General features: G+C 43.5%; 59 protein-coding genes and 5 tRNA genes (1 of these 64 cut by a window edge). 7 read left to right on the forward strand and 57 right to left on the reverse strand.

Annotation, left to right across the window (positions count from 1 at the left end; all coding sequences use genetic code 11):
• On the reverse strand, positions 1–40 hold the 5' end (the start) of the coding sequence (locus DW917_RS03975; RefSeq protein WP_118116691.1) for a PEP/pyruvate-binding domain-containing protein. 2,999 nt of this gene lie to the left of the window's left edge; 40 of the gene's 3,039 nt are visible here — the first part of the coding sequence; its start codon is at positions 38–40; its stop codon lies off the left edge, out of view.
• A gap of 258 nt (positions 41–298) precedes the next feature.
• On the opposite strand from DW917_RS03975, the gene DW917_RS03980 reads away from it, so the two are divergent.
• Positions 299–907 (forward strand): septal ring lytic transglycosylase RlpA family protein, encoded by a 609-nt coding sequence (locus DW917_RS03980; RefSeq protein ID WP_118116788.1) that lies wholly within the window; start codon positions 299–301, stop codon positions 905–907.
• 170 nt (positions 908–1,077) lie between these two features.
• On the opposite strand, the gene DW917_RS03985 is transcribed toward DW917_RS03980, so the two are convergent.
• From DW917_RS03985 to DW917_RS04245, 53 genes are all read right to left on the reverse strand, one after another.
• A complete protein-coding gene (locus tag DW917_RS03985) occupies positions 1,078–1,935 on the reverse strand; it encodes a hypothetical protein (protein WP_118116693.1) in 858 nt (285 codons plus the stop codon).
• Positions 1,936–2,115: 180 nt separating this feature from the next.
• On the reverse strand, positions 2,116–2,613 hold the full coding sequence (gene rplQ / locus DW917_RS03990) for a 50S ribosomal protein L17 (protein WP_118116695.1): 498 nt from the start codon (positions 2,611–2,613) through the stop codon (positions 2,116–2,118).
• A 28-nt stretch (positions 2,614–2,641) separates the two neighbouring features.
• Entirely contained in the window at positions 2,642–3,637 is a 996-nt protein-coding gene (locus tag DW917_RS03995) for a DNA-directed RNA polymerase subunit alpha (protein ID WP_118116698.1), read from the reverse strand.
• A gap of 12 nt (positions 3,638–3,649) precedes the next feature.
• Positions 3,650–4,255, reverse strand: a complete 606-nt coding sequence (rpsD, locus tag DW917_RS04000) for a 30S ribosomal protein S4 (protein ID WP_118116700.1) — start codon at positions 4,253–4,255, stop codon at positions 3,650–3,652.
• A gap of 51 nt (positions 4,256–4,306) precedes the next feature.
• Positions 4,307–4,696: a 30S ribosomal protein S11 gene (gene rpsK, locus DW917_RS04005; RefSeq protein ID WP_022122153.1), complete on the reverse strand. Its 390-nt coding sequence runs from the start codon at positions 4,694–4,696 to the stop codon at positions 4,307–4,309.
• A gap of 20 nt (positions 4,697–4,716) precedes the next feature.
• Complete coding sequence (gene rpsM, locus DW917_RS04010) at positions 4,717–5,097, reverse strand: 30S ribosomal protein S13 (protein WP_006848813.1); 381 nt, start codon at positions 5,095–5,097, stop codon at positions 4,717–4,719.
• Positions 5,098–5,195: 98 nt separating this feature from the next.
• A complete protein-coding gene (gene rpmJ, locus DW917_RS04015; protein WP_006848814.1) occupies positions 5,196–5,312 on the reverse strand; it encodes a 50S ribosomal protein L36 in 117 nt (38 codons plus the stop codon).
• Between the two features lie 17 nt (positions 5,313–5,329).
• Positions 5,330–5,548: a translation initiation factor IF-1 gene (infA, locus tag DW917_RS04020; protein WP_022109852.1), complete on the reverse strand. Its 219-nt coding sequence runs from the start codon at positions 5,546–5,548 to the stop codon at positions 5,330–5,332.
• Between the two features lie 2 nt (positions 5,549–5,550).
• A complete protein-coding gene (gene map / locus DW917_RS04025) occupies positions 5,551–6,351 on the reverse strand; it encodes a type I methionyl aminopeptidase (RefSeq protein ID WP_118116702.1) in 801 nt (266 codons plus the stop codon).
• Positions 6,352–6,366: 15 nt separating this feature from the next.
• The gene (gene secY, locus DW917_RS04030) at positions 6,367–7,704 is read right to left on the reverse strand and encodes a preprotein translocase subunit SecY (protein WP_118116704.1); all 1,338 of its coding nucleotides are present in this window, start codon (positions 7,702–7,704) and stop codon (positions 6,367–6,369) included.
• Between the two features lie 4 nt (positions 7,705–7,708).
• Positions 7,709–8,155 (reverse strand): 50S ribosomal protein L15, encoded by a 447-nt coding sequence (gene rplO, locus DW917_RS04035; protein ID WP_118116706.1) that lies wholly within the window; start codon positions 8,153–8,155, stop codon positions 7,709–7,711.
• 25 nt (positions 8,156–8,180) lie between these two features.
• Positions 8,181–8,357, reverse strand: coding sequence for a 50S ribosomal protein L30 (gene rpmD / locus DW917_RS04040; protein ID WP_118116708.1), 177 nt, complete (start codon positions 8,355–8,357; stop codon positions 8,181–8,183).
• A gap of 16 nt (positions 8,358–8,373) precedes the next feature.
• Entirely contained in the window at positions 8,374–8,886 is a 513-nt protein-coding gene (gene rpsE, locus DW917_RS04045; protein WP_118116710.1) for a 30S ribosomal protein S5, read from the reverse strand.
• Between the two features lie 6 nt (positions 8,887–8,892).
• Positions 8,893–9,237 carry a 50S ribosomal protein L18 gene (gene rplR / locus DW917_RS04050; protein WP_118116712.1) on the reverse strand — a complete coding sequence of 115 codons (345 nt, stop codon included), beginning with the start codon at positions 9,235–9,237 and terminating at the stop codon, positions 8,893–8,895.
• Positions 9,238–9,255: 18 nt separating this feature from the next.
• Positions 9,256–9,828, reverse strand: a complete 573-nt coding sequence (gene rplF, locus DW917_RS04055; protein WP_118116714.1) for a 50S ribosomal protein L6 — start codon at positions 9,826–9,828, stop codon at positions 9,256–9,258.
• A 14-nt stretch (positions 9,829–9,842) separates the two neighbouring features.
• Complete coding sequence (gene rpsH / locus DW917_RS04060) at positions 9,843–10,238, reverse strand: 30S ribosomal protein S8 (protein ID WP_118116716.1); 396 nt, start codon at positions 10,236–10,238, stop codon at positions 9,843–9,845.
• 76 nt (positions 10,239–10,314) lie between these two features.
• Positions 10,315–10,617, reverse strand: coding sequence for a 30S ribosomal protein S14 (rpsN, locus tag DW917_RS04065; RefSeq protein WP_118116718.1), 303 nt, complete (start codon positions 10,615–10,617; stop codon positions 10,315–10,317).
• Between the two features lie 5 nt (positions 10,618–10,622).
• Positions 10,623–11,177: a 50S ribosomal protein L5 gene (rplE, locus tag DW917_RS04070; RefSeq protein ID WP_022122149.1), complete on the reverse strand. Its 555-nt coding sequence runs from the start codon at positions 11,175–11,177 to the stop codon at positions 10,623–10,625.
• Positions 11,177–11,494, reverse strand: a complete 318-nt coding sequence (gene rplX / locus DW917_RS04075) for a 50S ribosomal protein L24 (protein WP_118116720.1) — start codon at positions 11,492–11,494, stop codon at positions 11,177–11,179. The genes rplE and rplX overlap by 1 nt, the downstream gene beginning before the upstream one ends.
• 19 nt (positions 11,495–11,513) lie before the next feature.
• Positions 11,514–11,879 (reverse strand): 50S ribosomal protein L14, encoded by a 366-nt coding sequence (gene rplN / locus DW917_RS04080; protein ID WP_004369535.1) that lies wholly within the window; start codon positions 11,877–11,879, stop codon positions 11,514–11,516.
• A gap of 2 nt (positions 11,880–11,881) precedes the next feature.
• Entirely contained in the window at positions 11,882–12,148 is a 267-nt protein-coding gene (rpsQ, locus tag DW917_RS04085) for a 30S ribosomal protein S17 (RefSeq protein ID WP_006848827.1), read from the reverse strand.
• A 2-nt stretch (positions 12,149–12,150) separates the two neighbouring features.
• Positions 12,151–12,345 carry a 50S ribosomal protein L29 gene (gene rpmC, locus DW917_RS04090; RefSeq protein WP_006848828.1) on the reverse strand — a complete coding sequence of 65 codons (195 nt, stop codon included), beginning with the start codon at positions 12,343–12,345 and terminating at the stop codon, positions 12,151–12,153.
• A 2-nt stretch (positions 12,346–12,347) separates the two neighbouring features.
• Positions 12,348–12,776, reverse strand: a complete 429-nt coding sequence (gene rplP, locus DW917_RS04095) for a 50S ribosomal protein L16 (RefSeq protein ID WP_118116722.1) — start codon at positions 12,774–12,776, stop codon at positions 12,348–12,350.
• A gap of 14 nt (positions 12,777–12,790) precedes the next feature.
• Positions 12,791–13,519, reverse strand: coding sequence for a 30S ribosomal protein S3 (rpsC, locus tag DW917_RS04100; protein WP_118116724.1), 729 nt, complete (start codon positions 13,517–13,519; stop codon positions 12,791–12,793).
• 8 nt (positions 13,520–13,527) lie between these two features.
• On the reverse strand, positions 13,528–13,932 hold the full coding sequence (gene rplV, locus DW917_RS04105) for a 50S ribosomal protein L22 (protein WP_118116726.1): 405 nt from the start codon (positions 13,930–13,932) through the stop codon (positions 13,528–13,530).
• A 36-nt stretch (positions 13,933–13,968) separates the two neighbouring features.
• Positions 13,969–14,235 (reverse strand): 30S ribosomal protein S19, encoded by a 267-nt coding sequence (rpsS, locus tag DW917_RS04110; protein ID WP_006848832.1) that lies wholly within the window; start codon positions 14,233–14,235, stop codon positions 13,969–13,971.
• A gap of 10 nt (positions 14,236–14,245) precedes the next feature.
• A complete protein-coding gene (gene rplB, locus DW917_RS04115; RefSeq protein ID WP_118116728.1) occupies positions 14,246–15,073 on the reverse strand; it encodes a 50S ribosomal protein L2 in 828 nt (275 codons plus the stop codon).
• An 8-nt stretch (positions 15,074–15,081) separates the two neighbouring features.
• Positions 15,082–15,375 carry a 50S ribosomal protein L23 gene (rplW, locus tag DW917_RS04120; RefSeq protein ID WP_118116730.1) on the reverse strand — a complete coding sequence of 98 codons (294 nt, stop codon included), beginning with the start codon at positions 15,373–15,375 and terminating at the stop codon, positions 15,082–15,084.
• A gap of 17 nt (positions 15,376–15,392) precedes the next feature.
• Positions 15,393–16,022, reverse strand: coding sequence for a 50S ribosomal protein L4 (gene rplD / locus DW917_RS04125; RefSeq protein ID WP_118116732.1), 630 nt, complete (start codon positions 16,020–16,022; stop codon positions 15,393–15,395).
• Entirely contained in the window at positions 16,022–16,636 is a 615-nt protein-coding gene (gene rplC, locus DW917_RS04130) for a 50S ribosomal protein L3 (protein ID WP_118116734.1), read from the reverse strand. Before rplC ends, rplD begins: the two co-directional genes overlap by 1 nt.
• Positions 16,637–16,656: 20 nt before the next feature.
• Positions 16,657–16,962 (reverse strand): 30S ribosomal protein S10, encoded by a 306-nt coding sequence (gene rpsJ / locus DW917_RS04135; RefSeq protein WP_006283658.1) that lies wholly within the window; start codon positions 16,960–16,962, stop codon positions 16,657–16,659.
• A 109-nt stretch (positions 16,963–17,071) separates the two neighbouring features.
• Complete coding sequence (fusA, locus tag DW917_RS04140; protein ID WP_118116736.1) at positions 17,072–19,186, reverse strand: elongation factor G; 2,115 nt, start codon at positions 19,184–19,186, stop codon at positions 17,072–17,074.
• Between the two features lie 24 nt (positions 19,187–19,210).
• On the reverse strand, positions 19,211–19,687 hold the full coding sequence (gene rpsG / locus DW917_RS04145) for a 30S ribosomal protein S7 (protein ID WP_118116738.1): 477 nt from the start codon (positions 19,685–19,687) through the stop codon (positions 19,211–19,213).
• A 180-nt stretch (positions 19,688–19,867) separates the two neighbouring features.
• Positions 19,868–20,248, reverse strand: a complete 381-nt coding sequence (gene rpsL, locus DW917_RS04150; protein WP_022110378.1) for a 30S ribosomal protein S12 — start codon at positions 20,246–20,248, stop codon at positions 19,868–19,870.
• 339 nt (positions 20,249–20,587) lie between these two features.
• On the reverse strand, positions 20,588–20,908 hold the full coding sequence (locus DW917_RS04155) for a DUF3467 domain-containing protein (RefSeq protein ID WP_118116740.1): 321 nt from the start codon (positions 20,906–20,908) through the stop codon (positions 20,588–20,590).
• Positions 20,909–21,243: 335 nt separating this feature from the next.
• Positions 21,244–25,575 (reverse strand): DNA-directed RNA polymerase subunit beta', encoded by a 4,332-nt coding sequence (gene rpoC, locus DW917_RS04160; protein WP_118116742.1) that lies wholly within the window; start codon positions 25,573–25,575, stop codon positions 21,244–21,246.
• 31 nt (positions 25,576–25,606) lie between these two features.
• Complete coding sequence (rpoB, locus tag DW917_RS04165; RefSeq protein ID WP_118116744.1) at positions 25,607–29,419, reverse strand: DNA-directed RNA polymerase subunit beta; 3,813 nt, start codon at positions 29,417–29,419, stop codon at positions 25,607–25,609.
• Between the two features lie 108 nt (positions 29,420–29,527).
• Positions 29,528–29,905 carry a 50S ribosomal protein L7/L12 gene (gene rplL, locus DW917_RS04170; RefSeq protein ID WP_089543935.1) on the reverse strand — a complete coding sequence of 126 codons (378 nt, stop codon included), beginning with the start codon at positions 29,903–29,905 and terminating at the stop codon, positions 29,528–29,530.
• A gap of 57 nt (positions 29,906–29,962) precedes the next feature.
• Positions 29,963–30,481 (reverse strand): 50S ribosomal protein L10, encoded by a 519-nt coding sequence (rplJ, locus tag DW917_RS04175; RefSeq protein ID WP_118116747.1) that lies wholly within the window; start codon positions 30,479–30,481, stop codon positions 29,963–29,965.
• Between the two features lie 18 nt (positions 30,482–30,499).
• The gene (gene rplA / locus DW917_RS04180) at positions 30,500–31,192 is read right to left on the reverse strand and encodes a 50S ribosomal protein L1 (RefSeq protein WP_118116749.1); all 693 of its coding nucleotides are present in this window, start codon (positions 31,190–31,192) and stop codon (positions 30,500–30,502) included.
• 21 nt (positions 31,193–31,213) lie between these two features.
• Positions 31,214–31,654 (reverse strand): 50S ribosomal protein L11, encoded by a 441-nt coding sequence (gene rplK / locus DW917_RS04185; protein WP_118116751.1) that lies wholly within the window; start codon positions 31,652–31,654, stop codon positions 31,214–31,216.
• Positions 31,655–31,712: 58 nt separating this feature from the next.
• Positions 31,713–32,255 carry a transcription termination/antitermination protein NusG gene (nusG, locus tag DW917_RS04190; RefSeq protein ID WP_118116754.1) on the reverse strand — a complete coding sequence of 181 codons (543 nt, stop codon included), beginning with the start codon at positions 32,253–32,255 and terminating at the stop codon, positions 31,713–31,715.
• A 12-nt stretch (positions 32,256–32,267) separates the two neighbouring features.
• Positions 32,268–32,456 (reverse strand): preprotein translocase subunit SecE, encoded by a 189-nt coding sequence (secE, locus tag DW917_RS04195; protein ID WP_118116756.1) that lies wholly within the window; start codon positions 32,454–32,456, stop codon positions 32,268–32,270.
• Positions 32,457–32,472: 16 nt separating this feature from the next.
• Positions 32,473–32,545 (reverse strand) — tRNA-Trp (locus DW917_RS04200).
• 58 nt (positions 32,546–32,603) lie between these two features.
• Positions 32,604–33,800: an elongation factor Tu gene (tuf, locus tag DW917_RS04205; RefSeq protein ID WP_118116758.1), complete on the reverse strand. Its 1,197-nt coding sequence runs from the start codon at positions 33,798–33,800 to the stop codon at positions 32,604–32,606.
• A gap of 71 nt (positions 33,801–33,871) precedes the next feature.
• Positions 33,872–33,943, reverse strand: a tRNA-Thr gene (locus DW917_RS04210).
• Between the two features lie 14 nt (positions 33,944–33,957).
• A tRNA-Gly gene (locus DW917_RS04215) sits at positions 33,958–34,030 on the reverse strand.
• Positions 34,031–34,043: 13 nt separating this feature from the next.
• A tRNA-Tyr gene (locus tag DW917_RS04220) sits at positions 34,044–34,125 on the reverse strand.
• A gap of 14 nt (positions 34,126–34,139) precedes the next feature.
• A tRNA-Thr gene (locus DW917_RS04225) sits at positions 34,140–34,213 on the reverse strand.
• Between the two features lie 101 nt (positions 34,214–34,314).
• A complete protein-coding gene (hpf, locus tag DW917_RS04230; protein ID WP_022110492.1) occupies positions 34,315–34,614 on the reverse strand; it encodes a ribosome hibernation-promoting factor, HPF/YfiA family in 300 nt (99 codons plus the stop codon).
• Positions 34,615–34,636: 22 nt separating this feature from the next.
• Entirely contained in the window at positions 34,637–35,518 is an 882-nt protein-coding gene (locus DW917_RS04235) for a tyrosine-type recombinase/integrase (protein WP_118116790.1), read from the reverse strand.
• A gap of 140 nt (positions 35,519–35,658) precedes the next feature.
• Positions 35,659–35,850 carry a 30S ribosomal protein S21 gene (rpsU, locus tag DW917_RS04240; protein ID WP_006848852.1) on the reverse strand — a complete coding sequence of 64 codons (192 nt, stop codon included), beginning with the start codon at positions 35,848–35,850 and terminating at the stop codon, positions 35,659–35,661.
• A 224-nt stretch (positions 35,851–36,074) separates the two neighbouring features.
• Complete coding sequence (locus DW917_RS04245) at positions 36,075–37,880, reverse strand: aminopeptidase P family protein (RefSeq protein WP_118116760.1); 1,806 nt, start codon at positions 37,878–37,880, stop codon at positions 36,075–36,077.
• 550 nt (positions 37,881–38,430) lie between these two features.
• Here DW917_RS04245 and DW917_RS04250 point away from each other — a divergent pair.
• The 4 genes from DW917_RS04250 (at position 38,431) to DW917_RS04265 (ending at position 42,536) form a co-directional block, all read left to right on the forward strand.
• Positions 38,431–39,423 (forward strand): malate dehydrogenase, encoded by a 993-nt coding sequence (locus tag DW917_RS04250; RefSeq protein ID WP_118116762.1) that lies wholly within the window; start codon positions 38,431–38,433, stop codon positions 39,421–39,423.
• Positions 39,424–39,745: 322 nt separating this feature from the next.
• Positions 39,746–40,606 (forward strand): DUF3737 family protein, encoded by an 861-nt coding sequence (locus DW917_RS04255; RefSeq protein ID WP_118116764.1) that lies wholly within the window; start codon positions 39,746–39,748, stop codon positions 40,604–40,606.
• A gap of 105 nt (positions 40,607–40,711) precedes the next feature.
• Positions 40,712–41,911, forward strand: coding sequence for a MalY/PatB family protein (locus tag DW917_RS04260; RefSeq protein WP_118116766.1), 1,200 nt, complete (start codon positions 40,712–40,714; stop codon positions 41,909–41,911).
• A 100-nt stretch (positions 41,912–42,011) separates the two neighbouring features.
• Positions 42,012–42,536: a nitroreductase gene (locus tag DW917_RS04265; RefSeq protein ID WP_118116768.1), complete on the forward strand. Its 525-nt coding sequence runs from the start codon at positions 42,012–42,014 to the stop codon at positions 42,534–42,536.
• Between the two features lie 380 nt (positions 42,537–42,916).
• Here the strand turns inward: DW917_RS04265 and DW917_RS04270 are convergent, their stop codons facing one another.
• Together DW917_RS04270 and gltX are read right to left on the reverse strand one after the other, a co-directional pair.
• A complete protein-coding gene (locus tag DW917_RS04270; protein WP_118116792.1) occupies positions 42,917–44,218 on the reverse strand; it encodes a 3-deoxy-D-manno-octulosonic acid transferase in 1,302 nt (433 codons plus the stop codon).
• Positions 44,219–44,346: 128 nt separating this feature from the next.
• Complete coding sequence (gene gltX, locus DW917_RS04275; RefSeq protein ID WP_118116770.1) at positions 44,347–45,864, reverse strand: glutamate--tRNA ligase; 1,518 nt, start codon at positions 45,862–45,864, stop codon at positions 44,347–44,349.
• 211 nt (positions 45,865–46,075) lie between these two features.
• On the opposite strand from gltX, the gene DW917_RS04280 reads away from it, so the two are divergent.
• Together DW917_RS04280 and DW917_RS04285 are read left to right on the forward strand one after the other, a co-directional pair.
• Positions 46,076–48,127, forward strand: coding sequence for an HD family phosphohydrolase (locus DW917_RS04280; protein ID WP_118116772.1), 2,052 nt, complete (start codon positions 46,076–46,078; stop codon positions 48,125–48,127).
• A 167-nt stretch (positions 48,128–48,294) separates the two neighbouring features.
• Positions 48,295–49,905: a hypothetical protein gene (locus tag DW917_RS04285; RefSeq protein WP_118116774.1), complete on the forward strand. Its 1,611-nt coding sequence runs from the start codon at positions 48,295–48,297 to the stop codon at positions 49,903–49,905.
• A 264-nt stretch (positions 49,906–50,169) separates the two neighbouring features.
• Here DW917_RS04285 and priA read toward each other — a convergent pair whose 3' ends face one another.
• Entirely contained in the window at positions 50,170–52,539 is a 2,370-nt protein-coding gene (gene priA / locus DW917_RS04290) for a primosomal protein N' (protein ID WP_118116776.1), read from the reverse strand.
• Positions 52,540–52,731: the final 192 nt, after the last annotated feature.

The following is a 52,731-nucleotide window of genomic DNA, read 5'->3' on the forward strand; positions in this document are numbered from 1 at the left end:
AATAGAATTTATTCCACTCTTGAGGTACATTATTCTCCATAATTGTAAGATTTAGCAATGCAAAGATACTGTTTTTCTTATATTTACTTGCATTTTTCAACATATTTTTTTAAATTTGCAGCATTATAATAGAATTTACTGATATATTACGCTGTAAAATCAATAGATAAAACCATAAACTATGTTTAGATTTAAAGAAGCATTTCTTGCTAAATATAAAGGAAAAGCGATAGCAGGCATTAAAGAGGGAGGAAAGATCCTCCTGAAAATCTTGCCGTGCTTTTTCACTATATTCAGCATGCCGTGTATGGCGCAAAAGCAGCATGGAAAAGCATCCTATTATTCAAAAAAAATAACGGGAGCCAGAACTGCCAGTGGACAGAAACTTCACCACGACAGTTTGACGTGCGCCCATAGATTCTATCCATTTGGTACCAAGCTGAAAGTAACAAATCTCAGTAATAAAAAAACAGTTATAGTGAAGGTTACAGACAGAGGCCCCTATGGTAGAGGACGAATTATTGATCTCTCGTGGGGTGCTGCTAAAGCTATAGGTATGTTATCACAAGGTGTAGCTACTGTAAAAGTAGAAATGATAGACAAGCCTATTCCTTATCGCCCAGAAGATCCAAAATTACCTCATATCGACTTTGAAGTAGCAGAATCAGACTATGATTTTCCGCAGAAATGGAATCACAAAGAAAAACATGAGAGTAAGCCGCACCAACATGGAGCAGAATCAGGCAAAAAAGAACATTTAAACAAACATCAAAAGGATATTAAAGAAGAACAACAAGAACATAGAAACAAAACCGGGAACTTTGCTGAGCAAAAACATAATTCAGAACATAAACATAATACAGAACACTATCAAAGCAAAGAAGGAAATAAGACAAAAAGGAAATAGAATAAACAAAGATAAAGAATAATTTGAGATTATCATTTTCAAAATAAAAGCAAAAAAGCCTCAGTAAGAAAACTTCAAGATCTTACTGAGGCTTTAAAATATTCTAAATACCATTCTCATAAATAAATAAGAGAAAATGAATGTCTTAAAAAACTAAGAAAACACTAACACTACTTAGTCGTAGGTATATTAAATTCATTCACCTTAGAAATTGCTTTATCTCCATGAATTACAGATACACAAAATCGAGCTATACCAGGCTTTAAACGTGAGTCTGCCTTTACCATTGCAGTATAACGAATACCTTTACCGGCATCTATTTTTTCCACATGTATATTTGGAGATATGTAGATATGCTTATTTCCTGTGGTTTCGACAACTGTAGGAACTACATCATAGACAGGACGATTTCCACGATTGAAGACTTCAAATATAACTTTGCAAGTTTCATTCCTATTCAGCGCGTTATCTTGATTATCATCCACAAAACGAGCATTGACGATTTCCAATAAAGGACAATAAGATAAACCAGCAGTATTAATTTCATCAACTGTGCTGCTTGAACTTGGATAAGAAGTTATAGGCTGTTGAGCACTATATGAACCTGTATAGTCTGAACCCGTAAAATCATATAATCTATCATCTCCACTATTGGTGGAATCAAAACCACTGTTAGTGTTAGGATTATATAAATAGGTATCATCAGCATTATGCGAAGACCTGTCATATCCTTGGTTTCTTTGATAATCTGCATCTTGTCTTTGACGGATACGCTCCCGTCTTTGTTGAATACGCTCCTCTTGTTGCTGATCAGCCTGATTACCTATAGCAGCACCTACAGCAGCACCACCAGCCATACCAATGATTGTACCAATATCAGAGCCACGAGGGCCACCAGCTATTCCACCAATAGCAGAACCTAAAATAGAACCAAACGATCCACCAACATATGCGCCACTACCAGTATAAGTTCCACAACTACTAAGAAGTAACGCAGAACTAAATAATAAAATCAAAGGCTTTTTCATATCTAAATAAAATTAAATCCCACATTTGTGAACATACTATATATTCATTTGATGGTGCAAAAATAAGAAATAAAAAGCAAAGTCTAACAACAAAATCCCTAAAAATATAGGGAAAATCCCTAAAAAACAAAAAAGCGCTTTCATCAAAAAGATGAAAGCGCTCATATTGAGATATTGAAATTATTCAGCCTTTGGAGCTTCCTCAGCTACAGTCTCAGCAGCTGCATTCTCAGCAACTGGAGCATCCTCAGCCTTAGCCTTGCGGCTACGACGAGTCTTCTTAGCTGCTGCCTTAGGAGTCTTAGCCATGTTCTCATCAAAGTCAACAAGCTCGATGAATGCGATTTCAGCAGCATCACCTTGACGAGTACCCAACTTGATAATACGTGTATAACCACCAGGACGATTAGCTACCTTCTCTGCAACCTCACCAAAGAGAGCCTTAACAGCATACTTGTTCTGAAGATAACGGAAAACAACACGACGTGAAGTTGTAGTATCATTCTTTGAACGAGTAATTAATGGCTCAACATACTTCTTAAGAGCCTTTGCCTTTGCAAGAGTCGTAGTGATTCTTTTGTGCTCACTCAAGATAAGAGATGTTGCCATGTTAGCCAACATCGCATTACGATGAGAAGCAGTACGACCTAAATGGTTGAATTTTTTATTATGTCTCATTTTAATTTAAATCATTTAAGACAAGAGATTAACCCTCCTTGTCTAATTTATACTTTGAAATATCAGTTCCAAAAGAAAGATTCAGACTCTCGAGCAAATCATCAAGCTCTGAAAGCGATTTCTTACCAAAATTGCGGAACTTCAAGAGATCAGTCTTATTATACTGAACCAAATCACCTAAGGTCTCTACATCAGCTGCCTTCAGACAGTTGAGTGCACGAACACTAAGATTCATATCTACGAGACGAGTCTTAAGCAACTGGCGCATGTGAAGAACTTCTTCATCAAACTCCTGATTACTCTCTTGGTCTGGACTTTCAAGAGTAATTTTCTCATCAGAGAAGAGCATAAAATGATAAATAAGAATCTTCGCAGCCTCTTTCAATGCATCCTTTGGACTAATGGAACCATCTGTTGTAACTTCAAGAGTCAGCTTGTCATAATCAGTTTTCTGTTCAACACGATATGGCTCAACTGCATACTTTACATTACGAATAGGGGTGTAGATGGAATCGATTGGGAGAACGTTGACGTCAGTGCAGAATTGACGATTCTCATCAGCAGGAACGTAACCACGACCCTTGTTAATAGTAAGATCTATCTGCATCGAAGCTTTGGCATCTAAATGACAAATCACCAAATCAGGGTTTAACACTTCAAATCCAGTCAGATACTTACCAATATCACCTGCCTTGAATTCTGTAGAATTCTCAACGGTGATACTAACTTTCTCATTCTCGAATTCTTCTACTACTTGCTTGAATCGAACTTGCTTGAGATTCAAGATAATGTTGGTAACATCTTCCTTTACACCAGGAACTGAAGAAAATTCATGCTCAACACCACTAATACGGATAGTATTGATTGCATAACCCTCCAGCGATGAAAGGAGAATGCGGCGTAAGGCGTTACCGATGGTAACTCCAAAGCCAGGCTCTAAAGGACGGAATTCAAACTTTCCGAACTTATCATCAGCCTCCAGCATTACTACTTTATCAGGTTTTTGAAATGCTAATATCGCCATTAATTTAATGATTTATTTAGAGTACAACTCAACGATTAACTGCTCCTTAATGTTCTCAGGGATATCGGCACGCTCTGGCTTGTGCAAGAATTTACCGCTCTTAGAATTGTCATCCCATTCGATCCATGGATATTTGCTATGATTGAAACCAGCAAGTGCTGCCTCTACAACTTCGAGAGATTTAGACTTCTCACGAACACCGACAACCATACCTGGCTTAACAGCAAAAGAAGGAATGTTAACTACCTTGCCATCAACAACGATGTGCTTGTGACCAACCAACTGACGAGCTGCAGCACGAGTTGGAGCGATACCCAAACGGAAAACAACGTTATCAAGACGGCTTTCAAGATTCTGAAGGAGAACCTCACCGGTAATACCATCAGCCTTAGCTGCCTTTTCGAACATATTACGGAACTGACGCTCTAATACACCATAAGTGTATTTAGCTTTCTGCTTCTCTGCCAACATGACACCATACTCAGACATTTTTCTGCGACGGTTATTGCCATGCTGTCCAGGAGGGAAGTTTCTCTTGGACAAAACTTTGTCTGCGCCGAAGATTGGTTCACCAAAACGGCGTGCAATTTTAGATTTCGGACCTATATATCTAGCCATAATATAAAAAAAATGCTATAATTATTTGTATCTTAAATACTATATAAAGCGTTATACACGACGACGCTTAGGAGGACGACAACCATTATGTGGTAATGGAGTTACGTCAACAATCTCTGTAACCTCGATACCTGCACCATGAATAGCACGGATAGCAGACTCACGACCATTACCTGGACCTTTAACGTATGCCTTAACCTTGCGAAGACCAAGATCAAAAGCTACCTTAGCGCAATCCTCAGCTGCCATCTGAGCTGCATAAGGAGTATTCTTCTTAGAACCACGGAAACCCATCTTACCAGCAGAAGACCAAGAGATAATTTGACCTTCATTATTAGCAAGAGATACAATAATGTTATTGAATGAGCTATGTACGTGAAGCTGACCAATAGCGTCAACGCGTACGTTTCTCTTCTTAGATGTTGCTTTTTGCTTTGCCATAATTAATTTCCTCCTTAGAATTACTTAGTAGCCTTCTTCTTATTAGCAACAGTCTTCTTCTTACCCTTGCGAGTACGAGCATTATTCTTTGTGCTCTGACCACGAACAGGAAGACCATTACGATGTCTAACTCCACGATAACAACCAATATCCATCAGTCGCTTGATGTTCATCTGGATCTCAGAACGGAGATCACCTTCAACTTTGAACTCAGCGCCGATAATTTCACGGATCTTGGCTGCCTGATCGTCAGACCATTCGCTGACTTTCAAGTCACGGTTTACACCTGCCTTATCCAATATCTTTGCTGAACTACTTCGACCAATACCATAGATATAGGTCAATGCGATTTCGCCACGCTTATTCTGGGGCAAATCTACTCCAACAATTCTTATTGCCATTGTTTAATAAAAAATTAAAAAATTAATACCTTTCGTTAAAAGCGGTGCAAAAGTACGACTTTTTTTTCAAATAGCCATGCTTTTACAAAACTTTAACATTAACCCTGACGTAATTTCATCTTAGGGTTCTTCTTGTTGATAACGAACAGACGACCTTTACGACGAACAATCTTACAGTCTGCTGAACGCTTCTTTAATGATGCTCTTGTCTTCATAACCTTATATATAAATATTATTTATATCTAAAAACAATTCTACCCTTTGTAAGGTCATAAGGGCTCATTTCTACCTTAACCTTATCACCAGGCAAAATTTTGATGTAATGCATTCTCATCTTACCAGAGATATGAGCTGTAATATCAACACCATTCTCTAATTCTACCCGGAACATAGCGTTAGATAACGACTCTACAATTGTTCCGTCTTGTTCAATAGCGGCTTGTTTTGCCATAATTAAAATTTTTGTCCTTCTAAATGTTCAACTTCTACGAATGAAGATAAAATTTCAGCTTTACCTTTTCGAACAACAATCGTATGCTCAAAATGAGCAGCAGGTTTGTGATCCAAAGTAACAATACTCCATTTATCAGCAAGCATACCTATCTTACGATTTCCCATAGTAACCATTGGTTCTATGGCTAAACACATGCCGGATTTTAGCAAAATACCATTTCCTTTACTCCCATAATTAGGAACAGAGGGGTCTTCGTGCATCTCTTTACCAATTCCGTGCCCTGTAAGTTCTCGTACGATACCATACCCGAATGATTGGCAGTAATCTTGTATCGCAAAACCAATGTCACCAATGTGATTTCCAGCTACGGCTTGTTCAATTCCTAAAAATAATGATTTTTTAGTAACTTCAAGCAATTTACGTTTTTGTTCGGAAATATCACCGACCGCAAATGTATAACAGCTATCACCATTATATCCATCAAGTAATGTTCCGCAATCAATAGAAATTATATCTCCATCATCAAGAACATCATTGTCTGAAGGAATACCATGTACTACAACATCATTAATAGATGTACAAATACTAGCAGGAAAAGACTCTCCATATGGATTAGGAAAATTTTTAAACGTTGGAATAGCACCATGATCACGGATAAATTCCTCTGCTATCCTATCCAAATGAAGAGTCGTCACACCTGGTTTTATATGTTTACCTAATTCAGCAAGAGTCAGACCAACGAGTTGGTTTGCCTTACGCATTAGATTAATTTCATCCTCTGTCTTCAGAAATATCTTCATTTCAAAAGAAAAAGATTAATATGCAGCAACACCACCTTGGCGGGTATGGCCCGAATTTAAAAGACCATCATAGTGGCGCATAAGCAAGTGACTCTCGATCTGCTGTAAGGTATCTATAACTACACCCACTAAAATCAACAGAGAGGTTCCTCCAAAGAATTGAGAGAAAGCCTGCTGAACATCGAGAAGTCCTGCAAGTGCAGGCATAATCGCAATAAATGCTATAAATAATGAACCTGGTAAAGTAATACGAGACATTACGGTATCAATGTACTCAGCAGTATCCTTTCCTGGTTTAACACCTGGAATGAAACCATTGTTACGCTTCATATCCTCAGCCATCTGAGTTGGGTTCAATGTAATAGCAGTATAGAAATATGTAAATGCAATAACCAAGATTACATAAACAACATTATACAACAAACTGCGGTTATCCATCAACTGCTGAACAACGCTGGAAGCATTTTCAGACTGATAGCGAACTATCGCCAATGGAATGAACATTAAAGCCTGAGCAAAGATGATAGGCATTACGTTGGCTGCAAAAAGTTTCAAAGGGATGTACTGACGAGCACCACCATATTGCTTATTGCCGACCAGACGCTTAGCATACTGAACAGGTATTTTACGAGTACCTTGCACCAAAAGAATAGAAGCACAAACTACAGCATAAAGGATCAAAATCTCAACGATAAACATAATAAGACCACCACCAGAAATTGCCTGCAAACGAGAAGTAACCTCCTGAACGAATGCCTGTGGCAAACGGGCGATAATACCAATCATAATAATCAGAGAAATACCATTACCAACACCTTTATCAGTAATACGTTCACCTAACCAAAGGATAAACATACTTCCTGCTGCAAGAATAATAGTAGCCGGAATCATGAAGACCGTCCAACTGATACCAGTTGCCAAAGCATTAGCTGCTTGCATCTTCAAGTTCAAAAGGTAACTAGGAGCCTGAAAGACCAAAATGGCTACAGTCAGGACTCTAGTGTACCATTGTATTTTTTTGCGGCCACTTTCACCTTCACGCTGCATCTTCTGGAAATAAGGTACAGCGACAGCGAGAAGCTGCATAACAATTGAAGCTGAGATATAAGGCATAATTCCTAATGCAAATATAGACGCATTGGAAAATGCACCACCAGAGAACATGTCCAAAAGCGACATAAGACCGCCTGAGGTCTGCGACTGAAGTTTTTCCAACATGCTCGGATTGATACCAGGAAGTACAACAAACGAGCCAAAACGGTAAATAGCCGTAAACAGAAGAGTAATGAGGAGTCTCTGACGGAGGTCCTCAATCTTCCAACAGTTCTTTAGTGTCTCAATAAACTTTTTCATTTACTTAGATTATAGTTGCGTTACCACCTACTGCCTTGATTGCTTCTTCGGCAGTCTTTGAGAAAGCATTAGCTTCAACTTCCAATTTTGCTTTAAGTTCACCATTGCCGAGAACCTTAACGAGAGCCTTACCATTAGTAAGACCAGCCTCTTTAAGTTCAGCAATACCAATCTTAGTAAGGTTCTTTGCCTCAGCAAGAGCCTGAAGAGTAGAAAGGTTTACAGCAAAATACTCCTTATGGTTGATATTCTTGAAACCAGCCTTTGGAACACGACGCTGCAATGGCATCTGACCACCTTCGAAACCAATCTTTCTCTTATAACCAGAACGAGCCTTGGCACCCTTGTGACCACGGGTAGAAGTACCACCGAGTCCAGAACCTGGACCACGACCAATACGACGACGTGAGTGGGTAGAACCTTCAGCAGGTTTTAAATTATTTAATTTCATAATCGTTCCTAATTTAAAAGATTAATTAATCTACTACATTAACGAGGTGATGAACCTTACGGATCATACCACGGTTGCTAGGAGTATCCTCTACCTCAACAACCTGAGAAATCTTGTGGAGACCCAGACAAGCGAGTGTACGCTTCTGATCTACCGGAGCACCGATTTTACTCTTAATCTGCTTGACTTTAATTGTTGCCATATTCGATAAATCCTAATTAACCGTTAAATACTTTATCCATACTGATACCACGCTCACCTGCAACAGTGTATGCATCACGCATCTGAGCAAGAGCAGCGATAGTAGCCTTTACAAGGTTGTGAGCGTTAGAAGAACCCTTTGACTTAGCAATTACGTCCTTAACACCAACACTCTCAAGTACAGCACGCATAGCACCACCGGCCTTCAAACCGGTACCGGCAGCAGCTGGCTTAAGAAGAACCTTAGCACCACCAAAAGCTACCTCAACCTCATGAGGAACAGTACCCTTTAAAACTGGAACTTTTACCAAATTCTTCTTGGCAGCCTCAGTACCCTTAGCGATAGCTGCAGTAACTTCGCCGGCCTTACCAAGACCATAACCGATAACGCCATTACCGTCACCAACAACGACGATAGCAGCGAATGTGAAAGTACGACCACCTTTAGTAACCTTAGTTACACGGTTGATAGCAACCAAGCGATCCTTAAGTTCTACATCATTATTAACTTTTACTTTATTCATTGCCATAATCGTTTAAAATTTAAGACCACCCTTACGAGCACCATCAGCCAACTCCTTAACACGACCATGGTAAAGATAACCATTACGGTCGAAAACTACTGACTCTACACCAGCAGCCTTTGCCTTTTCAGCAACGAGCTCGCCTACTTTAGCAGCCTGCTCCTGCTTAGGCATCTTCTCCAAACCGAGTGAAGAAGCAGAAGCAAGTGTGGTACCTGTCAAATCATTAATAACCTGAGCGTAAATCTGCTTGTTAGAGCGGAAAACACTAAGACGTGGACGCTCAGCTGTTCCATTAACATTCTTACGAATACGGAACTTTATCTTAATTCGTCTTTCTACTTTCTTTGTTGTCATAATCGTAAATAATTAAAATTACTTAGCTGAAGCACTCTTACCAGACTTTCTGCGAATAACTTCACCCTTGAACAAGATACCCTTACCCTTGTAAGGCTCAGGCTTACGGAAAGAACGAATTTTTGCACAAACGAGTCCTAACAACTGCTTGTCACAAGACTCCAATGTAATGATTGGGTTCTGATTTCTTTCAGACTTAGTCTCAACCTTAATCTCCTTAGGTAACTGAATGAAGATAGGGTGTGTATAACCTAAAGCAAATTCGATGAGATTACCCTGGTTTGAAACACGGTAACCAACACCAACCAACTCCATAGTCTTAGAATAACCAGCGCTAACACCAACAACCATGTTGTTAACGAGAGAACGGTACAAACCATGGAAAGCCTGCTTCTGCTTAGAATTAACAGGACTATTTTCATCAATCTCAAATACAATGTGACCATCTGCAACATTCATCTTGATAGATGGATCAATCCACTGAGAAAGTTCACCCTTAGGGCCTTTTACAGACACTACATTAGAATTAGCATCAAAATTAACGGTAACACCTGCAGGGATACTAATTGGCAATTTTCCTATTCTTGACATATTCAATCCTCCAATTAATAAATATAGCAAAGAACCTCACCACCGATCTTAAGATCAGCAGCCTCTTTGTCTGTCATTACACCTTTGGATGTAGATAAGATAGCAATACCTAATCCGTTAATAACTCTTGGCATGTCCTTGTAACCAGTATACTTACGCAAACCTGGAGTAGAGACACGCTTCAAACACTTGATAGCGTTTTGCTTGGTAGTTGGATTGTACTTCAAAGCAACTTTGATAGTACCCTGAGGACCATCCTCTACAAACTTGTAGTTAAGGATGTAACCTTTCTCGAAGAGGATCTTAGTGATCTCTTTCTTCAAGTTAGACGCAGGAACTTCAACAACACGGTGATGAGCCATGATTGCATTTCTGAGTCTTGTCAGATAATCTGCTATTGGATCTGTCATAAAAATAAAATGTTTAATTAATCGGGACGACCCCGACAATATTAAATAAAATAAATCTTTCTAACCTAAAAGGGGATTACCAGCTAGCCTTCTTAACGCCTGGAATCAAACCTGCTGAAGCCATCTCACGGAACTGGATACGAGAAAGACCGAACTGGCGGATATAACCCTTTGGACGACCAGTGATCTTGCAACGATTGTGAAGACGGATAGGGTTTGCATTCTTTGGAATAGCCTGAAGCTTACGAGCTGCCTCGTATGCTTCAGCTGGGTCATTAGAAGTTGCAATAATCTTTTTCAGTGCTTCGCGCTTTTCAGCGTAACGAGCTACAAGCTTTGCACGCTTAACCTCGCGAGCTTTCATTGATTCTTTTGCCATATCTCTTAGTCTTTATTTGCGTTCTTGAATGGAAGACCGAATGCCTTCAAAAGAGCAAAACCTTCTTCGTCAGTCTTAGCTGTTGTAACGAAGGTAATGTTCATACCCTGGATGCGATCGATTTCATCGATATTAATCTCAGGGAAGATGATCTGCTCAGTAATACCCAAAGTGTAATTACCACGACCATCAAACTTGCTTTCAATACCCTTGAAGTCACGGATACGAGGAAGAGAAACACGAACGAGCTTCTCCAAGAACTCATACATACGCTCACGACGCAATGTTACCATAACACCGATAGGCATCTTCTTACGAAGTTTGAAGTTTGCGATATCCTTCTTAGAATATGTAGCAACAGCCTTCTGACCTGTAATTGCTGTAATCTCATTAATAGCTACATCAACAATTTTCTTGTCCTGTGTAGCATCACCGAGACCCTGGTTGATAACAATCTTCTTCAATACAGGAATCTCCATAGCAGAAGAGTAGTTGAACTGCTTCTGCAAAGCTGGAGCGATTGTCTCTTTATATACTTTCTTTAACTGTGCTGTATCCATTACTTGATTTCCTCCCCTGACTTTTTAGCGATGCGAACAACATTTTTACCCTCATGCTTGATAGCTACTCGTGTAGCCTTGCCACTCTTAGGATCGATCAAGCTTAAATTAGAGATATGAATAGGAGCCTCTTGCTTTACGATGCCTCCCTGAGGATTCTTAGCAGAAGGCTTCATGCTCTTAGATACCATGTGTACACCTTCAACAATGGCACGATTCTCATCAACGAGAACCTTGAGCACCTTACCAGTCTTGCCCTTATCTGCACCGGCAATAACGATAACATTATCGTCTTTCTTTATATGTAACTTACTCATTACTTTAAATTTTTAATAATTAAAGAACCTCAGGTGCCAAAGAAACGACTTTCATGTTGACTGCACGGAGCTCACGAGCAACAGGACCGAAGATACGGCTACCACGAAGCTCACCAGCATTATTGAGCAATACACAAGCGTTATCATCGAAACGGATGTAAGAACCATCAGCACGACGAATTTCCTTCTTTGTGCGAACAATCAAAGCCTTTGATACTGCACCTTTCTTCAAATCACTTGATGGGATAACGTTCTTGACAGAAACGACAATCACGTCACCAACACTTGCGTAACGACGGCCTGTACCACCGAGAACTCGAATGCAAAGAGCCTCGCGAGCACCGCTGTTATCACATACTGTAAGTCTTGATTCTGCTTGTATCATAATTACTTAGCTTTTTCTACGATTTGTACTAATCTCCATCTTTTTGTCTTAGACAGAGGACGAGTTTCCATGATCATAACAGTATCACCTACGTTAGCCTCATTATTCTCGTCATGTGCATGGTACTTCTTTGTCTTCTGGACAAACTTACCATAAATAGGGTGCATTTCCTTGAACTTAGCTGCAATAACAATGGTTTTATCCATTTTGTTGCTAATAACAACACCCTGTCTTACTTTTCTTAAATTTCTTGTTTCCATCTGGACCATTATTATTTGTTAAGTTCTCTCTGACGAAGTTCAGTTTTCATACGTGCGATATCACGACGAGCAACCTTAATCTCTGATGGATTCTCAAGTGGAGTTACATTGTGGTTGATCTTCTTCTTGTTCAAAGCGTCAACTGCTGCCTCCAACTTCTCAACCAATTCCTTGGTTTCGATATTTTTAATTTCTGCGATCTTCATAATTAAGCGTTTTTATCGTAATCACGTCTAACAATAAACTTAGTCTTAACAGGAAGTTTCTGTGCTGCAAGACGAAGACCCTCTTTAGCAACATCAAAACTAACTCCCTCTACTTCGAAGAGAATGCGACCTGGTGTAACAGGAGCAACCCATCCTGCAGGATCACCCTTACCTTTACCCATACGGACATCAGCAGGCTTACGAGTGATAGGCTTATCAGGGAAGATACGGATCCACACCTGACCCTGACGATTCATGTAACGGTTCAATGCTACACGAGCTGCCTCTATCTGACGGCTATCGATCCACTTTGGCTCAAGAGTCTTGATACCGAAAGAACCGAATGCCAATTGTGTACCTCTGTGAGCGTTGCCTTTGTTGCCACGTCCATCTTGAGGTCTTCTATATTTTACTCTTTTTGGCTGTAACATGATAGCTTTCTAATTTAACGGTTATTGTTTTTCTTGCGATTACCACCACGGTTTGAGCGACCGTTACCACGGTTGTTGCCCTTGTTATCAGCAGTAAAGTTAGGAGTAAGATCAGCCTTACCATAAACCTCACCACGGCAAATCCAAACCTTGATACCAAGCAAACCTACCTTAGTAAGTGCTTCGCACTGGCAATAATCGATGTCTGCGCGGAATGTGTGAAGAGGAGTACGACCCTCTTTGTACATTTCCTTTCGTGCCATTTCAGCACCATTCAGACGACCAGTAATCTGAATCTTGATACCCTCAGCACCAGCACGCATAGTGTTGGCAACTGCCATCTTGATAGCGCGACGATAAGCAATCATGTGCTCAATCTGGCTAGCGATGTTCTTACCTACGATAGTAGCATCAAGCTCAGGCTTCTTAACCTCGAAGATGTTGATTTGAATATCTTTCTTATAAAGCTTCTTCAACTCTTCCTTCAACTTATCTACATCCTGACCACCTTTACCAATGACAATACCTGGACGGGCTGTACAAATAGTAATGGTAACAAGTTTCAATGTACGCTCGATAACGATACGAGAAACACTTGCCTTAGCAAGACGCTCGTTAAGATACTTACGGATTTTCTGATCCTCTACGAGGTTATCACCGAAGTTCTTACCACCGAACCAATTTGAATCCCAACCACGGATAATACCAAGTCGGTTACTTATCGGATTAACTTTCTGTCCCATTCTACTATTTATTTATCGTCATTAGTTTTTGCATCTACAAAAAGAGTAACATGGTTAGAACGCTTGCGAATTCTATAACCACGACCCTGTGGTGCAGGTCTCATACGTTTCATTGTAACGCCTCCATCAACAAAGACCTTACTGATATAAAGCTCACCATCCTCAGCTTTGCGATCATTCTTAGCTTCCCAGTTAGCGATAGCTGAACGGAGTAATTTCTCAACGTCAGCAGATGCCTGCTTCTTAGAGAAGCGAAGTACTCCGAGTGCACGGTTAACCTCCATACCACGAATCATGTCTACAACGTAGCGCATTTTACGTGGAGAAGAAGGAACGCCTACCAACTTAGCGAAGTACAAGTTTTTACGGGCCTCTTTCAATTTCTCAGCCGCAATATGTTTTCTTGCTCCCATTATTTACTTAATATTTTAAATGGTTTAACCCTTAGTTTACTTTCTGTTACCAGAGTGGCCACCGAAACGACGAGTTGGAGCAAACTCTCCAAGCTTGTGTCCTACCATATTCTCTGTAACATAAACAGGGATAAATTTGTTACCGTTATGAACTGCAACAGTATGTCCTACGAAATCAGGAGATATCATTGAAGCTCTAGCCCATGTCTTAACAACATTTTTCTTGCCACTTTCGTTCATTGCAAGAATTTTCTTCTCCAAAGAAACGTTGATATATGGACCTTTTTTAAGTGAACGACTCATAATTTACTCTTTATTTTTTGTTAGCTCTTTCAATAATATACTTGTTAGAAAGCTTCTTAGGTGCGCGAGTCTTAAGACCCTTAGCGTACAAGCCCTTACGTGAACGTGGGTGACCACCACTCTGGCGACCTTCACCACCACCCATTGGGTGATCAACAGGGTTCATAACAACACCACGGTTGTGAGGACGACGTCCCAACCAGCGTGAGCGACCAGCCTTACCAGACTGCTCAAGAGCGTGATCAGAATTACCTACACTACCGATAGTAGCTTTACAAGCACTCAAAATCTGGCGCAACTCGCCAGAAGGGAGCTTAATAACACAATAACTGCCCTCACGAGAAGTCAACTGAGCAAAATTACCAGCCGAACGAACCAACAAAGCACCCTGACCAGGACGCAACTCAATGTTGTGGATCACTGTACCAACAGGGATGTTTGCCAAAGGAAGACAGTTACCGATTTCAGGAGCAGCCTCTGCACCTGACATCAAAGTAGCGCCTACCTGAAGTCCGTTAGGAGCAATAATGTAACGTTTTTCACCATCAGCATAGTAAAGCAATGCGATACGAGCAGAACGATTAGGATCGTACTCGATTGTTTTAACAACTGCTGGAACACCATCTTTCTCACGTTTGAAGTCGATTAAACGATACTTCTGCTTATGACCACCACCAATGTAGCGAACGGTCATTTTACCGGTGTTGTTTCGACCACCGGTAGAACGCTTACCGTAAACGAGAGACTTCTCTGGCACGGATGCAGTAATATCCTCGAACGTGCCAATAACTTTGTGTCTTTGACCCGGAGTAACCGGTTTTAATTTACGTACTGCCATTTTTTATTTTAAATATTGCTATAAAAATCAATTGTTTCGCCCTCTTTCAGAGTAACGATTGCCTTCTTGAACGCATTCTTCTGGCCCTTAACAAGACCTGCCTTAGTATAACGAGCAGAGCGCTTGCCTGAGTAACGCAGAGTGTTTACGTCAACTACTGTAACATTATACAGACTTTCAACTTCCTTCTTAATCTCGAGCTTATTAGCCTCAGGACGAACAACGAAGCCATAGCGGTTAGGCTGCTTGTCTGTAATCTTGGTCATCTTCTCAGTAACCAATGGTTTGATAATAAATGCCATATTCTAATATCTCCTTTTTACTTTGTTAAGATTTGGTCGATTGTCTCAAGCGACTTTTCAGTAATCACTACAACATCAGCATTCAAAATTTTGTACGAATTGACGTTAGATGCGAGAATAACCTCAGAGCGCTGTAAGTTACGAGCAGACAAATATACGTTTTTATTTGATTCTGGCAAAACGAAGAGTACCTTTTTGCCCTCGATTTTAAGATTCTTAAGAACACTTAAGAATTCTTTAGTCTTTGGAGCCTCAAAAGTGAAATCTTCCAACATCACGATAGAGTTCTCCTGAGCCTTGTAAGACAGAGCAGACTTACGAGCAAGAATCTTTACTTTCTTATTCAATTTGAAGCGATAATCACGTGGCTTAGGACCAAAAACGCGAGCACCACCTACGAGTACAGGTGAGTTAATATCACCACGGCGAGCACCACCGCCGCCCTTCTGACGACCAAGCTTACGAGTAGAACCGCTCATCTCGCTTCTCTCCTTAGACTTAGCTGTACCCTGACGCTGGTTAGCGAGATACTGCTTTACGTCGAGATAGAGAACGTGATCGTTAGGCTCAATACCGAAGATTGCATCATTAAGAGCTACCTTACGGCCGGTCTCCTGACCTTTGATATCTAATACGCTAACTTCCATTATTTCTCAATTAAAACAGTTGAACCTTTGCATCCAGCGAAAGAACCCTTCACGATAAGAAGATTCTGCTCTGGAATAACCTTTAACACCTGAAGGTTCTGAGTAGTAACTCTGTCACCTCCCATTTGGCCGCCCATGCGCATACCCTTGAACACCTTAGCTGGGTAAGAACATGCACCAATAGATCCCGGCTTACGAGCGCGGTCATCCTGACCGTGAGTAGACTGACCTACACCACCGAATCCGTGACGCTTAACAACACCCTGGAAGCCTTTACCCTTTGATGTACCAATGACATCAACGAACTTGCAGTCGTTGAAGATTTCAACTGTAATGGTGTCACCGAGGTTGTACTCCTCATCAAACTTGAACTCGGCCAAGTGCTTCTTAGGTGTTGTGCCTGCCTTCTTGAAGATTCCCATCATAGGCTGAGAAGTTCTCTTCTCTTTAGCCTCACCGAAACCTAACTGATAAGCCTTGTAACCATCCTTCTCTACAGTTTTAACCTGGGTTACAACACAAGGACCTACTTCGATAACAGTGCACGGAATATTCTTACCGTCGGCACTGAAAACGGATGTCATTCCGATTTTTTTTCCAATTAATCCTGGCATTTCAATTTAAATTTAAATAATTAGACTTTGATTTCTACTTCTACACCACTTGGCAATTCAAGCTTCATCAAGGCATCAACTGTCTTAGCTGTTGAGCTGTAGATGTCGATGAGACGCTTGAAATCTGAGAGTTGGAACTGCTCGCGAGACTTCTTATTAACGAAGGTACTGCGGTTTACAGTAAAAATACGCTTGTGTGTTGGCAATGGAATAGGACCACTAACGATAGCGCCTGTTGCCTTAACAGCCTTCACAATCTTCTCAGCTGACTTGTCAACCAACTGGTGGTCGTAAGACTTCAGCTTAATTCTGATTTTCTGACTCATTTTTAAAATTAAGTTATTATTTATATGAATTATTTAGTCTAATGGAAGAAGAGGTACGCTGCTTAAGAGTCATTCGCTAAGCAGCGCCTCATCTTACCGCTATTTCTTATTAAAGGAGTTCTGCGTGACCCTTAACCTCCTCCAACACAGCCTTAGCAATTGTTGAAGAAAGAGGTGCATGATGATCGTACTCCATAGAACTTGTTGCACGACCAGAAGTGATAGTACGCAAAGCTGTTACATAACCGAACATTTCAGCCAATGGAACCATTGCCTTTACGATGCGAGCACCGCTACGACCTTCTTCCATACCCTGAACGAGACCACGGCGCTTGTTCAAGTCACCGATTACGTCACCCATGTTCTCTTCTGGAGTAACAACCTCTACCTTCATGATAGGCTCCATCAAAACAGGACCTGCCTTAGGGCAAAGTACCTTGAATGCCTGATGTGCTACCAACTCGAATGACAACTGATCAGAGTCAACTGGGTGGAAGCTACCATCGGTCAAAGTTACCTTCAAACCTGTCATTGGGAAGCCACCGAGTACACCATTTGACAAGCAATCAGCGAAGCCCTTCTGTACAGATGGGATGAATTCCTTAGGAACGTTACCACCCTTAACTTCGTTGATGAACTGCAAGTCGCCTTCCTTGTAATCCTCATCCTTAGGACCGATGGTTACATCGATACAAGCGAACTTACCACGACCACCAGACTGCTTCTTGTAAGTCTCACGGCTCTGAGCTGTCTTAGTAATAGCCTCCTTGTAGTTAACCTGAGGCTTACCCTGGTTACACTCAACCTTGAACTCACGCTTCAAACGGTCGATGATGATATCCAAGTGGAGCTCACCCATACCAGAGATGATAGTCTGACCGCTCTGCTCGTCTGTACGAACTGTGAAGGTTGGGTCCTCTTCAGCCAACTTAGCGAGACCATTATCCATCTTAGCGATGTCAGCCTGGCTCTTTGGCTCAACTGCGATAGAAATCACAGTATCAGGGAATGTCATAGACTCCAATACGATTGGGTGATCCTCATCACAGAGTGTATCACCAGTACGGATATCCTTGAAACCTACACCTGCACCGATATCACCAGCATCGATAGACTCCATTGGAATCTCCTGCTTTGAGTTCATCTGGAACAGACGGCTGATACGCTCGCGCTTGCCAGAACGTGGGTTGTAAACATAAGAACCTGCAACAACCTTACCAGAGTAAACACGGAAGAACACCAAGCGACCCATGAATGGGTCTGTAGCGATCTTAAATGCGAGAGCAGATGTTGGCTCATCCTCAGATGGCTTACGATCCTCTTCCTCTTCAGTATCAGGGTTGGTACCGATGATATTTGGAGTATCCATTGGTGAAGGCAAGAATGCACATACATAGTCGAGCAATGGCTGAACACCCTTGTTCTTGTATGAAGAACCGAGCAACATTGGGCAGCACTCCATAGCGCAGCAACCCTTGCGGATAGCAGCAAGGAGCTTCTCCTCTGGAATATCCTTACCATCGAGGTAAAGCTCCATAACCTCGTCATCGAAGTTAGCAGCACCCTCAAGGAGCTTATCACGCCACTCAGCAGCCTCATCAGCCAAGTCAGCAGGAATATCCTCTACGTCATACTCAGCACCCATAGTCTCATCGTGCCAAAGGATTGCCTTCATCTTAATCAGGTCAACTACACCCTTGAAGTTCTCCTCAGCACCAATAGGAATCTGAATAGCAATTGGGTTAGCGCCCAAGATATCCTTCATCTGCTGAACTGTCTCGAAGAAGTTAGCACCAGAACGGTCCATCTTGTTTACATAACCAATACGAGGTACATTGTACTTATCAGCCTGGCGCCATACAGTCTCTGACTGAGGCTGAACACCGTCAGCAGCAGAATATGTAGCAACAGCACCATCGAGTACACGGAGTGAACGCTCAACCTCAGCAGTGAAGTCAACGTGTCCCGGAGTATCGATCAAGTTAATCTTATAAGACTTACCAAGATAATTCCAGTTACAAGTAGTAGCTGCAGAAGTAATAGTGATACCACGCTCCTGCTCCTGGGCCATCCAGTCCATAGTTGCAGCACCATCGTGTACCTCACCGATCTTATGAGTCTTACCTGTATAGAACAAGATACGCTCAGATGTTGTTGTTTTACCGGCATCGATGTGCGCCATGATACCGATGTTACGTGTCAAATGTAAATCGCGATTTGCCATTTTCTTATATACCTATTAATTAAATTAGAATCTGAAGTGAGCAAATGCACGGTTAGCCTCAGCCATACGATGCATATCCTCCTTACGCTTAAATGCACCACCCTGGTTGTTGTAAGCATCCATAATCTCAGCAGCCAACTTATCTGCCATAGTCTTACCACCACGCTTACGAGCGAATGCAATAAGATTCTTCATAGAGATACTTTCCTTACGATCAGGACGAATTTCAGTAGGAACCTGGAATGTAGCACCACCGATACGACGGCTCTTAACCTCTACCTGAGGAGTGATGTTATCGAGTGCCTGCTTCCAAATCTCAAGTGCAGACTTTTCCTCGTTAGCCATCTTAGCCTTAACGGTATCCAATGCATTATAGAAAATTTCATATGATGTATTCTTCTTACCATCATACATCAAGTGATTAACGAACTTTGAGACCTTCTGGTCGTTGAAGACTGGATCTGGGAGGATCACACGCTTCTTTGGTTTTGCTTTTCTCATTTTTAATTGAAAAATTTTAAATTCTGCGGAGGCTGTTTACTGTTCTTCAACGTTCGCACCCGAACATTTACTCAACCTATTTACTTCTCCAGCAAAACGTTTTGAATAAAAATAATGTTTTTACCTAAACTCCCAACCTTCTCCGATCGTGAGTTTTCGGTTTTGTCTAAATTTTAAGAATTACTTCTTAGCCTTTGGACGTTTAGCACCGTACTTAGAACGACGCTGTGTACGATTTGCAACACCTGCAGTATCAAGAGTACCACGAACGATGTGATAACGTACACCTGGAAGATCTTTAACACGACCACCACGAACCAACACGATTGAGTGCTCCTGCAAATTGTGACCCTCTCCTGGGATGTAAGAGTTAACCTCTTTAGAGTTTGTCAAACGAACACGAGCAACCTTACGCATTGCTGAATTAGGCTTCTTAGGAGTTGTGGTGTAAACACGAACGCAAACACCACGACGCTGAGGACATGAATCCAAAGCTGGTGACTTGCTCTTGTCAACCAAAACCTGTCTGCCTTTTCTTACCAATTGTGAAATAGTAGGCATAATTAAACTTTTTAATTTATATATTATTTTTTTGTTATTATCTACCAATTTTTCGAAGAAGCCACTTCGTCGGTGCCTTTTTCGGGGTGCAAAGTTACGATTTTTCCTTTAAACCACCTAATTTATCTAAAAGCAAATTTCATGCAACTTTAAATTTTAACTAAAAATAACTTTTCTATATTGAAATTAAAAGCAAATGGGTAAAAATGACCCCTTTTGCAGCAATTGTTACAATGTTGTTAGAGCTTTTCTATAGTATGTCTGTTAGGTTATAACGACTCTGTTAATATCAGTTTTTTATTGGCTAATTTAGTATAAGAAAGTATGCTATACGAAGGGTTAAGCTTCACCCTTTGGAATCTTGAATGGAGCAATTGGCTCTTCAGGTGCCTGTGGCAACTTGATTGTACCAAATGCCTGTTCGAAATTATAGATATTACTCTGCAGAGCCTGCAACAAACGCTTAGCATGTTCTGGAGCCATAATCACGCGACTCTTAATCTGTGGCTGTGGCATTCCTGGCATTACGCATGCAAAGTCTAAGATGAAATCTGAAGTGGAGTGAGTGATGAGCGCCAAATTAGAATATGTGCCCTCTGCTACTTCAGGATTAATACCCATTTGAAACTGGTTCTGATTGTCTTTTTTATTATCTTCCATATTTCTTTAAGTTTATAAGGTAAAACATTTAATTAACGGATGCAAACTTACACAAAAAATCTGATATGAGCAAACTTTTTAGCTATTTTTTAAAGAAAGACAGAAATAAAAAGCGAAACAAATGAGAATAGAAACTACAAATTTCAGAGAATCAAAAATTAAACATCAAAGGGCAAAAGCAAATTCGTCTTAGAATAAAAGCCAAAGATCATATAAACAAAATGGGTATATCATTGCTGACATACCCATTTTTATTATGTATATATACATTATTATATTTGTATATAGAAATCTATTTACTGTTATCTCCTATTTATTATAGAAGTCAAGCAGCATTACTCACCAATAGAAGGGTCTGTATAGTCGAGTACATTCTTTCTGTTGGCCTGCATACGCTCATATTCTTCCTTAGAGCCTACGATAAGTTTATCCCACTGACGAAGACCAGTACCTGCAGGAATCAAGTGTCCGCAGATTACATTCTCCTTCATACCCTCGAGATAATCTACCTTACCACGGATGGCTGCCTCATTCAAGACCTTAGTAGTTTCCTGGAATGATGCAGCACTCATGAAGCTCTTAGTACCAAGAGCTGCACGGGTGATACCCTGAAGAATCTGAGTAGATGTAGCAGACACAGCATCACGTACCTGAACGAGTTTCTTGTCACGACGCTTCAATGCAGAGTTCTCATCACGCAACTTACGGGCTGTAATGATCTGACCAGGCTTGAGATTCTCGCTATCACCGGCATCGGTAACAACCTTCTTACCCCAGATACGATCATTCTCTTCTGCAAAGTCGAGTTTATCTACCAACTCCTGCTCAAGGAATGTAGTATCACCTGGATCGTCGATTCGAACCTTACGCATCATCTGGCGCACAACAACCTCGAAGTGCTTATCGTTGATAGCCACACCCTGAAGACGATATACGTCCTGAATCTGGTTTACGATATACTCCTGAACGGCAGTAGGACCCATAATAGCAAGGATATCGCCTGGAGTTACACTACCATCAGACAATGGAGTACCTGCACGTACGGCATCGTGCTCCTGTACCAGAATCTGCTTTGAAAGAGATACGAGATACTTCTTCTGGTCACCAGTCTTAGAAGTAACGATAATCTCACGGTTACCACGTTTTACCTTACCCATTGTTACCTCACCGTCGATTTCAGAAACGACAGCAGGGTTAGATGGATTACGTGCCTCAAGCAACTCGGTTACACGTGGAAGACCACCGGTGATATCACCAGCACCACCTACGGCACGTGGAATCTTAACCATTACCTCACCAGTCTTGATAGTTTGACCATCCTCAACAGCCAAGTGACCACCTACAGGGAAGTTATAAGTACCGAGAACCTCACCATTAGCACCGATTACATCACAAGATGGAACCATTGCCTTATTCTTAGAGTCGGTGATGATCTTCTCCTCAAGACCAGTAGTTTCATCGACCTCAGCACGATAAGTAGCATCTTTCTGTACATCATTGAATTTCAATGTACCAGCATACTGGCTCACGATTACGGCGTTGAATGGGTCCCACTTAGCAATGACAGTACCCTTATCTACGATTTCACCTTCTTTATGATAGAGAGAAGAACCATAAGGTACATTCAATGAAGAAAGAATGATATTTGTATTAGGATCTACGAAACGGATTTCAGCAAGGTGGCTTACAACCTTCTCGCAATTAATATCGTTACCTTCCTCATCTTCCTCTACGAATGGAACAGTGCTCAACTCGTCGAATTCGATACGTGCCTTGTTCTTTGCCTCGATCTTAGCATTAGCTGCAGCGTTGGAAGCAATACCACCGGCGTGGAATGTACGGAGAGTCAACTGAGTACCAGGCTCACCAATAGCCTGTGCAGCGATGACACCCACAGCCTCACCCAACTGTACCATGCGGGCAGTAGCCAAGTTGCGGCCATAGCACTTCATGCAGACACCCTTCTTGCTTTCGCAAGTGAGTACAGAGCGGATTTCCACACTTTCGATAGGAGAATCCTCGATTGCCTTAGCCTTAGCTTCAGTAATCTGATCACCAGCAGCAACAATCAATTCGCCAGTTGTAGGATGGATTACATCGTGTACAGAAACACGGCCCAAGATACGCTCATAGAGAGAAGAGATAACCTCATCACCATTCTTCAAAGCTGTGCAAACCAAGCCGCGCAATGTACCACAATCCTCTTCAGTAATGATCACGTCATGAGAAACGTCTACAAGACGACGGGTGAGGTAACCTGCATCGGCAGTCTTCATAGCGGTATCGGCAAGACCCTTACGCGCACCGTGGGAAGCGATAAAGTACTCCAACACAGACATACCCTCCTTAAAGTTGGAAAGGATAGGGTTTTCAATGATCTGCGCACCTTCAGCACCAGCCTTCTGAGGCTTAGCCATCAAACCACGCATACCAGACAACTGCTTAATCTGATCCTTAGAACCACGGGCTCCAGAATCAAGCATCATATACACTGCATTGAATCCCTGGTCAGCCTCGGTCATTTCCTTCATAAGGATATTACCCAAGTCGGTGTTAACGTGAGTCCAAGTATCAATTACCTGGTTGTAACGCTCCTTGTTGGTAATGAAACCCATATTATAGTTGTTGGTGATTTCCTCAATCTCCTTCTGACCTCTTGATACGATTTCCTCCTTCTCTGGTGGGATAATGATATCACCAAGGTTAAATGAAAGACCTGCAACATAAGCCATGCGGTAACCCAGGTTCTTGATACCATCAAGGAATTCACAAGCCTGTGCCATACCCACACTCTTGATTACGTCAGAAATCAGGCCACGCAATGTCTTCTTTGAGATGACATCATTGAAGAAGCCTACCTCTTCTGGAATAATCTGGTTGACGATCACACGACCTACAGATGTTTCCACCATACGCTTCTGTGGCTTGCCATCTACAACATCGTTAACGATTACCTTAACCAGAGAGTGAAGATCGCAACGACCTTCATTACGAGCAATCAGAGCCTCCTCCGGACCGTAGAATGTCAAACCTTCACCCTTAGCACCTGGGCGGATCTTAGTAATATAGTAAAGACCGAGCACCATATCCTGAGAAGGAACGGTGATAGGCGCACCATTGGCAGGGTTCAAGATGTTGTGGCTCTGGAGCATCAGAATCTGTGCCTCCAATACTGCCTCATTGCTCAATGGAAGGTGAACAGCCATCTGGTCACCATCGAAGTCGGCGTTGAACGCAGTACAAGCCAATGGGTGTAACTGGATAGCCTTACCCTCAATCATCTTAGGCTGGAAAGCCTGGATACCAAGACGGTGAAGTGTCGGAGCACGGTTCAGCATAACCGGATGACCCTTCATCACGTTCTCCAGGATATCCCAGATAACAGGTTCGCGACGGTCAACAATCTTCTTGGCACTCTTAACAGTCTTTACAATACCACGCTCTATCAACTTACGGATGATGAATGGTTTGTAAAGCTCAGCAGCCATCAACTTAGGAAGACCGCACTCACCCATCTTCAACTCAGGACCTACGACGATTACGGAACGTGCAGAGTAGTCAACACGCTTACCGAGGAGGTTCTGACGGAAACGACCCTGCTTACCCTTCAAAGAGTCAGAGAGTGACTTCAATGGACGGTTGCTCTCGCTCTTTACAGCAGAGCTCTTGCGTGAGTTGTCAAACAAGCTGTCCACTGCCTCCTGCAACATACGCTTCTCATTACGGAGAATTACCTCAGGAGCCTTGATTTCTACGAGTCGCTTCAAACGGTTATTACGGATGATAACACGACGGTAGAGGTCGTTCAAGTCAGAAGTAGCGAAACGACCACCATCAAGCGGAACCAAAGGGCGGAGCTCAGGAGGAGTCACAGGAATTACCTTCATGATCATCCACTCTGGCTTGTTGATGCCCTTGCTTGCACGGAAGCCCTCTACTACCTGAAGACGCTTCAAAGCCTCGGTCTTGCGCTGCTGGCTTGAATCATTGTTGGCATGATCGCGAAGCTCGTAAGACAAGCTGTCGAGGTCGATGTTCTGAAGCAGTTCATAGATTGCTTCAGCACCCATCTTGGCAACAAACTTGTTAGGATCATCATCTGCAAGATATTCATTTTCAGGATCCAGATGATTGTCAAGAATATCAATATACTCTTCCTCTGTGAGGAGGTCGAGCTTATGAGAACCGTTGATTTCGAGACCGTCAGCATCAGTTTTTCCTTCCAGCACACCTGGACGGATCACTACATACTTCTCATAGTAGATGACAGCATCCAGTTTCTTGGTAGGCATACCCAGGAGGTAACCTATCTTATTAGGAAGGGAACGGAAATACCAGATGTGAGCAACAGGTACGACGAGTTCGATGTGACCAGCACGCTCACGGCGCACCTTCTTCTCAGTCACCTCAACACCGCATCGGTCGCAGACGATTCCCTTGTAGCGGATACGCTTGTACTTGCCGCAGGCGCACTCATAGTCCTTGGTAGGACCAAAGATGCGCTCGCAGAACAAGCCGTCACGTTCCGGCTTATATGTACGATAATTAATGGTTTCAGGCTTAGTCACCTCACCATACGAATTTTCCAAGATCTCCTCTGGAGAAGCAAGACCGATGGTAATCTTCGTAAAATTATTCTTTACCTTTGTATCTTTTTTGAAAGCCATGTTTCTATATCTAAATTAGGGGTTCTCAAAATTAATCAAGTTTGATGCTCAATCCAAGACCACGAAGCTCATGGAGCAATACGTTGAGAGACTCTGGAATGCCAGGTGTTGGCATTGGGTCGCCCTTCACGATTGCCTCGTATGCCTTGCTACGTCCTACAACGTCATCCGACTTGATAGTCAGAATCTCCTGCAATACGTGGCTTGCACCGAATGCCTCGATGGCCCAAACCTCCATCTCTCCGAAACGCTGACCACCAAACTGTGCTTTACCACCAAGTGGCTGCTGAGTAATCAGAGAGTAAGGACCGATAGAACGAGCGTGCATCTTGTCTTCTACCATGTGACCCAACTTCAAGAAGTAAGTCATACCTACGGTAGCTGGCTGGTCGAACTTCTCACCTGTCTCACCATCATAGAGGTAAGTAGAGCAGAAACGAGGCAGGCCTGCCTTGTCTGTCCATACAGAGAGATCCTCAAGATGAGCACCGTCGAAGATAGGAGTAGCAAACTTCACGCCCAGCTTTTTACCAGCTGCACCCAGGATACACTCAAAGATCTGACCCAGGTTCATACGAGAAGGCACACCCAATGGGTTCAATACCATATCTACAGGACGACCATCCTCCATGAATGGCATATCCTCAAGACGTACCACCTTAGAAACGATACCCTTATTACCGTGGCGACCGGCAAGCTTATCACCTACCTGAATCTTACGCTTCTTGGCGATATAAACCTTAGCCATCTGAAGAATACCTGATGGAAGTTCATCACCGATAGTAATAGCAAACTTACGACGCTTCAACTCAGCATCCAACTGCTTGTACTTGCGGATGAAATTCATGATCAGCTTCTGGATCAAGCTGTTGGCATGCTCATCGTCTGTCCAGTTGTTAGACTGTACACCATCATATTCGAGGTTCTTCAGAGCAGTTGTAGTAAACTTAGAACCCTTAGTGATAATCTCAGCACCAGAATAGTCTTTCACACCCTGAGAAACCTTGCCCTCAGTCAATGTGAGCAACTTATCTACGAGGATATCCTTCAAGTCCTCACCCTTTGCCTCATATTCCTCGTCGATTTTAGCGAGAATTATCTTATCCTGCTTCTTAGATTCGCGAGTCTTGATAGCACGAGAGAACATCTTCTTGTCGATGACGATACCGCTCAGAGAAGGGTTAGCCTTCAATGAAGAATCCTTCACATCACCAGCCTTGTCACCAAAGATAGCACGGAGCAATTTCTCTTCAGGAGAAGGATCACTCTCGCCCTTAGGTGAAATCTTACCGATCATGATGTCACCTGGCACGATACGAGCACCAACACGTACTACACCATTATCATCCAGATCCTTAGTAGCTTCCTCACTTACGTTTGGAATATCGCTAGTAAATTCCTCAACACCGCGCTTAGTCTCACGCACGTCGAGAGAATACTCATCTACGTGAACAGATGTCAATACATCATCACGTACCATACGCTCTGAGATAACGACAGCATCCTCATAGTTGTAACCCTTCCAAGGGATGTAAGCCACGAGCAGGTTGCGACCCAAAGCCAACTCACCATTCTCAGTAGCATAACCCTCTGTCAGGATATCACCCTTCTTCACGCGCTGACCCTTGTTACAGATAGGACGCAAGTCGATGGTCATATTCTGGTTGGTACGGCGGAACTTAGGAATACGATACTCCTTGAGTGCAGGCTCGAAACTTACAAACTCCTCATCCTCAGTACGATCGTAGAGAATGCGGATAGTAGTAGCATCTACGTATTCGATAACACCCTCGCCCTCAGCAGTAATCATCGTACGTGAATCCTCACATACCTGCTTCTCAAGACCTGTACCTACGATAGGTGCATCATTGTGAAGCAATGGAACTGCCTGGCGCATCATGTTACATCCCATCAAAGCACGGTGACCATCATCATGCTCCAAGAAAGGAATCAAACCTGCAGATACAGAAGCAATCTGCTGTGGAGATACGTCCACGTAATCTACATTATCTGGAGTTACAACAGGATAATCGGCATCCTGACGGCATTTTACTACGTCGCGAATGAAAGCACCATCCTCTGTCAGAGGTGCATTACCCTGTCCGATAATCTTTTCTTCTTCGTCCTCAGCAGTCAGGTAAACCACATCCTCGTTTGCCATATCCACCTTGCCGTCTCTAACCTTACGGTAAGGAGTTACGATGAAACCGAGGTCATTGATCTTGGCATACATACAAAGTGAAGAAATCAAACCGATGTTTGGACCTTCAGGACTTTCAATAGGACAAAGACGACCATAGTGAGTATAGTGTACGTCACGAACCTCGAAACCGGCACGCTCACGAGACAAACCTCCAGGACCTAAGGCTGAAAGACGACGCTTGTGAGTAACCTCTGCCAACGGGTTGGTCTGGTCCATGAACTGTGACAATGGGTTGGTACCAAAGAATGAGTTGATCACGCTTGAGATAGTCTTGGCATTGATCAAGTCGGTTGGAGTGAACACCTCGTTGTCACGTACATTCATACGCTCACGGATAGTGCGGCTCATACGAGCCAAACCTATAGAGAACTGATTAGCCAACTGCTCACCAACTGTACGTACACGGCGGTTAGACAAGTGGTCGATGTCATCGACAGTAGCACTTGAATTGATCAGCTGGATCAGATATTTGATAATTTCAATGATATCATCTTTAGTCAAGACACGAACATCCATATCGGTATCGAGTCCCAACTTCTTGTTGATACGGTAACGACCTACCTCACCCAAGTCATAACGCTTGTCAGAGAAGAAGAGGTTCTGGAATACTTCGCGTGCACTTGCATCATCGGCAGGATCTGCATTACGCAACTGGCGGTAGATGTAGTTCACGGCCTCTTTCTCAGAGTTACTTGGGTCCTTTGCCAAAGTATTGAAGATGATAGTGAACTTATTTGCAGCTTCCTCATCCTTGTGGAGAAGCACAGTAGAAGCACCACTTTCGAGGATTTCCTCTACATTTTCCTCAGTAAGTTCAGTCTCACGCTCCATGATTACCTCGTTACGCTCGATAGATACAACTTCACCAGTATCCTCATCCACGAAGTCCTCATTCCAGCTTTTCAATACACGAGCAGCAAGTCTCTTGCCAATAGCAGCCTTCATGTTCTTCTTATTTACCTTCACTTCCTCAGCGAGGTCGAAGATCTGAAGGATGTCCTTATCCTGCTCATAACCGATGGCACGGAGCAAAGTAGTGACAGGCAACTTCTTCTTACGGTCGATATAGGCATACATGACGTTGTTGATGTCAGTAGCAAACTCAATCCAGCTACCCTTGAATGGGATAATACGTGCAGAATAGAGCATCGTACCATTAGCGTGAACACCCTGACCGAAGAAAACGCCAGGAGAGCGGTGCAACTGAGAAACGACAACTCGCTCAGCACCATTGATCACGAAAGTACCATTATCAGTCATATAAGGTATAGTACCCAAGAATACATCCTGGATAAAAGTACCGAAATCCTCATGGTCAGGATCCGTACAATACAGCTTCATCTTAGCCTTCAAAGGTACGCTATATGTAAGCCCTCTCTCCAAACACTCATCGATAGAATAGCGAGGCGGGTCAATATAGTAATCCAAGAACTCAAGAACGAAATTATTACGAGTATCGGTGATAGGGAAGTTCTCAGAGAACACCTTATACAAACCGTCATTCTTGCGTTCCTCAGGCGGAGTATCCAACTGTAAGAAGTCTTTAAAAGACTTTAACTGCACATCGAGGAAATCCGGATATGGGTACGGATTATGAACGCTGGCAAAATTTACTCTGTTATCAACAATTTTTGTAGCCATTAGAAGTATTAAATGGTTTTATTAACATTATAAGAAAAGACACAAAAAGGTTAGGACTCGCCTACTGGGAGAATCCTAACCAATATGTAAGAGATGTATTACTCTAAATTACTTGAGCTCTACCTTAGCACCAGCCTCTTCGATAGCCTTCTTAAGGTTCTCAGCCTCGTCCTTAGATACACCCTCCTTGATAGTAGAAGGAGCACCGTCTACGAGATCCTTAGCCTCTTTCAAACCGAGACCACAAGCCTCCTTAACAGCCTTAACAACCTGGAGCTTAGCGCCACCAACCTCAGCGAGGACTACGTCGAAAGAAGACTTCTCCTCAGCTGCAGCTGCACCACCAGCAGCAGGACCAGCAGCTACAGCTACAGCTGCAGCAGCAGGCTCAATACCATACTCGTCCTTGAGGACTGTTGCCAACTCATTAACTTCCTTAACAGTAAGATTTACTAACTCTTCTGCAATAGCTTTAATATCTGCCATTTTTATTCTAAATTTTAATTTTATTTATACTATGAAATGATATAACATTGTGATTGATTACTCAGGACGCTCGCCCAATGTCTTAAGCACACCATGAATAGTGTTGCTTCCTGATTGAAGAGCAGAAATAACGTTCTTTGCTGGAGACTGGAGCAAAGCAACAATCTCTGCAATAACCTCGCTCTTGCTCTTGATTGCTGAAAGTTCAGCGAGTTTGTCAGCGCCTACATAGACGCCTTCCTCAGCATAAGCAGCCTTGAGAGCTGGAATGCCATCCTTCTCGTATTCCTTCAACAACTTAGCTGGTACGTTAGCCACGTTAGTGAACATAACTGCTGTAGTACCCTTCAAGCTTCCATAAAGTTCAGAGAAATCGATGTCTGAAGCCTCGAATGCCTTGTGAAGCAAGGTGTTCTTAACAACAACCATCTTGATTTCATTCTGGAAGCACTTGCGACGAAGTGCACTTGTCTTCTCAGCGTTCAATCCTGTAAGATCTACAAGATAGAAGTGAGGAAACTCCTGAAGCTTCTGTCCAAGTTCGGTGATAATAGTATCTTTAACTTCTTTCTTCATTTTACAAAACTTTTAGAGTTATTCAACTGATTTAGGATCAATCTTGATACCCTTACTCATAGTGCTAGAAATAAAGATACTCTTGATATATGTACCTTTAGCAGCAGCAGGCTTCAACTTGATAACTGTATTGATGAACTCCTTAGCATTTCCGTAGATCTGCTCAGATGTCATGCTAACCTTACCGATTGAAGTGTGGATAATACCAGCCTTATCAACCTTAAAGTCAATCTTACCTTGTTTAACTTCCTTAACTGCCTTAGCAACATCCATAGTTACAGTGCCACTCTTAGGGTTAGGCATCAAACCGCGAGGACCGAGAACACGACCCAAAGGACCGATCTTACCCATGCAAGAAGGCATAGTGATGATAACATCAATATCTGTCCAACCACCCTTAATCTTCTCAACATATTCGTCGAGACCTACGTAGTCAGCACCTGCTTCCTTAGCAGCAGCTTCCTGATCAGGAGTACAGAGAGCGAGCACACGTGTTACCTTACCAGTACCATTTGGCAGTGAAACAACACCGCGAACCATCTGGTTAGCCTTACGTGGATCAACACCTAAGCGTACATCGATATCGAGAGATGCATCAAACTTGGTTGTGGTAATTTCCTTAACCAACTCTGCAGCCTCTTTCAAAGTGTATGCCTTCCCTGCTTCAACCTTATCAGCTACTGATTTTTGATTTTTTGTCAGTTTACTCATTTTTCTAATTGAAGTTTTAAATTATTTACCAGGGAAGTCCCCTTTTACAGTAATACCCATACTTCTAGCAGTACCAGCGATGAGCTTCATAGCTGATTCAACAGTAAAGCAATTCAAGTCCTTCATCTTATCCTCAGCGATAGTCTTTACCTGATCCCAAGTAATAGTAGCTACCTTCTGACGGTTTGGTTGAGCAGAACCTGATTTAACTTTAGCAGCTTCTTTCAACTGTACTGCAGCAGGAGGAGTTTTGATTACGAAATCGAATGACTTGTCAGTGTAGTATGTGATAACGACTGGCAACACTTTACCTGCTTTATCCTGGGTGCGGGCGTTGAACTCCTTGCAGAATCCCATAATATTAATACCTTTAGAACCCAGTGCAGGTCCAACTGGAGGTGAAGGATTTGCAGCGCCACCTTTAATCTGTAATTTGATTAATCCAGCAACTTCTTTAGCCATTTCTTTGTTAATATTTAAAATTGAAACTTATAAAGGAGAATGTGTCCGTAACGGCACATTATTCCTTTTCTACTTGCGTATAATTTAACTCTAACGGAGTTTTACGTCCGAAGATCTTAACCATCACCTTCAGCTTATGCTTCTCGGCGTTTACCTCTTCGATAACACCACTGAAACCGCTGAATGGACCATCTGTTACCTTCACAGTCTCATCAACTGCGTATGGCACATCGAGATTTTCTTCAAACTCTGTCTCCTCTGCTGTACCCAACATACGATTGATATCAGACTGAGGAACAGGTGTTGGCTCATCCAAACCTCCAAGGAAACCTAAAACATTAGGCATGAAACGCAACGTGTGCGCAACATCACCTTTCAGTTTAGCTTCAACAAAAACGTAACCTGGAAGAGAAACCTTCTCTTTAACTACACGTTTACCATTGCGCACAGTTGCATGTTTTTCCACAGGAATCAGAATCTGTGAAACATGTGCTGCGAGCAAATCGTTGTGCTTCATTTCAGCCTCGATGTATTCTTTCACCTTAGCTTCCTTGCCGCTTACGGCTTTCAGCACATACCATTTATTACCTGTTGCTGCCATTTCCTATAAAAATTAACCTGGATAAACAACGCCCATGAGAGCCCTAAAAATAGAGTCCATTGCGAACACCACTAATGCAATGACAAGGGAAGCAGATAATACAACCATTGCACTGTGAGTAAGTTCGGCACGAGTTGGCCAAGTAGTCTTATGCGCAAGTTCATCGTAACATGCCTTGCAATAATTTACTATCTTATTCATATTATCTTCTTATTAGCACGGGTTGAAGGGCTCGAACCCTCGACACCTGGTTTTGGAGACCAGTGCTCTACCAACTGAGCTAAACCCGTAAGTAGCTCCCACTTCCGCAGAAGCGGGAGCCTTTATCTAGTAAATAGAGTATTCTAATTACTTAATGTCGTCAAGAATTGCAGTGATCTGACCAGAACCTACTGTACGACCACCCTCACGGATAGCGAAACGAAGACCCTCGTTCAAAGCAACCTTGTAGATCAATTCAACCTCGATCTCAACGTTATCACCTGGCATTACCATCTCAACTCCCTCTGGAAGCTTGATTTCACCAGTACAGTCCATTGTACGGAGGTAGAACTGTGGACGATATTTGTTACCGAATGGAGTGTGACGACCACCCTCTTCCTTCTTCAATACATAGATAGAAGCCTTGAAGTGATCGTGAGGAGTAATAGCACCTGGGTGTACGACTACCATACCACGCTTAACCTCAGCCTTATCGATACCACGGAGAAGCAAACCTACGTTATCACCTGCCTCACCCTCAGCGAGCACCTTGCGGAACATCTCAACACCAGTGATGACAGACTTCTTGTCCTCACCAAGACCGAGCAACTGAACTTCGTCACCAACCTTGCAACGACCAGTCTCGATACGACCTGTAGCAACAGTACCACGACCTGTGATTGAGAATACGTCCTCGATAGGCATCAAGAATGGCTTATCAACCTCACGCTCAGGCTCCTGAATCCACTCGTCAACTGTATCCATCAAAGTCTCAACAGACTTAACCCACTTCTCAACACCATTCAAAGCACCGAGAGCAGAACCACGGATGATAGGAGTATCCTCTTCGTAACCATACTGCTCGAGGATTTCATGAACTTCCATTTCAACGAGTTCGAGCATCTCCTCATCGTCAACCATATCGCACTTATTCAAGAAAACAACCAAGCGAGGTACGTTTACCTGACGTGCAAGAAGTACGTGCTCACGTGTCTGTGGCATAGGACCATCAGTAGCAGCAACTACCAAGATAGCACCATCCATCTGAGCAGCACCAGTAACCATGTTCTTTACATAGTCAGCGTGACCCGGACAGTCAACGTGTGCATAGTGACGCTTTGCAGTTTCATACTCGATGTGAGCAGAGTTGATGGTGATACCACGCTCTTTCTCCTCAGGAGCATTATCAATCTGATCGAATGACTTAACTGCCTCAGATGTACCGAGCTTCTCGTTCAATACCTTAGAGATAGCAGCGGTCAGAGTAGTCTTACCATGGTCAACATGACCAATTGTACCAATGTTAACATGCGGTTTGGTACGCACGAATTCTTCTTTAGCCATAGCTTTTCTTTTTATTTATATAAATGAATAATCTGTTCCTCTACCATCCTTAGAAAACTACCGAACGATAGAGCTGTAACTGAGAGTTGAACTCAGGACCTCTTCCTTACCAAGGAAGTGCTCTACCACTGAGCTATTACAGCAAGTTAATAAATTGAGCGGAAAACGGGGCTCAAACCCGCGACCCCCAGCTTGGAAGGCTAGTGCTCTATCAACTGAGCTATTTCCGCAAGTCAAAAGAAGTGGGTGGTGATGGATTCGAACCACCGAAGGCATAGCCAGCAGATTTACAGTCTGCCCCATTTGGCCACTCTGGTAACCACCCTTTTCTTTTTCTTGAGCCTCTTGTCGGATTCGAACCAACGACCCCGAGATTACAAATCACATGCTCTGGCCAACTGAGCTAAAGAGGCAATCTTTACAGCCGCAATACGACTGATTTTTCCACCTATCGGAAAACGGCTGCAAAGATACAACATTATTTTGAATCTACAAAATTTTTTTCGACTTTTTTTTATCGATTGCGCATTTTTTCTTTAAATTTGGTCAATTGAACCTTCATAGAATCCACTGCCTGGTCAATTCCCTCTTCAAATGTATCGCATGTCTTCTCAACAAATAGTTTCGATCCAGGAACTGCGATTTCCAGGTGAACTTCCTTATTCAAGGCTGTGGCAGGCTTTACGACCTTTAATTGCACCTCTACTTTCTGTATATCTTCGTAAGTTTTTTCTAACTTGGCGATTTTCTTCTCGATAAACGCCTGTAACTTCTCGGTAGCATCGAAATGAATCGACTGAATCTTAATTTCCATAGTGACCTCCAATTTTAAAAGGTTATGCCCTGGGATGGGCTTCTGTATAAACTCGCTTCAACTGCTCGAAGGTGGTATGCGTATAGATCTCCGTGGTGGAGAGCCGGGCATGCCCGAGCAATCTTTTCAAACTTTCTATTCCTGCGTCATGATTCAGCATCGCCGTAGCAAATGTATGTCTCAAGACGTGCGGACTTTTCTTTTTCAACGAGCATACTCTTGATAAGCACTCCTTCACGATTTCTCTTACTTTGGCAGACGTCATTCTTTTTCCCTTATCTGAAAGGAACAAGGCTGGAGATTGGCTCTCCACGGTCTGATTGCGCAAGCGGATATACGCTTGGAGGGTTTCATCAAGCTCGTTTCCAAAAGGTACGATGCGCTGCTTGTTGCCCTTGCCGGTAATCTTGATTTCGTGGTTCACAAAACTGATCGCCTCATCATCAAGTCCTACCAATTCCGATAATCTCATACCTGTTTCATAGAATGTCATTATAATAGTACGCGCACGCACGCTATCATAATCTTCACCCCATTTCTGCCTGTCCAGAAGTTCATTCACCTCGCTCTCTTTCAAGAACTGCGGTAAAGGTTTCTCCTTTTTGGGCGTCAGAATGCTATGTGCTGGATCAGTATCTACATAATGCCTTGTCAATGCATACCGGTAGAAAGTGCGAACTGCACTCAGCCGGCGACCGACAGATGATGCCTTATTGCCTTTATCCATCATAGCCTCCATCCAGTTACGGATAATATCGGAGTCAATGGTCTCCCAAGTGAGGGAGTCTGACAGATTCTGGAAGTATGTTTCAAAGGCCCGAAGGTCTTCCGCATAGCTGTCTATTGTCATTTGCGAGCGATTCATCTCGCATTTCAAATAGTCCAAAAATCCATCAATATTCAACATAACGCTACTCGTATTCTTTTTACGGCAACGAAATTAAGGAAATTATTTCAAACTACCAAATTTTTTGAGGATTTTTTAATCTTTCTGCCAAACTTTGAGGATATTCTCGAGGAAAATCCTCAAAGATGGCGGTAAAATTACTCCTCGTTAGCGCGCAACTGCTGTACGTAGATGGCGTGTTCCATCTTGAGACGCTTCAAAACAGATGGCTTGTCATACTGCTGACGAGCGCGAAGCTCCTTAACAACACCTGTCTTTTCAAACTTTCTCTTAAACTTCTTGAGAGCTCTCTCGATGTTCTCACCGTCCTTAACTGGTACAATAATCATTTTTTTGCTTTTAATTTATTATGTTAAACTTATAATTTCTGAGCGAAAAGGGCACGATGCCACAATTTGCGGGTGCAAAATTACATCTTATTTATCAAATAACCAAGATTTTAGCCGACTTTTTGCACAAAATCGTTCATTTTGTGGCATTTAGCCCATTTTCATCCTCTCTAAAACTTCATTTTCTGCTGAAAATCATGCTTTTAGATACAGGAGTACAACTTTTATCTGCCGGAAGACATCACTCTATCCACCGGACGCGTTGCTTCCCTCAACCATTCCAGGTCTTCGCCTTCGAGATAAGGAGAAAGCTTTTCAAAAACATCACGATGATAGGTATCGAGCCATTCGATTTCTTCTGGCTGAAGCATGCTGAAATCTACCGGAGTCAGGTCGATAGGACAAAGCGTGAGGGATTCCATCTGCAGGAATTTGCCGAATTCCGTCGTCTGATAGTCTTTTATCAATAATGTATTCTCGATTCTCACTCCGAATTTGCCTGAAAGATAGAGCCCCGGCTCATCGGTCACGGTCATGCCGGCACACAAAGGAGTGGGCTTCCATTCCATACGGATTTGGTGAGGGCCTTCGTGTACACTGAGATAAGCCCCCACTCCATGTCCCGTACCGTGCAGATAATTATACCCCTCGCGCCACATGCATTCCCTGGCCAGAGCATCCAGTTGAGTGCCCGATGCGCCATCAGGGAATTTGGCGAGTTCCAGTTGGATATGTCCTTTCAGCACTAGCGTATAGACGTGCTTCATCTCCTCTGTCACAGGTCCGAGCGCTATCGTACGGGTGATATCGGTGGTTCCATCCTGATATTGTGCTCCGGAATCTATCAGAATCAGACCTTCCGGCTTGAGAGCAACATCCGTTTCAGGCGTCGCCTCATAGTGAACAATGGCACCATGTGCCTGATAACCGGCTATCGTATCAAAGGAAATATCACGGAAAAGATGCTGCTCTGCACGAAGCGAAGTAAGTTTGCGGTCGATGGAAATTTCAGTCTGTCCACCAGCCTCCACAGCCGGTTTGAGCCATCTCAGGAACTTGACCATCGCCACTCCGTCTCTCAGCATTGCCTGTCGGAAACCCGCGATTTCCCTATCATTTTTCTGTGCTTTCATCGCTGGAATAGGTGATTTTCCTGCAATAATCTCCTGACATTTCACGGTTTTCCACAGAAAATAGCTGGTTTCATCGCCATCCAGAAGGATATTATACTCGGAATATCGCTCCAATCCTTCAGCCACCTTATTATATGGATAGAGCGAAATGCCGTTTTCAGTCAGATAAGCCTTCACCTCGTCATTGATTTTAGCAGAATCCACATAGAGCGAAACCTGCTGGGAGGAGATGAGAAGATAACTGACGAAGACAGGCACACAATGAACATCTGTGCCACGGAGATTGAGTGTCCAGGCGATATCATCGAGCGCAGAAATGAGCATTCCGTCGGCATGACGCTGGCGGAGAGCAGTCCGGATGCGGGAAATCTTGGAAGCAACGGATTCTCCTGCAAATTCCATCGGCTGAATTTCTACAGGATTGGCTGGGATGGCAGGACGATCTGTCCAAATCAGCCCCAATGGGTCTAAATTGGTTCTCACCGTGATGCCACCCGACTTCCGAAGATCGGCTATCAGCCCCATCATTTCGTGATAGGAATTTACCATACCATCGAGGCCCACTTCTGCATTTTCGCCCTGCAATTCCTGAGCAAGCCATTCAGAAATAGTAGGAGTACCCTCAATTTTCTGCTTCATCAACTGGAATTCCGTACCCTTCAACTGCTCCTCGGCAGCCAGGAAATAACGAGAATCAGTCCACAAAGCAGCTGATTTCATCGTAACCACCGCCGTTCCGGCAGAGCCGTTGAATCCGGAAATCCAAGTTCTACCCTGCCAATGATCGGCCACATATTCGCTCTGATGAGCGTCTGTACTTGGGAAAATAAAGGCAGAAAGATGCTCTCGGCGCATCACTTCCCTCAAACTTTCCAATCTCTGATTGATTTCATTCATAATTTTATCTCTATTATTTAATTTGCATCTGATTATATCTCTATCATATCCTAATTTGCGTCTGATTAAATCTCTGTCATACGTCTTAGTTTGCATCTGATTAAATCTCAGCGATATCTTCATCTCTGAGATTCCATTCTGAGCATTTTACACCTTATTATATATATAGGGAAAAGAAGCATCAGAAGAATCGCCCCAAAGGCGCAGAAAGAATCACCCCTAAAAATTACAGAAAGAATCATCAAAATAATCCAGTAGAATCTTCGAAAACGACTGAAAGATTCGATAAAAACCAGCCGGAAGCAGGAATTTTTCTTTCCATCAGAACGCATTTTGCTAATTAGAGATTACAAAGATAATAATTTTAAGAATTAACAACAAATTTAAGCGCAAATAAATGCACGTTTTACATTACTTTTTAGTAATTTTGCGGTCGGAAAAGAAAAATGAAGGTAAATATACTTTCAGATAGGTTCCACACCTCTCAGAGAGGGATTTCGGCAGTTAAGAAAAAGAATTTATAAACAACTTAATATAAAAAATTGTAGTTATGGAATTTTTAACTAATGACAAGCTTTTGATCGTCGGTGCCGGCGGTATGATTGGTTCTAACATGGTTCAGAGCGCTTTGATGCTCGGTCTTACTCCAAACATTTGTCTCTACGATATCTACGAGCCAGGTGTTCACGGTGTATTCGATGAGATTCAGCAGTGTGCATTCCCAGGCGTTAACGTAACTTATACTGTTAACCCAGAGGAGGCTTTCACTGGTGCTAAATATATCATTTCTTCAGGCGGTGCTCCTCGTAAGGAGGGTATGACTCGTGAGGACCTCCTCAAGGGTAACTGCAAGATTGCAGCAGAGTTCGGTGACAACATCAAGAAGTACTGCCCAGAGGTAGAACACGTAGTTGTTATCTTCAACCCAGCTGACGTTACAGCTTTGACAGCATTGATCCACTCAGGTTTGAAGCCAAACCAGTTGACATCACTCGCAGCTCTCGACTCTACTCGTTTGCAGCAGGCTTTGGCCCTCGAGTTCGGTGTACAGCAGGATAAGGTAACTGGTGCTCACACTTATGGTGGTCACGGCGAGCAGATGGCTGTATTCGCTTCTCAGGTTAAGGTTGACGGCAAGCCATTGTCAGAGATGGGTCTTTCTGACGAGCGTTGGGAGGAGATCAAGCACCACACAGTACAGGGTGGTTCTAACATCATCAAGCTCCGTGGCCGTTCTTCATTCCAGAGCCCAGCTTACAATGCAGTGAAGATGATCGAGGCTGCTATGGGTGGTGAGAAGTTCACATTGCCTGCTGGCTGCTATGTAAACCACGACAAGCTCGGTTTCAAGAACGTAATGATGGCTATGCCTACTACTATCGACAAGACTGGCGTTCACTTCACAGAGCCTACAGGTACTGAGGAAGAGCTTGCAAGCCTCGCTAAGTCTTACGAGCACCTTTGCAAGATGCGCGATGAGATCGTAGAGCTTGGTATCGTTCCTCCAGTAGCTGAGTGGAAAGAGATGAACCCTAACTTGTAATTCTTCTTCTTAGAATTTTTATAAGTGAATGAGATAGGGCTGAATTGTGAGATGATTTCTTGCGATTCAGCCTTTTTCTTTATTCCTTAAAGAAACTGTCATTACTGTATCTGTCATTACTGTCATCAGCTGTATTTTGCCAATAATGCCATTACGTTCATGGCTTGCTGGTTCAAAATCAGCCCATAATGGTTATTTTTTCCGTAATTTAGATGAAATGACTTTGGCATATTTTTTGTAATTTTGCAAACGAGAAAGAATTCATCCCCCAAAAGATGGGAAATAGTTGGGAAAGACAAATCATAATATTAAAGAAAGAAAAATGGAACTGATTAAAAACAAAACTTTCGGTGGTGAACGCCCACTCTTTGGCGCGCACGACGCCCGTTTGGAAGATATCACTATCACTGATGGAGAATCAGGTATCAAGTGCTGCAAGAACATAGAATGCCACAACTCTAAATTCTATGGAAAATATCCTTGGTGGCACGTGGACGGTTCTCTCATCACAGACTGCTATTTCGCACCTGAAAGCCGATCTGCTATCTGGTACAGCTACAATATGGTGATGAAAGACTGCACTATTGACGGACCGAAATTTTTCAGGGAAATGAAAAACCTTGAACTGGAGAATGTCAATATCACGGATGCTGACGAAACTTTCTGGAAAGTGGATGGACTGAAAATCAAGAATGTAAAACTGCACGAAGGTACATACCCATTCATGTTCTCAAAGAATATCTATGTGGACGGACTGGAAAGCGACTCGAAATATGTATTCCAGTACTGCCAGAATGTAGAAATTCACAACGCCAAGATTACCACCAAAGATAGTTTCTGGGAATGTGAGAATGTAACCGTATATGATTCTGAACTGAACGGAGAATATCTCGCATGGCACAGTAAGAACATCAAGTTGGTGCGCTGCCACATCAGCGGCGAACAACCTCTCTGCTATATGGATCATGTGATACTGGAAGACTGCACTTTCGACAAGGAATGCGACCGTGCTTTCGAGGACTGTAGCAATATCGATGCACATATCAAGGGCTGTATCACCAATATCAAGAACCCTATTTTCGGTCGTATCGAGGCCGACAAAGTGGGCAGCATCACCTACACCGAGTTTGCCAAAGCTCCTCAGGGCGCCTGCGAAATCATCGACAAATCGGAAGGTAAATAATCAAATTTTACGGACCTAACTTTTATGAAGGTCCGTAAAAAAGCGAGACACCCATATCCCGTTCTTTAAAAGAACCTGACTAACAAAGAAAATAGAAAAAGAAATATGAAATACAATTTTGATGAAATCATCGACCGCCGGGGCACCAATTCCTACAAATGGGACCTGGTAAAGGAGGAAGATGTTATCCCTATGTGGGTAGCCGATATGGACTTCCAGACTGCTCCTGCCATCATCGAGGCCCTGCAGAAGCGAGTGGCTCACGGCATCTTCGGCTACACCCTGGTACCGGACTCTTACTACGAGGCCATCACCAGCTGGTTTGCCCGCCGCCACCATTGGAACATCGAGAAAGACTGGATACTCTATACATCGGGCGTAGTGCCTGCCATTTCCTGCTGTCTGAAGGCCATCTGCATGCCTGGCGAACAAGTGCTGGTGCAGACTCCTGTATATAACTGCTTCTTCTCATGCATCAAAAACAGTGGTTGCGAGGTGGTAGAAAACGAATTGAGACGAGTAGGAAACTGCACTTACGAGATAGATTTCGAGGATTTCGAGCGCAAATGTGCTGACGAAAAGACGACTGCTTTCATCCTCTGCAACCCTCACAACCCTGCCGGAAGGGTATGGAAAAAGGAGGAATTGGAGCGCATAAACGATATCTGTCTGAAGCACAACGTAAAGATAGTTGCCGACGAAATCCATTGCGAACTTGTGATGCCGGGCTATCAGTATATTCCTTTCGCAAGCATCAGCGAAGCCTGCAGAGACAATTGTGTGGTATTGAATTCTCCATCCAAATCATTCAATATTGCCGGTCTGCAGATAGCCAACATCATCTGTCCGGATGCCGCATTGCGACGCCGTATCAACAGGGCTATCAATATCAACGAGGTGTGTGATGTCAACCCATTCGGAGTCATTGCTCTCCAGGCTGCATACAATGAGAGCGAGGAATGGCTGGACGAACTGAATCAGTATCTCTATGAGAACTATCAGACCGTAAAGGAATTTTTCAATTCCGAATTACCTCAGGTTCGAGTTACCCGTCTGGAAGGCACATACCTGGTATGGCTCGACATTCTGCCTTTCGACCTATCGAGCGACGAGGCTTATGAGAAGCTGATGAATGACGGCAAGGTATTCGTGAATAGCGGCACCATGTATGGCAGAAAAGCCGGTCAAGGCTTCCTGCGCCTCAACATCGCCTGTCCTCGCAAGACCCTGATGCAGGGACTGATCCGTATCGCCAGAGTATTGAGTCAGTACGTGGAAGACGAGGATACTGGTTGTCCGATGTAATTTTGAGTGAAGAACGAAGAGTGAAGAGTGAAGAATTCAAATGCTTTTCGTGCTTCACTCTATTAGGATATAAACAATTAAAATATAAAACTGAAAGACAATGGAAAATGAAGTTTTGAAAGCCATTAAGGAGAGAAGAAGTATCCGTAGATACAAGGCTGATCAGATCACAGATGAGGAACTGAAAACCGTATTGGAGGCAGGCACATGGGCTGCCACCGGTCATGGCACTCAGGAACCATTCATCATCGCAGTACAGAATCCGGAGACCTGCGCCCAGCTTCGCAAAATGAATGCTGAGGTGATGGGTGTAGAGAGTGATCCTTACTATGGAGCACCAACCATCGTCATCGTTTTGGCTCCAGAGAGCAATGCGAACGCCATCAAGGACGGCAGTCTCATCCTCGGCAATATGATGTTGGCAGCCCACTCTATCGGTCTTTCTTCTTGCTGGATCAATCGCGAGGATGCCATGTTTGCTTCCGAGGAGGGCAAAAATCTGTTGAAAGAGTGGAATCTTCCTGAAGGTTTGATAGGAGTTGGAGCCTTGGCATTAGGCTATGCATCTGCTCATCCGCATACTGTAAAGCCTCGCAAAGAGGATTATTACCGCATCATAAAGTAAGAAAAGATATTTCAGTCTCATTTTACTGAATACAATATCCCCTTTTGATTACTGATTTTGTAGATATAAAAAAATGCACCAGACGAGTTCTCTGCTATAAAACTATGTTTTGTAAGTCATAAAACTATGACTTACAAAACATATCCTCATTTTGCTGTCATTTACCGCATCAGAAAACCGTCATTTATCACTTCAGAAGGTTGAAATTTATCTCTTCTGCATAAAATCGCAAGTTTACGCACACTAAAATTTGCTGGTTACAAAAAAAGCAATACTTTTGCACCATAAATACAAAAGTACTGCTTTCATAAAATTATATTCTCCCTGAGAAAGGGGGCTTACTTCTTTGCGAAAAGAAAGTCTTCCTATGCTGACTATACTTAAAGCTGCACCTTAGAAAGAACCTTATCTGTTGCGCCAGACAGGCTCGCTACGAATTCTCCAGCCTTTTCTCCCGCAGACTTCAGGAAAGCTTCGTCATTCATCATCGACTTCATCAAGCCTGCAAAGTCCTCAAAATTGTTGATTTCGAATCCGCCGCCAGACTTCAGCAAGCCCTGAGCTTCCTGGAATTTCTTGTTGTTAGGACCGAAAATAACCGGCATATTCCATACGGCAGCCTCCAGGGTATTATGAATACCTACTCCGAAACCACCTCCGATATAAGCCACATCGCCATAATGGTACATGCTGCTCAGCAGTCCGAAGCAGTCGATAATCAGCACATCTGCCCCAGCAGCTTCCTCAGGAGTAGTCTGAGTATAGCGCACCACCTTCTTATCCTTCAGCAGAGAAAGAATCAGTTTCAGATGTTCCTCGGCTATGACATGAGGAGCTATCAGCAAGCGCCAATCCTTATGCTCATTGAAGAAGCGGATGAAGATTTCCTCATCAGGAGGCCATGAACTTCCTGCTACAAACACCTTGTAGTCCTGAGAAGGAACGGATGCAGACTTACCCGCAGGGGATTCTGTCAAAGGACCATCAGAAGAATACCCATCAGCAGAAATTCCCTTTCTGAACGCCTCGCAGATAGGCAGATGCTTGGCTGCTTCCTTGATCTGCAGCACACGGTCGAAGCGGGTATCTCCTACCACATCCACATCCGTAATACCGATGCCGGCGAGCAGTCGCTTGCTCTCCTCATTCTGTACAAAGAAACGGGTGAAGCACTTCAAGACATTTGCATAGCTCCTGCCATACCACTTGAAGAATACCTGATCCTCACGGAAGATACTGCTCACACTATATGTAGGAATATTGCGGTACTTGAGAATATGGAGGAAATTAGACCAGAATTCATACTTGATGAAAAAAGCCATCACAGGGCGTACCAGGCGAAGGAAACGGATGGCATTCAGGCGGGTATCCACCGGCATATAGCAGATGATGTCAGCGCCCTCATAATTCTTGCGCACCTCATATCCGGAAGGCGAATAGAAGGTAAGCAGAATCTTATACTGGGGATAATCTCTGCGGATGCGCTCCATCAAAGGACGACCCTGTTCAAACTCGCCAAGTGATGCGGAATGAAACCAGATATACTTTTCGGAAGGATCCACATTTTCCCTCAGTACCCTGAAGGCATCGCGCTCACCTCGCCACATCTTGCGCACCTTCTCATTGAAAAGGCTGGCGATGGCGATTCCCCAAAGCACGAAATAAATGACGACATTATAGATCATGTTTTTCTTTTTTTTGGGTTAGTATCTATAAATATCTAAATATAAATTGAATTCTCTCTGAGGAAAATCCCCGCACAAAGCAGAAATTTTCCACAGAAAGAGATAAAATATGCTGACTGCGATGCTTATCCGAGAACCTCAATGGCTCTGCGGAGACGCTTCAGAGTCTCCTCCTTGCCGAGGAAGGCTGAGATATCAAACATACCTGGACCCTTACCCTCGCCTACGAGCGTGAGACGGAAAGCATTCATCACATCACCGAGCTTATAGCCCTTATCCTCTACCCATTTCATCACAACAGGCTCCTGACCCTCGATAGAGAAATCCTCGATGCCCTCCAGCACTTCAGCCAGTTCGGTCATCTGCTGAGCAGAATACTCCTTCCAGCGCTTCTTGGCTGTCTTGGCATCATACTCTGTAGGAGGAATGAAGAAGAATGAGCACAATGGCCACAACTCATATACGAAGTTCACGCGATCCTTCATCATGTGTACCACCTGCTTCACGCGGTCCATTGTCTCCTCCACACCGTTATTAGCCACGATAGGCGCAAAGAGATTGGCTATCTCATCATCGCTCTTCATGAGGATGTACTCATGGTTGAACCAGATGCCCTTCTTGAAGTCAAACTTGGCTCCTGCCTTAGAGCAGCGGGAGATATCGAAAGCCTTCACCAGTTCGTCGAGAGAGAAGATTTCCTGCTCTGTGCCAGGATTCCAGCCCAGCAATGCAAGGAAATTGACTACTGCCTCTGGGAAATAACCGCTCTCACGATAACCAGAAGAAACCTCGCCGGTCTTAGGATCGTGCCACTCCAATGGGAATACAGGGAAACCGAGACGGTCGCCATCACGCTTGCTCAACTTACCCTTACCCTCTGGCTTGAGAAGCAATGGAAGATGGGCAAAGCGAGGCATGGTATCCTCCCAGCCGAAAGCCTTGTAGAGAAGTACATGCAATGGTGCACTTGGCAACCACTCCTCACCGCGGATTACATGAGAGATTTCCATCAGATGATCGTCCACGATATTAGCCAGGTGGTAAGTAGGAAGCTCGTCGGCACTCTTGTAGAGCACCTTGTCGTCGAGGATATCGCTCATCACCTTCACATCGCCACGAATCATATCGTTGACGTGGATTTCCTCTCCAGGTTCTATCTTGAAACGTACGGTATATTGCTTGCCGTCTGCGATGAGCTGGTCCACCTCTTCCTGAGAAAGGGTGAGAGAATTACGCATCTGCATACGGGTGTGGGCATCATACTGGAAATTCTGGATTTCAGCACGCTTGGCCTCCAGTTCCTCTGGAGTATCAAAAGCGATGTAAGCCTTGCCATTGTCGAGAAGCTGCTGTACATATTTCTTATAGATGTCACGACGCTCGCTCTGACGGTAAGGACCATGCTCACCACCGAAGCTCACTCCCTCATCAAACTTGATGCCGAGCCACTTGAATGACTCCAGGATATATTCCTCGGCACCTGGTACGAAACGATGAGAGTCAGTATCCTCGATACGGAACACAAGTTCACCACCATGCTGGCGAGCAAACAAATAATTATAGAGGGCGGTACGTACACCACCAATGTGCAATGCACCCGTAGGACTTGGGGCAAAACGCACTCTTACTTTTCTATCTGCCATGTCTTATTTTATAGCTATTTTCAAAATTTTCTGCAAATTTACATCTTTTTTTGCGATTATAATAGTTTTTTTTCGTATTTTCGCACATGAAAAGGGAAATATGGGGCAAATCGGCATTTTTATTCAAAGAAATGCTCCTTTTTATCCATAAATATTCAAAAGTGAAGAAACTTTCCCACCAATCCAACAAGAAAAACAAAAACAAAAAAATATGAGTATATTCAACAATCCGGAAGAAAACTATTGGCGCAACCTGGTGACTAAGGCCATACTGGTCTGCATGACCGTGGCTGTCATCGTATGGTTTCTGCCTCGCAATGAGGGTCGCCAGTACCGATACGATGTAGGAAAGCCATGGATGTACGGCTCTGTCATCGCCAAGTTCGACTTTCCAATCTACAAAACCGATGAAGCTATCAAGCACGAACAGGATTCGATGATGAACCAGTTCCAGCCCTACTATGGCCTGAATCCAACGGTGGAAAACGTGCAGGTGAACCGATTTCTCCACGATTTCCAGAAGGGAATACCCGGTCTGCCTAATGATTTTGTGGGGCTCATAGCCAACGAACTGCACAATGTCTATCAGATGGGCATCATCAACACCACGGAGTACAACCGCATCTTCAAGGATTCTACCAGCACCATCCGAATCATCAGCGGAAAGAACGTGAAAAGCGTGCCTATCAAGTCGTTCTACTCTACGATAGCCGCCTATGAGCATCTCTTTGCCAACGAAAAATTGGCTGCCCAGCGACCGCTGCTCTCCCGCTGCAACCTCAACAACTATATAGAGGCCAACATCATCTACGAAAAAGAGAAAAGCGAAACCGAGAAAAACGACCTGCTGAGCAGCATTCCATTGGCAAGCGGAATGGTGATGAGCGGACAGAAAATCGTGGACAGAGGCGAGGTGATCAGCGACTACACCTTCCGCGTGCTCACATCCTTCGACAAGGAAATGAAGCGGCGCACGTCCACTGAGGAGGAAATCACCACCACCATCATCGGACAGGTGCTCTTCGTATTCATCCTTGTCATGATGTTTACGTCATACCTCTCGCTCTTCCGCAAAGACTATTTCGAAAAACCACGCAGCATCACGATGCTCTATGCGATGATCACGCTCTTCCCTATCCTGGTATCGCTGATGATGAAGCACAATTTCTTCTCTGTGTATATTATCCCGTTTGCCATGGTGCCTATCTTCGTAAGAGTATTTATGGATTCCCGCACGGCATTCATCACCCATGTCACGATGATTCTGATATGTGCGGCGGCTGTAAAATACCAGTATGAATTCATCATCGTGCAGCTGGCTTCCGGACTGGTGGCCATCTATTCGCTCCGTGAATTGAGCAAGCGCTCGCAGATATTCATCACAGCCCTGCTGGTGACGGTGGCAAGCGGAGTGGTATATCTGGCACTACAGCTGATGCAGGACAACGAGGTATTCAATATCGACACCAGCATGTACACCCATTTCACCATCAACGGCATCTTCCTGCTACTCTCCTATCCGCTGATGTATCTGATAGAAAAGCTGTTCGGATTTATCTCGAATGTCACATTGTTTGAACTTTCGAATACCAACAAGGGACTGCTGCGCAACCTGAGCGAGATAGCTCCAGGCACCTTCCAGCACTCCATCACCGTGGGAAATCTGGCTGCCGAAATCGCCAACCGCATCCATGCCAACAGTCTGCTCGTGCGTACGGGTGCATTATATCATGACATCGGCAAGATGAGCAATCCTGTATTCTTCACCGAAAATCAGGCTGGCGTCAATCCGCACGACCAGCTTACCAATCTGGAGAGTGCACAGATCATCATCAGCCACGTGACCGAAGGCTTGAAAATGGCAGAAAAGGCCAACCTTCCTGGCATCATCAAGGATTTCATCTCCACCCATCATGGCACCGGGCTTACCAAGTATTTCTATATTAATTATTGTAATGCCCATCCAGATGAAAATGTAAACAAGGAGCTTTTCCAGTATCCAGGTCCGAATCCATTCACCCGTGAGCAGGCTATTCTGATGATGGCCGACACGGTGGAAGCAGCCTCCCGCTCGCTCAACGAATATACCGAGGAAAGCATCAGCACGCTCATCAACAAGCTCATCGACGGTCAGGTGGCTGAAGGTTTCTTCAAGGAATGTCCTATCACCTTCCGCGACATCGCCCTGGCCAAAGTGGTGCTCACAGAACGTCTGAAATCCATTTATCATACGCGAATTTCGTATCCGCATCTGAATAAATAACTGGTGATTATTGAACATAAATAAATCCCGATTTATTGCACATATCATTTATTCTGTGCAGTATTTTGGGATTTTATTGTTAATATACTTTAAATAAGAAATAAAAGTAGTAGCGAAATAGAACATTCTTCTTACCTTTGCGGACGTTTTTATTTAAATTTATTAAAATGAAGAAACTTAAATTAGTTTGTGTTGCCATTGCGATGGCAGGTGCAGCACCTACTTTTGCAGGTGGTTTGCTCACTAATACAAACCAACATGTAGCATTCAATAGAATGATGAGCCGTGAGGCTTCCATCGGTATCGATGGTGTTTATTACAACCCAGCAGGCGTTGTATTCATGGGTGAAGGCCACCATCTTGCCATCAACTGGCAGTTGGCTTACCAAACTCGTACTATCAACAATGATTACAAATTGTTTACTAATAATGTAAACAATCCTATCACTCCTCGTGATTTCAAGGGTAAGGCTTTTGCCCCAGTTATCCCTTCTTTCCAGTATGCCTACAACAAGGGCAAATGGTCGTTCCAGGCTAACTTCTCTCTCACTGGCGGTGGCGGTAAGTGTACCTTCGACGATGGTCTGGGTTCTTTCGAGAAAATCGTATCAGAGACTGCAATTGCTGCTTGCGGACTGGCAGGTGTCGTTGACCAGACTTTAGGCAATAAACTCGGTCAGCCAGGCATGGAAATGTTCACTTCAGACCAGGCTTTCGGCAAAACCGGCAAGTACAGCTTCAACAGTTATATGCACGGTCGCCAGTATTACTATGGTCTCTCTGCAGGTGCTGCATATAAGTTCTGCGATAACTTCAGCGCATTCTTGGGTGTTCGCGGTGTCTATGCATTAACCAACTACTATGGATATGTAGAAAACATCAATGTAGGTAACATGCCTCTCTATAAGGTGCTCGACCCAAGCAAGGAAACAGCAGCCAACATCGAGTTGAGCTGCGACCAGACTGGTGTAGGCTTCACTCCTATCATCGGCGTAGATTACAAGACAGGCCGCTGGAACTTCTCTGCTAAATACGAGTTCAAGACCCGTATTCGCCTGAAGAACAAGTCAGTAAACCAGACTCCAAGTATCGGTAACTTGCCAGCCAACCTTGCCAATCAGATGACAGGCATCCTGACTGATAAATTTCATAATGCAGGTCTTCCACTTGAGCAGGCTAAGCAACAGGCAGAAAACACTACCAATGCAGTATTGAATGACCCAACAGTAGGAGCTACTATGATGGGCTTGAAGACCCAGTTTGACCAGAAGTTGAACAAGGCTATCGGTGAATACGAGGATGGTAAGAAGATTGCAGGCGATATTCCTGGCTACTTGGCTCTCGGTATCGGCTACAGCCCTGTCGATGCAGTAAGAGTAAACGTAGGTTTCCACTGGTTCGACGACAAGAATGCTACATCTTACAACAACCGCAACAAGGAGTTGAAGCGTGGTACTTTGGAGTATAATGCAGGTGTAGAGGTAGACGTTAACAAGAAAATCACCCTGAGTACAGGTTGGCAGAACACAAACTATGGTTTGTCTGATGAGTATATGGACGACAAGTCATTCGTAGTAGGTTCAAATTCTGCTGCCATCGGTGGTGTTTATCACATCAACAAGAAGATGGATCTCAACGTAGCTTACTTCCACACATTCTATCAGCACAAGAAGACTTCCGAGACAGTTCAGCTTGCAGCTGACAAGAGCATCGTCTATAATTCAGACTATACACGTAATAACAACGTGTTTGCCGTAGGTCTCGATATTAATTTCTAAATGATAGATCGTTCTGAATAAGAATCCTGAAGAAATTCGGAACACATAACTACAACAATCAAAAGAGGGTGTGTCATAAGTCAAAGACACATCCTCTTTTTCGTTTCTTCATTGATTTTCTTCACATGTTTTTTCTTTCATCGGATTTCACGAATAAATCGGAGGCAGTTTTGCTTATCGGATTATTCACGGATTTCCGCGGATATTTGGCCTCTGGCCAATGGCTGGCGCCGTAGCGATCCAATTAAATTATAATATTTTCCTTTACATCGGATCAACATCATAGTAAATGACCAAAGCCCCATATCGCGGAGCTTTCGACATTTTTTCTTGAGCAAACAACAGGAATTCCCTCACTTTCCTATAGTCGAGAGAATTCTCCAACTTGATGACTATCTTACGGATATTCATTGTCTTCACACGAGCCACTGCAGGCTTATCAGGTCCTAAGATTCTCTCCCCAAACCATCCTCGCAAGGTCTGTCCCAGCTCCATACTTGCCTGCTGACAGACTTTCTCATGCTTGTGCTTCAGATAGACGTTGATGAGATGATAGAAAGGCGGATAATGAAAGGCTTTACGTTCTTCCAGCAAGTCGCGGTAGAAAGTGGCATAATCATTGTGAACCACCTGCGAGATAACAGGCAATTCCGGAGATTTCGTCTGCAGAATCACCAGTCCTCGCTTGCCCTTTCTGCCAGCCCTTCCACTCACCTGCGCCATCATCATAAAGGCATGTTCATAGGCCCGGAAGTCAGGATAATTGAGCATCGAGTCGGCATTGAGAATACCCACAACGCTCACCTTGTCAAAATCCAGTCCCTTGGAAATCATCTGCGTACCGATAAGCAGGTTGGTTTTTCCCGAAGAAAAATCCTCTATCAGGCGTTCATAGGCATTGCGGGTGCGGGTCGTATCAAGATCCATACGGGCAATACGCGCCTCAGGGAAGATTTCAGTCAACTGGTCTTCCACCTTCTCTGTTCCGATACCACGCCCCGTCAGTTCGGTACTTCCACAGTTAGGACATTCCGTAGGAACAGGATACGTGTAGCCACAATAATGGCAGGTAAGCAGATTGATATTCTTATGCAATGTGAGCGACACATCACAGTTTTTGCATTTCGGAACCCATCCACAGACCTTACACTCAATCATCGGCGCAAAACCGCGCCTGTTCTGAAAGAGAATAGCCTGTTCGCCACGCTGCAAGGCCTCTCTTACGGCAGCCAATAGTTGTGGCGAATATGCCCCCTTCATGATCTTGCGATGGCGCAAATCCTTCACATCCACCACCTGTATTTCCGGCAACTGGATGTTTTTATATCGCGTTTTCATCTCCACCAGACCATACTTTCCCTGCTGGGCATTGTAATAACTTTCCATCGAAGGAGTAGCCGTACCCAAGAGCACTTTGGCTTCGGGATACATACTTGCCAAAACGATGGCTGCGCTGCGGGCATGATAGCGAGGAGCGGGATCCTGCTGCTTGAAACTGGTTTCATGCTCCTCATCCACTATCACAAGTCCGAGTTTCTGAAAAGGCAGGAAGACTGCACTTCTGGCTCCTAAGATGACATCATAAGGATGATCAGACATCTGTTTCTGCCAGATTTCCACACGCTCTGCATCGCTATATTTCGAGTGATAGATACCAAGTCGGTCTCCAAAAACCCGGTGAAGACGTTCCATAATCTGCACCGTAAGCGCAATTTCCGGCAAGAGATAAAGTACCTGCTTATGCTCATCGAGCGCCTGTTTGATGAGGTGGATATAGACCTCCGTCTTACCGCTGGAAGTCACTCCATGCAAGAGCACCACATTCTTCTTCATCATCTGCATCAGAATCTGGTTGTAAGCATCCTGCTGGGGCATCGAGAGCGGTTTGATCAACTCGAAATGAGATTCGCCAGATGTATTCAGACGCCCTACTTCTATCTCGTATGTAAAAAGAAATCCCTTATCTATCAGACTTTTGATAATGGCAGAGGTGGAATGACTCTCGTTCATTAGTTCCTCCTTTGTTACTTTTTCTATAAAAGAAGGAATATCAGAAGGCTGATTTCCATTTGAAGAAGGAATATCAGGAGACTGCATATTTCTCAATTCATAGAATTCCTCCCGCAGCAGTCCGTTTTCATCTACTTCGTTTTCGAGAAGAATATCCCAATGAGACAGTTGGAGGAAGGTGGTAAAAGCCTTCATTTGCTTGACAGCCCTCCCCATCATCTGAAGCGCCACACGGAGCGTCTGAGGATTGCGATAAGCACTCGACAAACCGACATATAGCTCCATTTTGGGTTTAAACTTCTCTGTAGATTTCAGTCCAGCCGGGAAAGCAGCATTATAGACATCACCCAATGGAGACATGTAATAATCGCTGATCCACGACCAGAGCCGGTATTGCCTTTCCAGAAGCACAGGGTTTTCATCCAGCACCTGCTCTATCGGTTTCACCTCAAAAGCAGGCTTCTCATCATGCGTTTTCACCGCCATACCGATATACTTCTTGCTCCTTCCCAGGGGTACGAGCAGGCGCTTGCCAAACACAACCCTCCCTTCCATTCCATCAGGAACAGAATAGGTAAACAAGCCTGGAAGCGGCAAAGGAAGTATCACATCTACGTATTTCATACAGAAAAGTCATCTTGAGAATTATATCGTCGTGCAAATTTAGATAAAATTTCTGAATTATAAGCCAGTATAATAAAAAACTTCAATGATTTCCCTCGAATTGTGCGAAATTAGCCTTGTTTTTCGAGAAATCAAGACCACAACTGCAAAAAATCCTACTAACGTGCTCTGAGTCACAAAAATATTAATTAT

Origin of the sequence: Prevotella sp. AM42-24, from assembly GCF_003461825.1 — a bacterium.
Classification (GTDB): domain Bacteria; phylum Bacteroidota; class Bacteroidia; order Bacteroidales; family Bacteroidaceae; genus Prevotella; species Prevotella hominis.

Bases quoted from the DNA above. Each gene is read 5' to 3' on its own strand.
- DW917_RS03980 (WP_118116788.1), top strand. From the start codon at position 299: ATGCCGTGTATGGCGCAAAAGCAGCATGGAAAAGCATCCTATTATTCA.
- DW917_RS03985 (WP_118116693.1), bottom strand. From the start codon at position 1,935: ATGAAAAAGCCTTTGATTTTATTATTTAGTTCTGCGTTACTTCTTAGT.
- rplQ (WP_118116695.1), bottom strand. From the start codon at position 2,613: ATGAGACATAATAAAAAATTCAACCATTTAGGTCGTACTGCTTCTCAT.
- DW917_RS03995 (WP_118116698.1), bottom strand. From the start codon at position 3,637: ATGGCGATATTAGCATTTCAAAAACCTGATAAAGTAGTAATGCTGGAG.
- rpsD (WP_118116700.1), bottom strand. From the start codon at position 4,255: ATGGCTAGATATATAGGTCCGAAATCTAAAATTGCACGCCGTTTTGGT.
- rpsK (WP_022122153.1), bottom strand. From the start codon at position 4,696: ATGGCAAAGCAAAAAGCAACATCTAAGAAGAGAAACGTACGCGTTGAC.
- rpsM (WP_006848813.1), bottom strand. From the start codon at position 5,097: ATGGCAATAAGAATTGTTGGAGTAGATTTGCCCCAGAATAAGCGTGGC.
- rpmJ (WP_006848814.1), bottom strand. From the start codon at position 5,312: ATGAAGACAAGAGCATCATTAAAGAAGCGTTCAGCAGACTGTAAGATT.
- infA (WP_022109852.1), bottom strand. From the start codon at position 5,548: ATGGCAAAACAAGCCGCTATTGAACAAGACGGAACAATTGTAGAGTCG.
- map (WP_118116702.1), bottom strand. From the start codon at position 6,351: ATGAAGATATTTCTGAAGACAGAGGATGAAATTAATCTAATGCGTAAG.
- secY (WP_118116704.1), bottom strand. From the start codon at position 7,704: ATGAAAAAGTTTATTGAGACACTAAAGAACTGTTGGAAGATTGAGGAC.
- rplO (WP_118116706.1), bottom strand. From the start codon at position 8,155: ATGAAATTAAATAATTTAAAACCTGCTGAAGGTTCTACCCACTCACGT.
- rpmD (WP_118116708.1), bottom strand. From the start codon at position 8,357: ATGGCAACAATTAAAGTCAAGCAGATTAAGAGTAAAATCGGTGCTCCG.
- rpsE (WP_118116710.1), bottom strand. From the start codon at position 8,886: ATGGCAATGAATAAAGTAAAAGTTAATAATGATGTAGAACTTAAGGAT.
- rplR (WP_118116712.1), bottom strand. From the start codon at position 9,237: ATGACAACAAAGAAAGTAGAAAGACGAATTAAGATAAAGTTCCGTATT.
- rplF (WP_118116714.1), bottom strand. From the start codon at position 9,828: ATGTCAAGAATAGGAAAATTGCCAATTAGTATCCCTGCAGGTGTTACC.
- rpsH (WP_118116716.1), bottom strand. From the start codon at position 10,238: ATGACAGATCCAATAGCAGATTATCTGACAAGACTCAGAAATGCAATC.
- rpsN (WP_118116718.1), bottom strand. From the start codon at position 10,617: ATGGCAAAAGAATCAATGAAAGCTCGCGAGGTTAAGCGTGCAAAGCTT.
- rplE (WP_022122149.1), bottom strand. From the start codon at position 11,177: ATGGATACAGCACAGTTAAAGAAAGTATATAAAGAGACAATCGCTCCA.
- rplX (WP_118116720.1), bottom strand. From the start codon at position 11,494: ATGAGTAAGTTACATATAAAGAAAGACGATAATGTTATCGTTATTGCC.
- rplN (WP_004369535.1), bottom strand. From the start codon at position 11,879: ATGATACAAGCAGAATCAAGACTTACAGTATGTGATAACAGCGGTGCT.
- rpsQ (WP_006848827.1), bottom strand. From the start codon at position 12,148: ATGGTCCAGATGGAAACAAGAAATTTAAGAAAAGTAAGACAGGGTGTT.
- rpmC (WP_006848828.1), bottom strand. From the start codon at position 12,345: ATGAAGATCGCAGAAATTAAAAATATCGAAACCAAGGAATTGGTTGAG.
- rplP (WP_118116722.1), bottom strand. From the start codon at position 12,776: ATGTTACAGCCAAAAAGAGTAAAATATAGAAGACCTCAAGATGGACGT.
- rpsC (WP_118116724.1), bottom strand. From the start codon at position 13,519: ATGGGACAGAAAGTTAATCCGATAAGTAACCGACTTGGTATTATCCGT.
- rplV (WP_118116726.1), bottom strand. From the start codon at position 13,932: ATGGGAGCAAGAAAACATATTGCGGCTGAGAAATTGAAAGAGGCCCGT.
- rpsS (WP_006848832.1), bottom strand. From the start codon at position 14,235: ATGAGTCGTTCACTTAAAAAAGGTCCATATATCAACGTTTCTTTGGAG.
- rplB (WP_118116728.1), bottom strand. From the start codon at position 15,073: ATGGCAGTACGTAAATTAAAACCGGTTACTCCGGGTCAAAGACACAAA.
- rplW (WP_118116730.1), bottom strand. From the start codon at position 15,375: ATGGCATTTATTATCAAACCATTGGTTACTGAGAAGATGACCAAGATT.
- rplD (WP_118116732.1), bottom strand. From the start codon at position 16,022: ATGGAAGTTAGCGTATTAGATATCAAAGGTCAGGAGACCGGCCGTAAG.
- rplC (WP_118116734.1), bottom strand. From the start codon at position 16,636: ATGCCAGGATTAATTGGAAAAAAAATCGGAATGACATCCGTTTTCAGT.
- rpsJ (WP_006283658.1), bottom strand. From the start codon at position 16,962: ATGAGTCAGAAAATCAGAATTAAGCTGAAGTCTTACGACCACCAGTTG.
- fusA (WP_118116736.1), bottom strand. From the start codon at position 19,186: ATGGCAAATCGCGATTTACATTTGACACGTAACATCGGTATCATGGCG.
- rpsG (WP_118116738.1), bottom strand. From the start codon at position 19,687: ATGAGAAAAGCAAAACCAAAGAAGCGTGTGATCCTCCCAGATCCAGTC.
- rpsL (WP_022110378.1), bottom strand. From the start codon at position 20,248: ATGCCTACTATTTCACAATTGGTAAGAAAAGGCAGACAGGTTTTGGTT.
- DW917_RS04155 (WP_118116740.1), bottom strand. From the start codon at position 20,908: ATGGAAGATAATAAAAAAGACAATCAGAACCAGTTTCAAATGGGTATT.
- rpoC (WP_118116742.1), bottom strand. From the start codon at position 25,575: ATGGCTTTCAAAAAAGATACAAAGGTAAAGAATAATTTTACGAAGATT.
- rpoB (WP_118116744.1), bottom strand. From the start codon at position 29,419: ATGGCTACAAAAATTGTTGATAACAGAGTAAATTTTGCCAGCGTTCAT.
- rplL (WP_089543935.1), bottom strand. From the start codon at position 29,905: ATGGCAGATATTAAAGCTATTGCAGAAGAGTTAGTAAATCTTACTGTT.
- rplJ (WP_118116747.1), bottom strand. From the start codon at position 30,481: ATGAAGAAAGAAGTTAAAGATACTATTATCACCGAACTTGGACAGAAG.
- rplA (WP_118116749.1), bottom strand. From the start codon at position 31,192: ATGAGTAAACTGACAAAAAATCAAAAATCAGTAGCTGATAAGGTTGAA.
- rplK (WP_118116751.1), bottom strand. From the start codon at position 31,654: ATGGCTAAAGAAGTTGCTGGATTAATCAAATTACAGATTAAAGGTGGC.
- nusG (WP_118116754.1), bottom strand. From the start codon at position 32,255: ATGGCAGCAACAGGTAATAAATGGTATGTGCTGAAAGCCGTAAGCGGC.
- secE (WP_118116756.1), bottom strand. From the start codon at position 32,456: ATGAATAAGATAGTAAATTATTGCAAGGCATGTTACGATGAACTTGCG.
- tuf (WP_118116758.1), bottom strand. From the start codon at position 33,800: ATGGCTAAAGAAGAATTCGTGCGTACCAAACCGCATGTTAACATTGGT.
- hpf (WP_022110492.1), bottom strand. From the start codon at position 34,614: ATGGAAATTAAGATTCAGTCGATTCATTTCGATGCTACCGAGAAGTTA.
- rpsU (WP_006848852.1), bottom strand. From the start codon at position 35,850: ATGATTATTGTACCAGTTAAGGACGGTGAGAACATCGAGAGAGCTCTC.
- DW917_RS04245 (WP_118116760.1), bottom strand. From the start codon at position 37,880: ATGAATGAAATCAATCAGAGATTGGAAAGTTTGAGGGAAGTGATGCGC.
- DW917_RS04250 (WP_118116762.1), top strand. From the start codon at position 38,431: ATGGAATTTTTAACTAATGACAAGCTTTTGATCGTCGGTGCCGGCGGT.
- DW917_RS04255 (WP_118116764.1), top strand. From the start codon at position 39,746: ATGGAACTGATTAAAAACAAAACTTTCGGTGGTGAACGCCCACTCTTT.
- DW917_RS04260 (WP_118116766.1), top strand. From the start codon at position 40,712: ATGAAATACAATTTTGATGAAATCATCGACCGCCGGGGCACCAATTCC.
- DW917_RS04265 (WP_118116768.1), top strand. From the start codon at position 42,012: ATGGAAAATGAAGTTTTGAAAGCCATTAAGGAGAGAAGAAGTATCCGT.
- gltX (WP_118116770.1), bottom strand. From the start codon at position 45,864: ATGGCAGATAGAAAAGTAAGAGTGCGTTTTGCCCCAAGTCCTACGGGT.
- DW917_RS04280 (WP_118116772.1), top strand. From the start codon at position 46,076: ATGAGTATATTCAACAATCCGGAAGAAAACTATTGGCGCAACCTGGTG.
- DW917_RS04285 (WP_118116774.1), top strand. From the start codon at position 48,295: ATGAAGAAACTTAAATTAGTTTGTGTTGCCATTGCGATGGCAGGTGCA.
- priA (WP_118116776.1), bottom strand. From the start codon at position 52,539: ATGAAATACGTAGATGTGATACTTCCTTTGCCGCTTCCAGGCTTGTTT.